This window comes from Streptomyces sp. NPDC043870, from assembly GCF_056435785.1.
In genome coordinates this window covers 1-56,819 of the sequence record NZ_JBWKDT010000003.1, presented here as the reverse complement: position 1 = coordinate 56,819, position 56,819 = coordinate 1, and the positions used below count along the sequence as shown (strand labels likewise).

Annotated in this window: 53 protein-coding genes and 3 pseudogenes (1 of these 56 running past the window's edge); 26 read left to right on the top strand and 30 right to left on the bottom strand. The window is 69.4% G+C overall.

The annotated features are described in order from the left end of the window. A protein-coding gene (gene pgm / locus AC0699_RS04785; RefSeq protein ID WP_478655655.1) for a phosphoglucomutase (alpha-D-glucose-1,6-bisphosphate-dependent) crosses the window boundary here: on the bottom strand, window positions 1-748 show its start. It extends 893 nt beyond the left edge of the window; only the first 748 of its 1,641 coding nucleotides appear in the window; its start codon is at window positions 746-748; its stop codon lies off the left edge, out of view. Between the two features lie 297 nt (window positions 749-1,045). Between pgm and AC0699_RS04780 the strand changes: the two genes are divergently transcribed. Continuing rightward, window positions 1,046-1,666, top strand: coding sequence for an L-threonylcarbamoyladenylate synthase (locus AC0699_RS04780; RefSeq protein ID WP_478655653.1), 621 nt, complete (start codon window positions 1,046-1,048; stop codon window positions 1,664-1,666). 160 nt (window positions 1,667-1,826) lie between these two features. Here AC0699_RS04780 and AC0699_RS04775 read toward each other — a convergent pair whose 3' ends face one another. Then, entirely contained in the window at window positions 1,827-2,633 is an 807-nt protein-coding gene (locus AC0699_RS04775; protein WP_478655651.1) for a thioesterase II family protein, read from the bottom strand. A gap of 330 nt (window positions 2,634-2,963) precedes the next feature. On the opposite strand from AC0699_RS04775, the gene AC0699_RS04770 reads away from it, so the two are divergent. From AC0699_RS04770 to AC0699_RS04755, 4 genes and pseudogenes are all read left to right on the top strand, one after another. Beyond that, entirely contained in the window at window positions 2,964-3,731 is a 768-nt protein-coding gene (locus tag AC0699_RS04770; protein WP_478655649.1) for an NPP1 family protein, read from the top strand. A gap of 82 nt (window positions 3,732-3,813) precedes the next feature. After that, window positions 3,814-4,221, top strand: a pseudogene (locus AC0699_RS04765) (SMP-30/gluconolactonase/LRE family protein); the annotation flags it as partial. A 333-nt stretch (window positions 4,222-4,554) separates the two neighbouring features. After that, on the top strand, window positions 4,555-5,817 hold the full coding sequence (locus AC0699_RS04760) for a PP2C family protein-serine/threonine phosphatase (protein ID WP_478655646.1): 1,263 nt from the start codon (window positions 4,555-4,557) through the stop codon (window positions 5,815-5,817). A gap of 124 nt (window positions 5,818-5,941) precedes the next feature. Continuing rightward, the gene (locus AC0699_RS04755; RefSeq protein ID WP_478655644.1) at window positions 5,942-6,400 is read left to right on the top strand and encodes an SRPBCC family protein; all 459 of its coding nucleotides are present in this window, start codon (window positions 5,942-5,944) and stop codon (window positions 6,398-6,400) included. A gap of 249 nt (window positions 6,401-6,649) precedes the next feature. Here AC0699_RS04755 and AC0699_RS04750 read toward each other — a convergent pair whose 3' ends face one another. The 5 genes from AC0699_RS04750 to AC0699_RS04730 are packed head-to-tail and all read right to left on the bottom strand — an operon-like array spanning window position 6,650 to window position 9,722. After that, window positions 6,650-6,871, bottom strand: coding sequence for a CDGSH iron-sulfur domain-containing protein (locus AC0699_RS04750; protein ID WP_478655643.1), 222 nt, complete (start codon window positions 6,869-6,871; stop codon window positions 6,650-6,652). Next, window positions 6,852-7,505 (bottom strand): HemK2/MTQ2 family protein methyltransferase, encoded by a 654-nt coding sequence (locus AC0699_RS04745; RefSeq protein ID WP_478655641.1) that lies wholly within the window; start codon window positions 7,503-7,505, stop codon window positions 6,852-6,854. The genes AC0699_RS04750 and AC0699_RS04745 overlap by 20 nt, the downstream gene beginning before the upstream one ends. Before the next feature lie 51 nt (window positions 7,506-7,556). Further along, entirely contained in the window at window positions 7,557-8,603 is a 1,047-nt protein-coding gene (locus tag AC0699_RS04740) for an iron-containing redox enzyme family protein (RefSeq protein ID WP_478655639.1), read from the bottom strand. 39 nt (window positions 8,604-8,642) lie between these two features. Next, complete coding sequence (locus AC0699_RS04735) at window positions 8,643-9,128, bottom strand: hypothetical protein (RefSeq protein WP_478655637.1); 486 nt, start codon at window positions 9,126-9,128, stop codon at window positions 8,643-8,645. A gap of 36 nt (window positions 9,129-9,164) precedes the next feature. Continuing rightward, window positions 9,165-9,722 carry a hypothetical protein gene (locus AC0699_RS04730; RefSeq protein ID WP_478655635.1) on the bottom strand — a complete coding sequence of 186 codons (558 nt, stop codon included), beginning with the start codon at window positions 9,720-9,722 and terminating at the stop codon, window positions 9,165-9,167. Window positions 9,723-9,983: 261 nt separating this feature from the next. Here AC0699_RS04730 and AC0699_RS04725 point away from each other — a divergent pair, with 261 nt between their 5' ends. From AC0699_RS04725 to AC0699_RS04715, 3 genes are all read left to right on the top strand, one after another. Further along, on the top strand, window positions 9,984-10,169 hold the full coding sequence (locus AC0699_RS04725; protein ID WP_478655633.1) for a hypothetical protein: 186 nt from the start codon (window positions 9,984-9,986) through the stop codon (window positions 10,167-10,169). Next, window positions 10,166-10,534, top strand: a complete 369-nt coding sequence (locus tag AC0699_RS04720) for a hypothetical protein (RefSeq protein ID WP_478655631.1) — start codon at window positions 10,166-10,168, stop codon at window positions 10,532-10,534. The genes AC0699_RS04725 and AC0699_RS04720 overlap by 4 nt, the downstream gene beginning before the upstream one ends. Before the next feature lie 155 nt (window positions 10,535-10,689). After that, window positions 10,690-11,187, top strand: coding sequence for a hypothetical protein (locus tag AC0699_RS04715; protein ID WP_478655630.1), 498 nt, complete (start codon window positions 10,690-10,692; stop codon window positions 11,185-11,187). 95 nt (window positions 11,188-11,282) lie between these two features. Here the strand turns inward: AC0699_RS04715 and AC0699_RS04710 are convergent, their stop codons facing one another. From AC0699_RS04710 to AC0699_RS04665, 10 genes are all read right to left on the bottom strand, one after another. Further along, a complete protein-coding gene (locus AC0699_RS04710; protein WP_478655627.1) occupies window positions 11,283-12,161 on the bottom strand; it encodes an RNA polymerase sigma factor SigF in 879 nt (292 codons plus the stop codon). Window positions 12,162-12,427: 266 nt separating this feature from the next. Next, window positions 12,428-12,583, bottom strand: a complete 156-nt coding sequence (locus AC0699_RS04705; protein WP_478655625.1) for a DUF6131 family protein — start codon at window positions 12,581-12,583, stop codon at window positions 12,428-12,430. Window positions 12,584-12,731: 148 nt separating this feature from the next. Next, on the bottom strand, window positions 12,732-13,136 hold the full coding sequence (locus tag AC0699_RS04700) for a gas vesicle protein K (RefSeq protein ID WP_478655622.1): 405 nt from the start codon (window positions 13,134-13,136) through the stop codon (window positions 12,732-12,734). Further along, entirely contained in the window at window positions 13,126-13,347 is a 222-nt protein-coding gene (locus tag AC0699_RS04695) for a gas vesicle protein (protein WP_469767540.1), read from the bottom strand. The genes AC0699_RS04700 and AC0699_RS04695 overlap by 11 nt, the downstream gene beginning before the upstream one ends. Continuing rightward, window positions 13,344-14,159, bottom strand: coding sequence for a GvpL/GvpF family gas vesicle protein (locus tag AC0699_RS04690; RefSeq protein ID WP_478655618.1), 816 nt, complete (start codon window positions 14,157-14,159; stop codon window positions 13,344-13,346). Before AC0699_RS04690 ends, AC0699_RS04695 begins: the two co-directional genes overlap by 4 nt. Beyond that, window positions 14,152-14,601, bottom strand: a complete 450-nt coding sequence (locus tag AC0699_RS04685) for a gas vesicle protein (protein ID WP_478655616.1) — start codon at window positions 14,599-14,601, stop codon at window positions 14,152-14,154. Before AC0699_RS04685 ends, AC0699_RS04690 begins: the two co-directional genes overlap by 8 nt. Beyond that, window positions 14,594-14,851 (bottom strand): gas vesicle protein GvpG, encoded by a 258-nt coding sequence (locus AC0699_RS04680; RefSeq protein WP_478655613.1) that lies wholly within the window; start codon window positions 14,849-14,851, stop codon window positions 14,594-14,596. Before AC0699_RS04680 ends, AC0699_RS04685 begins: the two co-directional genes overlap by 8 nt. Window positions 14,852-14,862: 11 nt before the next feature. Continuing rightward, window positions 14,863-15,576, bottom strand: a complete 714-nt coding sequence (locus tag AC0699_RS04675; RefSeq protein WP_478655611.1) for a GvpL/GvpF family gas vesicle protein — start codon at window positions 15,574-15,576, stop codon at window positions 14,863-14,865. Window positions 15,577-15,579: 3 nt separating this feature from the next. Further along, a complete protein-coding gene (gene gvpJ, locus AC0699_RS04670) occupies window positions 15,580-16,077 on the bottom strand; it encodes a gas vesicle protein GvpJ (RefSeq protein ID WP_478655609.1) in 498 nt (165 codons plus the stop codon). A 34-nt stretch (window positions 16,078-16,111) separates the two neighbouring features. Then, window positions 16,112-16,405 (bottom strand): gas vesicle protein GvpO, encoded by a 294-nt coding sequence (locus tag AC0699_RS04665; protein ID WP_478655606.1) that lies wholly within the window; start codon window positions 16,403-16,405, stop codon window positions 16,112-16,114. 147 nt (window positions 16,406-16,552) lie between these two features. On the opposite strand from AC0699_RS04665, the gene AC0699_RS04660 reads away from it, so the two are divergent. The 3 genes from AC0699_RS04660 to AC0699_RS04650 all read left to right on the top strand — a co-directional run bounded on the left by AC0699_RS04660 (window position 16,553) and on the right by AC0699_RS04650 (window position 18,663). After that, window positions 16,553-17,392: a histone H1-like repetitive region-containing protein gene (locus AC0699_RS04660; protein ID WP_478655603.1), complete on the top strand. Its 840-nt coding sequence runs from the start codon at window positions 16,553-16,555 to the stop codon at window positions 17,390-17,392. A 4-nt stretch (window positions 17,393-17,396) separates the two neighbouring features. Continuing rightward, window positions 17,397-18,368 carry an SRPBCC family protein gene (locus tag AC0699_RS04655; RefSeq protein ID WP_478655601.1) on the top strand — a complete coding sequence of 324 codons (972 nt, stop codon included), beginning with the start codon at window positions 17,397-17,399 and terminating at the stop codon, window positions 18,366-18,368. A 76-nt stretch (window positions 18,369-18,444) separates the two neighbouring features. Continuing rightward, entirely contained in the window at window positions 18,445-18,663 is a 219-nt protein-coding gene (locus AC0699_RS04650; protein WP_478655598.1) for a CsbD family protein, read from the top strand. Between the two features lie 95 nt (window positions 18,664-18,758). On the opposite strand, the gene AC0699_RS04645 is transcribed toward AC0699_RS04650, so the two are convergent. After that, on the bottom strand, window positions 18,759-20,171 hold the full coding sequence (locus AC0699_RS04645) for a M1 family metallopeptidase (protein ID WP_478655595.1): 1,413 nt from the start codon (window positions 20,169-20,171) through the stop codon (window positions 18,759-18,761). Between the two features lie 125 nt (window positions 20,172-20,296). Here AC0699_RS04645 and AC0699_RS04640 point away from each other — a divergent pair, with 125 nt between their 5' ends. The 3 genes from AC0699_RS04640 (at window position 20,297) to AC0699_RS04630 (ending at window position 24,561) form a co-directional block, all read left to right on the top strand. Further along, window positions 20,297-21,955, top strand: coding sequence for an NAD(P)/FAD-dependent oxidoreductase (locus tag AC0699_RS04640; RefSeq protein WP_478655592.1), 1,659 nt, complete (start codon window positions 20,297-20,299; stop codon window positions 21,953-21,955). After that, complete coding sequence (locus AC0699_RS04635; RefSeq protein ID WP_478655590.1) at window positions 21,952-23,400, top strand: ATP-binding protein; 1,449 nt, start codon at window positions 21,952-21,954, stop codon at window positions 23,398-23,400. Before AC0699_RS04640 ends, AC0699_RS04635 begins: the two co-directional genes overlap by 4 nt. 84 nt (window positions 23,401-23,484) lie before the next feature. Continuing rightward, window positions 23,485-24,561, top strand: coding sequence for an NAD(+)/NADH kinase (locus tag AC0699_RS04630; protein WP_478655588.1), 1,077 nt, complete (start codon window positions 23,485-23,487; stop codon window positions 24,559-24,561). A 113-nt stretch (window positions 24,562-24,674) separates the two neighbouring features. Here the strand turns inward: AC0699_RS04630 and katG are convergent, their stop codons facing one another. Continuing rightward, window positions 24,675-26,891: a catalase/peroxidase HPI gene (gene katG / locus AC0699_RS04625; protein ID WP_478655585.1), complete on the bottom strand. Its 2,217-nt coding sequence runs from the start codon at window positions 26,889-26,891 to the stop codon at window positions 24,675-24,677. A gap of 33 nt (window positions 26,892-26,924) precedes the next feature. Beyond that, window positions 26,925-27,153: pseudogene (locus tag AC0699_RS04620) on the bottom strand (hypothetical protein). A gap of 194 nt (window positions 27,154-27,347) precedes the next feature. Here AC0699_RS04620 and AC0699_RS04615 point away from each other — a divergent pair. Beyond that, complete coding sequence (locus AC0699_RS04615; RefSeq protein ID WP_478655583.1) at window positions 27,348-27,761, top strand: Fur family transcriptional regulator; 414 nt, start codon at window positions 27,348-27,350, stop codon at window positions 27,759-27,761. Between the two features lie 130 nt (window positions 27,762-27,891). Then, window positions 27,892-28,350 (top strand): hypothetical protein, encoded by a 459-nt coding sequence (locus tag AC0699_RS04610; protein ID WP_478655580.1) that lies wholly within the window; start codon window positions 27,892-27,894, stop codon window positions 28,348-28,350. Window positions 28,351-28,521: 171 nt separating this feature from the next. Here AC0699_RS04610 and AC0699_RS04605 read toward each other — a convergent pair. Continuing rightward, window positions 28,522-28,632: pseudogene (locus AC0699_RS04605) on the bottom strand (IS630 family transposase); the annotation flags it as partial. A 218-nt stretch (window positions 28,633-28,850) separates the two neighbouring features. Here AC0699_RS04605 and AC0699_RS04600 point away from each other — a divergent pair. The 3 genes from AC0699_RS04600 to AC0699_RS04590 all read left to right on the top strand — a co-directional run bounded on the left by AC0699_RS04600 (window position 28,851) and on the right by AC0699_RS04590 (window position 32,837). Further along, entirely contained in the window at window positions 28,851-29,699 is an 849-nt protein-coding gene (locus AC0699_RS04600; protein WP_478655577.1) for an ABC transporter ATP-binding protein, read from the top strand. Window positions 29,700-29,763: 64 nt separating this feature from the next. Further along, on the top strand, window positions 29,764-30,759 hold the full coding sequence (locus AC0699_RS04595; protein WP_478655574.1) for an ABC transporter substrate-binding protein: 996 nt from the start codon (window positions 29,764-29,766) through the stop codon (window positions 30,757-30,759). After that, complete coding sequence (locus tag AC0699_RS04590; RefSeq protein WP_478655571.1) at window positions 30,759-32,837, top strand: iron ABC transporter permease; 2,079 nt, start codon at window positions 30,759-30,761, stop codon at window positions 32,835-32,837. The genes AC0699_RS04595 and AC0699_RS04590 overlap by 1 nt, the downstream gene beginning before the upstream one ends. A gap of 16 nt (window positions 32,838-32,853) precedes the next feature. Here AC0699_RS04590 and AC0699_RS04585 read toward each other — a convergent pair whose 3' ends face one another. Further along, window positions 32,854-34,368, bottom strand: a complete 1,515-nt coding sequence (locus tag AC0699_RS04585) for an MFS transporter (RefSeq protein ID WP_478655568.1) — start codon at window positions 34,366-34,368, stop codon at window positions 32,854-32,856. 191 nt (window positions 34,369-34,559) lie between these two features. Between AC0699_RS04585 and AC0699_RS04580 the strand changes: the two genes are divergently transcribed. From AC0699_RS04580 to AC0699_RS04555, 6 genes are all read left to right on the top strand, one after another. Further along, the gene (locus AC0699_RS04580; RefSeq protein ID WP_478655566.1) at window positions 34,560-36,371 is read left to right on the top strand and encodes an IucA/IucC family protein; all 1,812 of its coding nucleotides are present in this window, start codon (window positions 34,560-34,562) and stop codon (window positions 36,369-36,371) included. Window positions 36,372-36,383: 12 nt separating this feature from the next. Beyond that, a complete protein-coding gene (locus AC0699_RS04575; RefSeq protein ID WP_478655563.1) occupies window positions 36,384-37,922 on the top strand; it encodes a pyridoxal phosphate-dependent decarboxylase family protein in 1,539 nt (512 codons plus the stop codon). Next, window positions 37,919-39,706 carry an IucA/IucC family protein gene (locus AC0699_RS04570; protein ID WP_478655560.1) on the top strand — a complete coding sequence of 596 codons (1,788 nt, stop codon included), beginning with the start codon at window positions 37,919-37,921 and terminating at the stop codon, window positions 39,704-39,706. The genes AC0699_RS04575 and AC0699_RS04570 overlap by 4 nt, the downstream gene beginning before the upstream one ends. Then, entirely contained in the window at window positions 39,703-40,299 is a 597-nt protein-coding gene (locus AC0699_RS04565) for a GNAT family N-acetyltransferase (protein ID WP_478655558.1), read from the top strand. The genes AC0699_RS04570 and AC0699_RS04565 overlap by 4 nt, the downstream gene beginning before the upstream one ends. After that, on the top strand, window positions 40,296-41,612 hold the full coding sequence (locus AC0699_RS04560) for a lysine N(6)-hydroxylase/L-ornithine N(5)-oxygenase family protein (RefSeq protein ID WP_478655556.1): 1,317 nt from the start codon (window positions 40,296-40,298) through the stop codon (window positions 41,610-41,612). Before AC0699_RS04565 ends, AC0699_RS04560 begins: the two co-directional genes overlap by 4 nt. A 297-nt stretch (window positions 41,613-41,909) precedes the next feature. Beyond that, window positions 41,910-42,551 (top strand): hypothetical protein, encoded by a 642-nt coding sequence (locus AC0699_RS04555; protein WP_478655554.1) that lies wholly within the window; start codon window positions 41,910-41,912, stop codon window positions 42,549-42,551. A gap of 269 nt (window positions 42,552-42,820) precedes the next feature. Here AC0699_RS04555 and AC0699_RS04550 read toward each other — a convergent pair whose 3' ends face one another. From AC0699_RS04550 to aac(3), 8 genes are all read right to left on the bottom strand, one after another. Next, the gene (locus AC0699_RS04550) at window positions 42,821-45,226 is read right to left on the bottom strand and encodes a lamin tail domain-containing protein (RefSeq protein ID WP_478655551.1); all 2,406 of its coding nucleotides are present in this window, start codon (window positions 45,224-45,226) and stop codon (window positions 42,821-42,823) included. Window positions 45,227-45,496: 270 nt separating this feature from the next. Beyond that, entirely contained in the window at window positions 45,497-47,002 is a 1,506-nt protein-coding gene (locus AC0699_RS04545) for a serine/threonine-protein kinase (RefSeq protein WP_478655549.1), read from the bottom strand. A gap of 228 nt (window positions 47,003-47,230) precedes the next feature. Next, a complete protein-coding gene (locus AC0699_RS04540) occupies window positions 47,231-48,034 on the bottom strand; it encodes a uracil-DNA glycosylase (protein WP_478655547.1) in 804 nt (267 codons plus the stop codon). 181 nt (window positions 48,035-48,215) lie between these two features. Beyond that, entirely contained in the window at window positions 48,216-48,941 is a 726-nt protein-coding gene (locus tag AC0699_RS04535) for a DUF899 domain-containing protein (RefSeq protein ID WP_478655544.1), read from the bottom strand. A gap of 208 nt (window positions 48,942-49,149) precedes the next feature. Then, on the bottom strand, window positions 49,150-50,529 hold the full coding sequence (locus AC0699_RS04530; RefSeq protein WP_478655541.1) for a hypothetical protein: 1,380 nt from the start codon (window positions 50,527-50,529) through the stop codon (window positions 49,150-49,152). Next, on the bottom strand, window positions 50,529-51,149 hold the full coding sequence (locus tag AC0699_RS04525; RefSeq protein WP_478655539.1) for a hypothetical protein: 621 nt from the start codon (window positions 51,147-51,149) through the stop codon (window positions 50,529-50,531). The genes AC0699_RS04530 and AC0699_RS04525 overlap by 1 nt, the downstream gene beginning before the upstream one ends. Further along, on the bottom strand, window positions 51,146-53,209 hold the full coding sequence (locus tag AC0699_RS04520; protein WP_478655537.1) for a right-handed parallel beta-helix repeat-containing protein: 2,064 nt from the start codon (window positions 53,207-53,209) through the stop codon (window positions 51,146-51,148). The genes AC0699_RS04525 and AC0699_RS04520 overlap by 4 nt, the downstream gene beginning before the upstream one ends. Window positions 53,210-53,288: 79 nt before the next feature. Further along, complete coding sequence (aac(3), locus tag AC0699_RS04515) at window positions 53,289-54,152, bottom strand: aminoglycoside 3-N-acetyltransferase (RefSeq protein ID WP_478655535.1); 864 nt, start codon at window positions 54,150-54,152, stop codon at window positions 53,289-53,291. 229 nt (window positions 54,153-54,381) lie between these two features. Here aac(3) and AC0699_RS04510 point away from each other — a divergent pair, with 229 nt between their 5' ends. Next, window positions 54,382-56,676, top strand: a complete 2,295-nt coding sequence (locus AC0699_RS04510; protein ID WP_478655533.1) for an immune inhibitor A domain-containing protein — start codon at window positions 54,382-54,384, stop codon at window positions 56,674-56,676. Window positions 56,677-56,819 lie beyond the last annotated feature (143 nt).

Genomic DNA, 56,819 nt, shown 5'->3' with positions numbered 1-56,819 from the left:
CCTCGGCGATCCGGCCCCAGTACGCGACGGACGCGCCCCCCAGCGGATCGGCGCCGATGCGCACACCTGCGGCGCGCACGGCGTCCAGGTCGAGCACGGACGGCAGATCCCGCACGTAGGCGCCGAGGAAGTCGTACCGTCCGGTGGTCTGCGCGGCCAGCGCCCTGGCGTGGGGCAGCCGCCGTACATCCTTGAGACCGCCCGTGATGATCTCGTTGGCCCGCTCCTGGATCCAGCCGGTCGCCTCCGAACCGGCGGGCCCGCCGTTCGGCGGGTTGTACTTGAAGCCACCGTCGGCCGGGGGATTGTGCGAGGGCGTGACCACCACGCCGTCGGCCAGGCCGGAGGTGCGGCCGCGGTTGTGAGTGAGGATGGCGTGCGACACGGCCGGGGTGGGGGTGTAGCCGTCGGCGGCGTCGATGAGCACGGTGACGCCGTTCGCCGCGAACACCTCCACAGCGGTCACCCGGGCCGGTTCGGACAGCGCATGGGTGTCGGCGCCGAGGAACAGCGGCCCGTCGGTTCCCTGTTGGGCCCGGTACTCGCAGATCGCCTGGCTGGTCGCGGCGATGTGGTCCTCGTTGAAGGCGGTGGCGAGGGAGCTTCCCCGGTGCCCCGACGTGCCGAAGGCGACACGCTGGGCGGGCTCGGCCGGATCGGGGTGCAAGGCGTAGTACGCGGTCACCAGCCGAGCCACATCGATGAGGTCCTCCGGCCGCGCCGGCTGTCCCGCGCGCTCGTTCGGCATCCGTCCACTCCTTCGCATCGGTCGGTGCGATCAGTGCACGAGCCATGATCGCTCGTCGCTTGCGTTTCGTCCGGTTGCCCCTCCGCACGGACGTGCCGGCGGACGTGTCGACGGACGTTCCAGTCGGGCATGCCCAGCGTGAGCCCGCGCAACCGCGTCGCCCGGCCCGGCGATCGCTCTGTCCAACCCCGGCAGTCTGCTCGGGACGCGTCGGCGCGGCGGCGCGTCCTGGTCGCCGAGCGCGAATCCCCTGATCACCTAGGGCCTGTCGTTTGGATCAGGCCCTAGACTCGGCGAATGGCGAAGTATTTCGACGTGCATCCCGAGAATCCTCAGCGGCGCACCATCAGCAGTGTGGCTGACAGTATTCGGTCCGGCGCGCTCGTCGCGTACCCGACAGACTCCTGTTACGCACTGGGATGCCAGCTGGGCAGTCGTGACGGCATCAGCCGGATCCGGTCGATCCGGAACCTCGACGATCGTCACCACTTCACCCTTGTGTGCCAGAACTTCGCGCAGCTGGGGCAGTTCGTGCACGTCGACAACGACGTGTTCCGCGCGATCAAGGCGGCGACGCCCGGCAGTTACACCTTCATCCTCCCCGCGACGAAGGAGGTGCCTCGCCAACTGCTGCACCCGAAGAAGAAGACGGTCGGAGTCCGGATTCCCGACCATGCCGTCGCTCAGGCGCTGGTCGCCGAACTCGGGGAGCCGCTGCTCTCCAGCACCCTGCTCCTGCCCGACGAGGACGAGCCGATGACCCAGGGCTGGGAGATCAAGGAACGGCTCGACCATGTGGTGGACGCCGTGGTCGACTCGGGCGACTGCGGCACCGAGCCGACCACGGTCATCGACTTCTCCGGCGGCGGAGTCGAGGTCGTACGCCGAGGGGCAGGCGACACCGCGCGGTTCGAGTAGCCGCGTCGACCGGACGTACGCCGCCAGGGCGTCGGCACCGCCCTCCTCGCCGCGGTCAGGGAGGCAAGCCCGCGCGAGCTGTCGCTCCACGTCTTCCAGCGCAACGGGCCGGGGCACCCGCCCGGACGCGAGCCGCGGAGCCGGGCGGGCGGTGGCCGTCTCAGTCGCCGCTGGTCCCCGCCCGGACCCGGGCGGCGGCCGCGATCTCCGCCATCACCTCCGTAGCGTGGTCGTGCAGGAAGAAGTGATCGCCGGGGAAGATCCGGTGACGGAACCGGTCGGCCGTCATCGACTGCCATCCGGCGATCCACTCCGGGCCGGTGAGCCGGTCGTCCGCGCCACCGAGCGCGACGACGGGGCAGGGCAGCATGTCCGGCCGGACCTGTTCCATGTAGCGGGCCAGCAGGCCGAGATCGGCCCGCATGACCGGCAGCAGCAGGTCCAGCAACTCCTGGTGCCGGGTGATCTCCGCGGGCGTGCCGCCGAGTTCGACGATCGCGCGCAGCAGCTCAGCGTCGCTCTTCTCGTGCAGGGCCAACGTGACGGGGGAGCCGGGCGGGCGGCAGCCGGACACCACGATGGTCTCCGGCAGGGGCCGGCCGGCCCCTGCCAGCCGGCGCGTCGTCTCGTAGGTGATCTGCGCCCCCATGCTGTGCCCGAAGAGCACGAACCTCTCCTGCTCCGGGCGGCTCTCCAGCACCGAAAGCACCCCTTCCACCACCTCGTCCATGGAGGTGGCCAGGGGCTCTGCGATACGGGTGCCCCGACCGGGCAGCTCCACCGGCACGAACCGTAGCCCCGGCATGTCCTGGGACCGGGACCAGGCCAGGTAGGCAGCGGCCGAACCGCCGGCGTGCGGCAGACAGTAGACGCGTACGGGTCGCCTCGCTTCGTGCACCACGGGGTCGGTGTCCCACGGGGTCCATCGGTGCCGGTCGGACGGTTCGGCTCCGGGGTGGCTCGTCACTGCGTGCTGCCTTTCTGTTCGAGGAGTTCGCGAAGTTCGCGGAATTCGGGGAGCGCGGGGAATCCGGGAAGTTCTGGACGACGGACGCTTCCCGAGAAGTCAGGGAAAGGGTCTCACCCGAGGCCTCTGTGCCGTCGCGCCACGCTCGGTGTGCGAGCGATATGCGAGGCCCCCGGGACCAAGTCGCCCACCCCGTACGTTGGCTGAGGCTTCATCACTCGGACACCCTCCGGCGCTCGGGCCCGCAATGAGGTTCGGAGAGGATGAGATGGGCATGCCAACGTCACACGACGCCACGTGCCCAATGCCGCGGTCGATGAGGAGGACGTAGTGAGGACGAGCTCGCGGATCCGGAAGGCTTCGCTCGTCGTCGGCAGCGCCATCGCGCTGGTCATCGCTGTTCCCGGCAGTGCCCTCGCCGCTCCTCCCCAGGCCTTGCCCGCCAACGCGGACGGGCTGGAGCAGACGTTCCAACCGGCCTACGACTACGACACGGACGGTTGCTACCCCACTCCCGCGATCGGCCCCGACGGGACCATCGCGCCCGGCCTCAAACCGTCCGGGGCCCTCAACGGCCAGTGCCGCGACTCATGGGACCTCGACAACACCAACGGATACGCGCGGTCCAAGTGCAACAACGGCTGGTGCGCGATCATGTACGGCCTCTATTTCGAGAAGGACCAGGCCGTGGCGGGCAGCGGGCTCGGAGGGCACCGCCATGACTGGGAGCACGTCGTGGTGTGGGTGCAGAACAACCAGGCCCAGTACGTATCCACCTCCGCGCACGGCGACTTCGACATCTACGGCCGTGACCGGATCCGGTGGGACGGCACGCACCCCAAGGTCGTCTACCACAAGGACGGCTGGAGCACCCACTGCTTCCGCCCCGCGAACTCCAACGACGAGCCGCCGGAGAACCACTACCACGCATGGCAGTTCCCCAGGCTGGTCGGCTGGAACGGATACCCCGCGGGTCTCCGCGACAAGCTGAGCCAGGCCGATTTCGGCAGTGCCCACTTCGGCCTCAAGGACGGCAACTTCAACCACCACCTCGAGAAGGCCAAGCCGGCGGGCATCTCGTTCGACCCGAACGCCTGACGAGTCGCGCCCGGGCGGCGTGGGGGACGACACGAACACCACCACGTCGAGCCTCGGGTGTGGTGTGCGCGACGCATCACGCGGCTGGAGTCCGGACGGCCGGCTGATGTACTGCATCGACAGCCCCACCCGCCGGATCGACGTCCTGGACCACCAGGGTGGACGCGCCCTGAACCGGCGGGAGTTCGCGCGGATCCAGAACGGCGCCGGGTTCCCCGACGGACTGACCGTCGATGCCGAGGGCTGCGTATGGGTCGCGCTGTGGGACGGCGCGGCGATCCGCCGCTACACGCCGGACGGCACGCTCGACCGCATCGTCGAGCTGCCCGTACGCCGCCCCACCGCCTGCGCCTTCGACGGCCCGGGGCTGCGCGACCTCTGCATCACCACGGCCCGCACCGGCCTGACCCGACCGCATCCGCTCTCCGGCTCGCTGCTGGTCCTGCTTGCCGCGGGCCAGGGACTGCCCGGTACGCCGTTCGCCGGCTGAGCGCCGCCCCCGGGCCTGCGTCGGTCGTCACCCCCGCGCTCGAATTCAAGCGGGTGCAATGTTGAAACAGGCACGATGCCGGTCGCCCGGAACCGGCGCCGGGGGGGCATGCACCAACCATCAGAGGCGGGCCTGCTGCGCGAGGGCGGATCGACCGCAGTGCTGCCGCCCGATGGCCGGCTCGCCCGGTTCCTCCGCCCGTCATACGCTGAGTCCGTAGGCCTTGCAGTTGCTGCCACAGGGCTTCCTGCCCGGAGCGCCGTTGCAGGCCCTGAGCCGAACGGGCCACGTGTGCGGACGGGCCCGGGTGCCGTTGCGGGATGGATGTGTGCGATGGCCGGTCCGGAGGGTACGGCAGGGATGCTCGGAAGCCTGCTCGAGGCCACTCACCTGGCAGGAATCGAACAGCTGCCGGGGTTGATCGCCGAGTACGCGGCTCTGGCCGGGCTGGAGCATGCCCGTCTGTACGTCGTGGACCTGCGCCAGCAGGTGCTCAGGGAGCTGACCGGCCGCGGCCCCGACGCGGGGGTCGGCGGTGAGGAGTACTCGGTCGACGGAACCCTCGCGGGCGCCGCGTTCCGTGAGACGCGAATCCTTGCCTCGCCTCATCTCGGCGACGGCGGACGCCGACGGTACTGGGCGCCGGTGCTGGACGGAACGCAGCGTCTGGGCGTACTCCGCGCCGATCTCCCCGATGACGAGGCCGGGAGGACAGCGCTCGGACATCTCTCGTCCCTCGCGGGGTTGCTGCTGGTCAGCAAGCGTCCGTTCAGCGATTCTCACGCCCGCCTGGTGCGGACCGAGTCGATGCACGTGGCCGCGGAGATGCAGTGGAAGCTCATGCCGCCGCTGGCCTTCGCGAACGACCAGGTGGTCATTGCCGCCGCGATGGAGCCCGCGTACGAGGTCGCCGGCGACGCCTTCGACTACGCGCTGGCCGGCGACACCGTCCACCTGGCCATTTTCGACGCGATGGGACACGACAGCGCCGCGGGCCTCACGGCGAACCTCGCGGTGGCGACCTGCCGGTCCAAACGCCGGGACGGCGCCGATCTGGTCGCCACGGCTCAGGCGATCGAGCGCACGCTGGTGAAGGAGTTCGGGCACACCCGCTACACCACGGGGATCCTGGCCGACCTGGACACCCGCACCGGCCTGCTCTCCTGGGTCAACTGCGGCCACCTTCCACCGGTGCTGATCCGTGGCGGACGCTGGACCACGACCCTGAACTGCCCACCCACCCACCCGATGGGCACAGAACTGAAGCTACCCGTCACTCTCTGCCATGAGCAGCTGGAGCCGGAGGACCGGCTGCTGCTCTACACCGACGGCATCACCGAGGCACGTGACGCAGGACGGCGCGAGTTCGGCCTCGCGCAGTTCGTCGAATTCATCGTCCGCCATCACGCGGACGGGCTGCCGGTGCCCGAGACCCTGCGTCGCCTGATGCGCGCCGTCCTCCGGCACCACCGCGACAGCCTGTCCGACGATGCCACCGTCGTCTTCCTCGAGTGGCACGGCAGCGCGCGCAACGTGGCCCTGAAACCCCATGGCGCGTCGCGAACTGCGCCTGTACGTCGTGCACGGGAAGCATGAACGAGGAGCGGCGGCGACGTCATAGTCGGGCCGATCGCGGGTACCCGCAACACCGTGCCCGAACACCGCGTGTCGAAGACACCTCCGCGCGGTGGACCGAGAAAGGAAGAAGGAAGGCAGAGCCATGAGCAGGGTGAAGGAATCGATCGAGGTCGATGTTCCTGTCCGCACCGCATACAACCAGTGGACGCAGTTCGAGGAGTTCCCGAACTTCATGGAAGGCGTCGAGGAGGTCCGGCAGGTCGACGACCGCCACAACCACTGGAAGACCAAGATCGCGGGCGTGCATCGGGAGTTCGACACCGAGATCGTCGACCAGCTCCCTGACGAGCGCATCGCGTGGCGCACGGTCAGCGGCGACACCAAGCAGAAGGGCATGGTCCACTTCCAGCGCCTGGACGACACCCACACACGCGTGGAACTCGTGATGGATGTCGAACCGAGCGGGGTGGCGGAGAAGACCGCCGCCATGGCAGGAGTGATCGACCGGCGGGTCAAGGGCGACATGCTCCGCTTCAAGGAGTACATCGAGCACCGTGGCGGCGAGTCCGGCTCGTGGCGCGGCCGCGTCAGCCCGGGCTGACAGCTGGGGGTTCCACGCTCCGCAGCCGTTGGGCTGGACCCTGCGTGGTTCCCTCAGGGGCTCACTGATCAGGGACATGTGCGCAGGGCCTCTGCCGCATTCACAGGTCGCCGCCCGCGGTGGGGGCCTCGCTGCCAGGAGCGCCCATGGCGCCGCCCGCGGATCCGTACGGCTCGTGCCCGGGCTCTATGCCGGGGACCGGCGCGTCCTGTCGGCACGCAGTCAGGGCAGCGGTGTGCCTCCACTGGCTCAATCGCGCGTACGGCGCCGGTGGCTGGTGTCGCACCAAGGGAAGCGAAGACTCCGCCGGCAGGTGCACAGGGCGACGCAGAAGCGATCCGAGGTAACGACGCCGCCGTCTTCCAGGACGACCTCGACCGGGCCCTTGACGAGCAGGGGTCCGTCGGTCGTGACAGTGATGCGGCGCGGTGCGTCACGGCGTTCGGTTGTGTCACGGCGCTCGTTCGGCACGAATGATCACCAACTCCTCTTTCCGGGCCTCCGGATTCAGCAGGCCCTGACTGCACAGCCAGGACCGTCTGGAGCGCAAGACGGGCCCCAGGCTCACGTAACGGCGCTCCGTGACCTCGGCCTCCAGGCCGGCCGATCGCAGCTGTGACAGGGTCCGGCCTTCGCCACTCAGCACGGAATGCACGACGAGCAGCACACCGCCGGGCCGGAGGAGGCGAGGCACCTCACGGCAGATCCGGTCGAGGATCCACCGGCCGTCCCGGCCGGCGTCCCAGGCCTGTGCCGCGCCATGGCGCGGCGGGGTGGCCGCCGGGCTGGGGACGTACGGCGGATTGGTGACGACGAGGTCGAAGGTGCGGTCCGCCACCGGGGCGGTCAGATCACCGTGCAGTACCCGCACCGGGGTCCGGGCCAGCAGAGCGTTGAGCCGGGCGGTCCACACGGCCGGTCGGGAGATGTCCACGGCGGTGACGTGTGCGCCCCGCATCGCCGCGGCCAGCGCCACGGCGCCGGTCCCCGTGCCGATATCGAGCACCTGGGCCCGCGGTGGCAGCGCCTCGCGGTCGAGTGCTCCTGCCAGCAGCGCCGTGTCCGTTTGAGGTGCGTACACACCCGGAAGGGCTATGAGTGGCACATATGCCGCGTACCCGGTGATTCGGATGCAACCGTCTTGGGGAACCAACTTTTATTCTTGGCGCGGGTCGTGTTCGGCGGGACCGGCCCCGATGACCCGGCCACCTCCGCCGAGCGACGTCCGTCCGTCGCTCCAGGCGCCCAGCACGTGAGCTGCGAATCGGTCCTCCAGGTGAAGGGTTGCGTCGATGCCGAAGGCGACGTCGGCCTCCAGATCGGGTTCCTCGTCCAGGAGGCCCGCGATGACCTCGCGCCGCACGACCTGCTCATGGACGGCGTCCGCCTCGACGTGCTCGTCGTAGAAGAACTCCGCAGCCGGCCCGGCCCCCGCGCGCCGCATTGCCGCGGCCAGTCGCCTCGACCCGGGCGAAGAAGTGATCTCGACGGTCGCGAAGTGGCCGACCAGGCAGCCGCGCAGCGCGCGGTGGAGCCCGAAGAGCGACATGAGGTTCACCGTGGCCAGTGTCTGGGCGGCTGCCGCGTCCAGGTAGCCGCCGTAGGTGGTGTCCAGGCCCAGGTCCGTCATCAGGTCGGCGAAGAGCCGCGCGTGGATCCGCTCGGCCCGGCCCCCGCCGTACTCGTCGAACTCCACGGCCGCCATCCCGGCCTTGGCCCGTCCCCGTAGCCGCGGCAGCACCCAGGCGTGCGGATCGGCCTCCTTGAGGTGGTAGAGGGATCGTTGCGCCGCGTACTCCCTCAGCTGCCACAGCTCTCCCTCGTCCCGGAGGAAGTGGGAGACGCCGCTGCCGTGCACCGGCTCCACGAGAAGCCCGGCCAGCGCGTCGTCCACTGTCGCGTGGCGGGGGGCCTCCGCGCGCAGCACGGCGAGGAACGGGTCCTCCAGCGCCCGCCGCACACGGAGCAGATCCGGATCCCACTCCAGGGCGGGTTCGACCCCGGCGAATCCGCGGTAGTGCAGCTCGTAGCAGACGTAGAGAGCGAGCTGCAGATCGTCCCCGTAGGGGTCGGCGTCGCTCGCCACGGTCGGATCCGCCGGAAGTTCCGCTCCTGCGGCGAGACAGCTGATGACAGCCGCCGAGAGCGGTCCCCGCGACTGCGGCAGCGGCGGCCCATGATGGTGCCTCGCCCTGTCAGTCATGACTTTCGTGTACCCGGTGTCCCGGGTATCTCGCGAGCCTCAGGTGGTCAGCAGGCGGTTGAAGAACGACCGGTACTTCCGCAGAGTCATACGCAGATCCTCGGTGTTCGCCTCTTCGCCGCGCTTCCACTGTTCTTCCAGGTCCTGTTTGTGGTCGGCGAAGGTCGCGGCGAGCTTCTGCATGACGTCTGCGACAAGAGAGTCCGCCGCGTGTACGGCTTCGCGGGGGTCGTCGACGAACGTGTTCTGAATCTCCTGCCAGCGTGAGCGGAAGCCTTCCTCGTCCTCCGTCACGAGGAGTCGCGGTGATTCGTCGTCCGCCGGCGTGGCATCCCCCTGTGCCGATGTGTCGGCGGCTTCCGTGGCCTCACCAGGAAATGTCGGCGTCCCGGGCCGGCTTTGGGTCTCTTCGTCCACGTTCCCCTGGTTCGCGGGCTCTTCGTTCACGTTCCGGTCGCGCGACTGAGCGAGGTCCTCGGTGGACAGCCCGGTCCCGGTGGGTGCTGGTGTCTGTTCGCGTTCCATCTTTCCTCGTCCGCCTTGATCGGTGCGGTTGGTCGGTCAGGCTCGGGCATGACGGGCCTGACCGCCGTCGGAGAGCAGCTCGGTGAACAGGGCCCGGTAGTGCACCATGGCACCCCGTAGCTGCTCGGTCGTCGCCTCGTGCGCCATGCTCAGCTGGTTGACCTCATGAGCGGCGCGATAGTGCTCGAGCGTGCGACTGTGCTCCACGGAGAGGTCCTTGAGTCGTTGAGTCAGGTCCTCGGTCGGGTAACCACGCTCGCGCATCAGCGACGCGACCAGAATGTCCGCGTCCTGTACGGCATCCTCCGGTCGATCGACGAATTCCCCCTGCACGCTGTCCCAGTCTCGCGTGTACCGCTCCCGGACGCCATTTGGCAACGGCTTGATGTCGAGCGAGTCGTGCCGTTTCTCGCGTGCGCTGAGTTCACGCTCGGCTGCGCGCCGACTGCCGGCCTCTTCGACCGTTCGCTCGTATTCCGGGCCGAAGCGTTCGCGAAGGCGCCGATGGCGCATGAAAAGAAAAGCTGCCACGGCCAGCGCGGCAAGTACCACCACGACGGGGATGATGATGGATAGGAGAGTACCTGTTGACATCGGAACGACCTCCCGACGAGCGCGGTTTCCCTGTGCGGGTATCCCTGCGTCATGTCCGGGGGACACGACGCTTGTGCGTGGTCCTCTTCACGCGACTGCCACGGTGGAGGCATTTCAAACGGAGCGAGAGCGACCTTCGGTGAATCAGCGCCAGGCCAGATCGGCAGCCTCGCCGGTGCCTGGCCGGGGAAGATTCGCCGTGAGCACCAGGCCGCTGACGGTAACCGTCGTCACGCGCTGACGCGAAGGGAGCGTCGGATCATGGGAACCACGTCTGACGAGCACACGAGGCAGGGATTCGACGCCGCGCCCCTCCTCCCGGGCCGTCGCGTCGGACTGCCCGTCCTGCGCGCCGACGACCGCGAGCCGGCGCCCGAGGGGCTGGTCTCGGACCTCCGCGTCGAAGCCGGCGCCCTGGGCGGCAAGGAAGGAGGCGAGGCGTCATGACCATTCGGCATCCGGCCGACCGAGGCAGCGAAGGGCGCGGGAAGTTCGACCGACTGGCTCAGGTGGCGTCGCATTTCACCAGCTCACCCGTCTTCTTCGTACTGTGTCTGCTGCTCGTCGCGGGTGTGGTCGCCGTACATTTCTCCGGGATCGGGCTGAAGTGGAACGTGTTCGCGGGAGACTGCATGACCGCTGTGACGCTGCTGCTCCTCGCCTTGCTGAAGAACTCGGAACTCCGGGCCGAGCGCGCGATGCAGCGCAAACTGGATGCCATCGCCGCGGCTCTGCTCGAAGCGAATGAGGGCGAGCCGGGTAAAGCACACGACGACCTCAGAGCCGCGATCCGTATGGAAGATGAGACCTGAACCGCCCCTCCCTCCTCCCCGGGCTCTCGACATCGGGCCGGCGTCGCCTCCTGTGCAGCAACAACTCCGGCCGCGCCGGCGTTCACCCAAGGCTGCCGGGTAGGCGCAGCCCATGGGGTGGTAGCCAGGAGCACCACGGATGACCGGGAGCAGTCATGCAGCCTGAAGCCGTCAGCATCTACCTCAACGACCACCTGAGCGGCGCCACCATGGGAGTGGAACTCTCCCGGAGAATCGCACGGGCACACCAGTCCTCGGCGCGTGTCGCAGTGCTGCGGGACCTGGCCGAGGAGATCGCGCAGGACCGCGAGAGCCTCCTCGACTTGATGGGCGCACTCGAAGTCACCCCGCGCCGGTACAAGGTGTACGCGGGCTGGGCGGCTGAGAAAGCGGCCAGGCTCAAGCCCAACGGCCGTCTCCGCCGTCGTTCCGGCCTCAGCACGCTCGTCGAACTGGAGACTCTTCGCATGGGCATCCAGGGGAAGTTCCGGATGTGGCGGGCGCTGATGCCCGTGGTCGCCGAGCGCGACGATCTCGACGCAGCTCGACTGAAGGAGCTCATGGATCGCGCCAATGACCAGATGGCGACCGTCGACGAACTGCACGAAGTCGCGGCCAAGACGATCCTGAGCAACGGTTCCGGCCACCGCTGAGCGACGCCGACAGCGTGCGACGCTGTCCGGACAACCGCCGCCCGGCCGAAGCCGATTGCCCGGGCCCCGATTCGGGGACGGGGGGCCGTCCCCTGCTACGTCTCCCCGTCGCCGGGCGCCAGCAGCCCCTCCCGCAACTTCCCGAGCACCCGAGCCAGCAGCCGGGAGACGTGCATCTGCGAGATCCCGAGCCGCTCGCCGATTTCCGACTGTGTCAGCTCGTCGACGAACCGCAGTGACAGGATGGTGCGTTCCCGCTCCGGCAGCGTGGCGATCAGTGGCTTGAGGGACTCTAGGCACTCCACGATGTCCAGTGCCGGGTCCTCCTCGCCCAGCCGGCGGGCGAGCGGACTGAGCGGCTCGTCCTCCTCGAGGGGGTCGAGGGAGCGGGCCACATAGCCGTTGGCGGCCCGCTGGCCTTCCAGGACCTCCTCCTCGGTGACCCCGAGGCGGTCCGCGAGTTCGGCCGTGCCGGGGGCCCGGCCGAGGTCCTGTTCGAGCCCGTCGTACGCCTTGGCGAGGTCCAGCCTCAGCTCCTGGAGCCGCCGCGGCACGCGGACGGCCCAACTGGTGTCACGGAAGAAGCGCTTGATCTCGCCGACGATCGTGGGCAGCGCGAAGGAAGTAAACTCGGCCTCGCGACCGACGTCGAAGCGGTTGATCGCCTTGATCAGACCGACCGTGCCGACCTGGATGATGTCCTCCATGGGCTCGCTGCGGCCGCGGAAGCGGCCCGCCGCGAACTTCACGAGGCTCATGTTGAGTTCCACCAGGGTGTTGCGGACGTACGAGTACTCCGCTGTGCCCTCTTCCAGGGTGCTCAGCCGGCGGAACAGGGTGACCGAGAGGGCCCGCGCGTCCAGCGTGCCGATGGTCTTGGGGTCCGGAATCTCCGGGAGTCCGTCGAGTGCCGCCGACCGCACCTGCGGGGCGGCACGGACAGGGGTTTCAGGGGCGAGCGGGAAGCTGGACATGTGGCTCCTTCGACGGGGTGAGGCCTGCGCCGGTGGCTACGGCGGACCGTCGGTCGAGCTCCATCCAGGTGATACCCGTTTGTCCCCTTTCGAAGCTTTTCAGTGGGATATGACACTTTGTGCGCCGGCTGTGTGCGGAGCGTCAGAGGCGGATGCCGGCGGGATGCCGGCGGCGGGCAATGTGTGGCAGCGCGCATGGATGGACAACGCCCGTGTCAACACAGTCCAGTTCTCCGGCCTCGACGTGGCCCGCGGCGCAGCAGCGGTTACCAGTAGTGCCGTCGTCCACCCACCGCGTGCCCTACCGCTCCCAGGATCCAGAACAACACCCCGAGCGCGACCAGGATGAGTCCGATGGTCCAGAGAATGCCGATGCCGGCCAACAAGCCGATGATGAGCAGAATGACTCCGAGGATGATCATGACTTCCCTCCGCTGACGGGCGACCCCCTCTTTTTGCGGCTCCCCGCCTTTTTGCGGGGCAAACCCGGGTCTCGCCATGATCAGCGCGTGCGCAACCCGGCAGTAGCGCGCGCGGGGGACCGCCCACGCCAGCTGGTTCGAGGACGGGTCATTCGGCCGGTGGCAGGAGCGTGCCCAGGGGGCCGAGGTCGAGGTTGAGGTCCTCCATGGTGAGCCCGTACTGGGCACACAGGGCAGTCATGCGGTCGTGGAGGACCATCAGCGTCGTCCCCAGACGCTCCTCCTGCTCCTCGGTGAGATCTCCCTGGTCGACTCGGTGCAGGGCCTGCCGCTCCATCAGCTGGCGCAAGAGCTCGACCAGGGTGAGAACGAGTCTGACCAGGTCGCGCTCCACCGTGTCCGGATCGGTGCTGATCCTGCGCGCAGGCTCGTGCGAACGTGCGCCGGGACCGGGAAGGTCCTCGGGCGCAGCAGGCAGCAGATGGAACGCGCGCTCGGCGGCGTCCGCGACCTCTTGGAGACGCCGGGCCCTGTCCTCCGCCTCAGCCGCCACCGTCGCCTCCCGGCGAGGAGCGAATGGAGACGATCAGAGCCCGCAGTGAAATGCGCACGAGATCGATGTCGGCGATGGACAGCACGACGTCGCCGGTCAGGACGACACCACCACTGAGCAGCCGGTCCAGCAGGTCGATGAGTGCGACCTGGCGGTTCGGCAACGGTTCCGTCGCCCTCGGGACCGCCGGGGATCGCTCGGACGACGTCACGGGCCGGCCCCTTCCGCGTCTTCGTCCGACACTGCCGGAGGCGTGGCGAAGGAGTACGGCGCCCAGGGGCCGGTGAGTTCGACCCGTACCCCCTCGAGCCCGTCCGCGGCACGGCTCACTTCGGTGCGGAACTCCTCAGCGCGGTCGTGGGGCACGAGATAGGCGTCGTTGACGACGTTGTCGCCCGGCGCAGTGGCGAGCTCGCCCTGCTGCACCCGGTGGCGTGCGCGGTCGGCGGCGTGCTTTCGTCCCGCGGTCTCGACCCGCTCCGCAGCCGTCTGCGCCGCCTGGTAGACGGTGTCGCGAACACTCCGCTGGGCCTTGCGGGTACGTAGATACGCGCGTCCGGGACTGAGCTCCTGGGAAGGCGCCGGCTCGGCGGCGACGGGTGCCGCCGACGGCTCCACGTAGATCTTGACCCCCCACTCGACATGTGCGGCGAGGTGCGACAGGCGATCGGCGAAGGTGCCTCGCCGCGCTTCCAGGACGTTCCGTGCCCGGTCGTCGTCGAGGTACACGGTCGCGAGGCGCAGGGGGAGGACCGTGGTGCACGCGGCCACCGCCTCGATCACACCGTTGTGGGCGCGGGCGACCGATTCCAGCCAGTCCAGGTCCTCGAGGTGGCCTTTGAGAGCGTCTTCCTGGAAATCCCGCGACGGCGCCGAACTGACAACGAGCACCAGGCCGTCGTCGTGCGCGCCGGCCAGGAGGCGTACCGGCGCGCCGCCGACACCGGCGATCCCGGCCATGGCGTCTTCCAGCCCGGCGGCTTCCCGTGCCACGGCGTACACATACGTCATGCGGTCAGTCATCGCGCGACTTCCTTGTGCGACGGACCGCCCTGGGCTCCTGCTGACGCTCGGGCTCTTCCTCACGCTCGGGGAGCGCCTTGCCGCGCCGGGAGCGTTCGGGCAGTTCCCCTTCCTTGCGCAGTGCATCGATCTCGGCCCGCAGCCGCCGGTTCTCCTCGGCGAGCGACCGCTCACCGCGACTCCGCGACGTGAGCGAGGGATCGTGCTCCCACCAGTCGATGCCCATTTCCTTCGCTTTGTCGACGGAGGCGACGATCAGCCGGAGTTTGATGGTCAACAGCTCGATGTCGAGCAGATTGATCTGGATGTCTCCCGCGATGACGATGCCCTTGTCGAGCACCCGCTCCAGGATGTCGGCCAGATTGGCGGAGGAGCCCTGTGCGTATGCCGGAGCGGCGCGGGAGGGATAGGAGCCAAGCCGGTTGGCCAGCGGTTCAGTCACGGCGGCGGCCTTCTTGCCAGAACGCTCGGATCTCTTCGAGCCGGTCGAGCAGCTCGTCCTCTCGCCGGTCGAATGTCTCCTCGTCGATGCGCCCCGCCTCCAGCTCCGCTTCGAGCTCAGCCAGTTCCCGCTGGATGGGTGCGGGGTCGTAGTACTCGTTCTCGGCCGCCTCCAGCACGCGCTCCATCACCCAGGCGACCCCGCGTACGGGTGCCAGGGGGAGGGTCGCGATCTGAGTGAGCAGGCCCATGAGAATCACCTTCAGACGAAGCTGTAAGGGGGCAGCGGGCCGTTGAGCCTGAACTCGAAGTCGTCCCCCATCTGGTTGGCGAGACTCAACTGCGTGGTGAGGAAGAGCTCCTCCTGGTCCTCAGCCACCAGAAAAGACACGCTGAGGAAGTCCTCGCCGGTCGGCTGGGAGTGCTCCACGTCCCTGCTCATGGGACGGAGCGCCTCGACAACCCCTGCGGCCAGCGCCTCCTGGCGCGCCTGCACCTCCTGGGCGACGAGCTCGCCGAGAGCGACCGGCACATCGGGGCCGGCCGTGCCGTCGAGGATGGCGTCGTTGAGGTCCCGGGCCGTGCTTGATTCCGCAAGGATCTGGCGGAGGAGCGCCTCCTCGTCCTGCTTCACCTTCAGGTGGTACTCGGCGCAGTCCTCCAGTGCCCGGAGCCTGTCCGTGTACTCGGCGGCCCGTTCCTCGAGGACGGTCCGGACGGCCTCGTCGTCCGGCGCCGTGAGGCCGAACCTCAGGGGAAGCACGGTGCCGTCCTTCATGAGACGGTTCTGGACCTCCTGATGCGCGGTGAGGTCGCTGCGCTTGGGGCGCAGGTCCTCAGGCGCGTCGCTGACCACTGCGGTCAGTGACCCCGCGTTCACCGTACGCAGGGAGGAGGGCGGCTCTCCGACCCCGTTCACATCGTCGAGCCGGAGCGGATGCTGCTCGCCGGCGATGGAGTAGACGTACACGGCCATGGGTCACTCCTCCTCGCGTTCCCTCGCGCGGCGGGTGGGCCGTCGGGTCGAGCGCCGTCGCCGCTCCACCGGCTCCTTCTCCTTCTCCTCGCGCTCCGCACGGCCTTCTTCGTCGTACTCCTCGGCCTCTTCGTCGTCCTCCCGGCCGCTGCCCTTGAGAGAGTCGGTCACGGCCTCCACGGCGCCCGTGAGGGCGCCCTTGGACTTGCCGCGGGCTCCGCTCTCGACCGAGTCGCCGACGAGGTCGGTCAGCTGCGCCGGTTCCTTGCCGCCGGCTGTGAGATCGAGGCGGTTGCAGGCTTCTGCAAAGCGCAGATACGTATCAACGCTGGCCACGACGACGCGGGCATCGATGGTCAGCAGCTCGATCCCCACGAGCGAGACGCGGACGAAGACGTCGATGACGAGTCCGCGATCAAGAATGAGTTCCAGGACGTCGTACAGGTTTCCGGAGCCACTGCCCCTGGAGACGCTGCTTCCTCCTTGCGGCACCACGGTCATGGTGCCTCCCTTCGCCGGCCGGGCCCCGGTGCCGTCAGGGGCGGCGGTCGATCTGTCCTCGGGTGTATCGACGTGTCCGTTCGTATGCCACCAGGTCGCCCTCCTTGTCCAGGGTCACCCGGTAGCTGGCCATCACGCTGGTGGTCTCGGGGATCCGTTCCAGCTCCAGGACCTCAACCTCGGCCTCCCAGCCATCATCGGTCGGTTTGAGTGCCGAGACCGACTCGGGCGGCCGTCCGAGCAACTGCTCCAGCTGCTGCGCCGCGGAACGCATGGCCGATGCGGCGCTGTCTTTGCGCCGCCGCTTGGCGGGTTCTGCTGGGGCCATTGTCGCTCTCCGGTGGACGGTGAGGAAGCCATATTCCACGCACGAACATACAATCTCATCATATAGGGACATATCTGTCACCTGTGGGGGCAGTCTCACTGTGATACGGAATCCCTTTCTCAACGCCCTTTGTGAAGGGATCAGTTCATGAACGACACGACCAAGATCGCTCTCGCGGCCGCGGTCGCGGGTGGGTACGTGCTCGGACGCGCAAAGAAGGGGCGACTCGCCTTCGCCATGGCGACCTATCTCGCGGGTCGCCGCTTCGGGCTCGATCCGCAGCAACTGGCCACGGAGGGTCTGCGCAAGCTCAAGGACGTACCGCAAGTCGCCGACCTGAACGAACAAATACGCGGCGAACTGCTGGACGCGGGCCGTAAGGCCCTCGCTGCAGCGGCGGACCGTCGTCTCGCCGATCTGGCGGACACCCTCCATGACCGCACGCTCCGCCTCGGCGAGAAGGGCGAGGAGGAGGAAGAAGAGGAAGAGCCAGAAGAGGAAGAGGAGGAAGAGGAGGAAGAAGAAGAGCCAGAGGAGGAAGAGGAAGCAGAGGAGCCGGAGGGGATAGAGGAACCGGAGGAGGAACAAGAGGAAGAGGAAGAGGAGGAGGAAGAGGAGGAGGAGCCGGAGGAGGAGAAACCGCCGCGCCGCAGCCGAACGTCCGTCAGAAGGGCGAGAAAGCCCGCTCCCCGGAAGAGGGCCGCCGAGGAGCCTGCGAAGCCCGCCCGCCGGGCGAAGAAGACGTCCGTGGTGCGGGCGCCGGCCAAGAGGGCTGCCGCGAAGAAGGCCCCTGCGAAGAAGGCACCGGCCAAGAAAGCCGCCGCGAAGAAGGCCCCTGCGAAGAAGGCACCAGCCAAGAAAGCCGCCGCGAAGAAGACCACCGCGAGGAAGACAACAGCGAGGAAGGCCCCCGCGAAGAAGACGGCCGCCAGGAAGACGACTGCGCGGAAGTCGGCCGCCAAGAAGACGGCCGGACGGCGGAGGTAGGGCCATGGCCAAGACAATTCGTGATGCGGGTGGCGGAGGAGCCTCGGGCCTGGAACTGCTGCGCGACGAGCTCATGGACTACCTCGGGGCGCAGATCGAGAATCTCGCGGACAAGGCCGGCGACTCGCTGGCCGACCTCACCGACCAACTGCTCGATGTCGCCGATAAGGGCGGCCCGCTGCCCGGTGGGGGGATAGCGAAGGCTCTTATCGGCGGCAAGGCCAAGGATGTCAAGGACAACGTGCTGGACAAGGCCAAGGGCCTCTTCGGTGGCGGTGGCGGCCGGAAGTCCGGCGGCGGCAAGTCCATGAACATCGTTGAGGCCGTCGACGTAGGGGTGCCGGTCCGCACGGCTTACGACCACTGGACGCAGTACGAGGCGTTCAGCGGGTTCGCCAAGGGCGTCCGCAGTGTGTCCCAGGAGGACGAGACCCACAGCGACTGGAAGTTGAAGGTCGGACCTTCGACACGCGGCTGGAAGGCCACCGTCCAGGAGCAGGTGCCGGACGAGCGGATCATCTGGACCTCCGAGGGTGCCAAAGGCACCACACGCGGCTGTGTCAGCTTCCACGAGTTGACACCCGATCTCACGCGCATCGTGCTCGTCGTCGAGTACTACCCCTCGGGCTTCTTCGAGAAGACAGGAAATCTCTGGCGGGCCCAAGGCCGACGCCTGCGACTGGACTTCAAGAACTTTCAGCGGCACGTCACCTTCACCGAGGAAGAAGTTGAAGGGTGGCGCGGGGAAATACGCGATGGCGAAGTCGTCCGCACTCATGAAGAGGCACTCGAGGACGAGGAAGAGCAAGAATACGAAGAGGGTGAAGGGGGAGGCGAAGGAGAAGAAGGAGAAGAATACGACGAGGAGCCCGAAGGAGAAGAAGGAGAAGAATACGACGAGGAGCCCGAAGGTGAGGAAGGGGGATACGAAGAGGAAGAGAGCGACGAAGAATACGAAGACGAAGACGAAGAGTGACGTTCACCGGTTCCCGGCGGAGCTGACTGCATGGAATCCGGAAACAAGGCACGATCGATTGAGGAGCTGATTCACTGTGGCTGCGCAGGGAAAGAAGATACGCGGCAAGGCCCAGGAAACCGTGGGCAAGGCCAAGCAGAAGGCCGGAGAGGTGGCAGGCGACGAAGAGCTGCGCCTGAAGGGGACCGCTGACCGCATCGAAGGCGAGGCCCGTCAAAAGGCCGCGAAGGCAGAGGACAAGGTGCGCGGCACGGCGGAAGAGGTGAAGGGCAAAGCCCGCAAGCACACGGCGTGAGGCCACGCTCCTGTGAGAACGGGCCCCGGGGCGGAGGCACTCGGGGCCCGACCATGCGCAGAAAGCATGACGTGACAGAGTGACAGCGACGGCCCTCAGGGCTTGGCCGGCTTGTCCTCGCTGTAGAGCCAGACGTCCCACAGCCCGGTGAGGTCCTTGCCCGACTTCTGCTGTACGTACGTGGTGAAGTCGCGTGTGGAGGCGTTGCCGTGACGGTGCGTCTGCGCCCAGCCCTGCAGGACGGAGAAGAACATGCTGTCGCCGACGGCCTCACGGACCTTGTGCAGGGTCATCGCGCCGCGCTCGTAGACAGGTTCCCCGAGCAGGTGCTCGGCGTCGGGCGGGTCGGCGGGCGGGAAGTCCCAGTTCTCCTCGGAGTCGAATGCGTCCTCGAAGCTCTCCTGGACGGGGGTGTCCTCGAACTCCTCGAGGTACAGCCACTCCGCGTAGGTCGCGAAGCCTTCGCTCAGCCACACGTCCCGCCAAGCCCTGGGCGTGACGGAGTTGCCGTACCACTGGTGGGCGAGTTCGTGCATGAGGGTTACGGGGTCGAAGGCGTCCTCCGTGAAGACGGCCCGGCTCTGCGTCTCCAGCGCGTAGTCCGCATCGCCCTCGCGCTCGACGATCGCGCCGCCCGACGAGAACGGGTACGGACCGAATTTCTTCACGGCCCAGTCCGTGAGCTCGGGGATGCGGGCCAGCAGATCTTCGCTCTGCGCGGTGACGGTCTTGTCCGCAGCGGTGTAGACGGGCACTTCGGCCGCCCCGGGGCGGGACCTCGTGATGTCGTACGCGCCGATGCCGACGGTGACGACGTAACTCGCCACGGGCTGTGCGGAACGCCAGGCGAAGGCGGTGTGTCCGCGGTCGGCGGTGGGGCGTTCGGAGCGCAACTCTCCGTTGGAAACGGCCTTGAGACCCTTGGGGACGGTGACGGTGATGTCGTACGTCGCCTTGTCGCTGGGGTGGTGGTTGCCGGGGAACCACGTCATGGAGCCGTCCGGCTGACCGAGCGCGATCGCGCCGTCCGCGGTCCTCAGCCAGCCCTCCCGGGCGCCTTCGGCGTTGGTGATGGTGCGCGGCGAACCCTCGTAGCGGACGACGGCGCCAAAGGTGTGACCCTTGCGGAGGTCGACGGCCGGCCGGAGCGTCAGCTCATCGCCGGCTCTGGTGGCCGCGGCGGGCGCTCCGTCGACGGTCGCGCCGCGGACGGTCAGTCCGTGGAGGTCGAGGTTGAAGGAGCTGAGGTCCTGGCCGGCGCGGGCGGTGATCTCCGCGGTGCCGGTGAGCCTGTGCGACTTCGGGTCGTAGTCGAGTGTGAGCGCGTAGTGCTGGACGTCGTACCCGCCGTTGCCGAGCCTGGGGAAGTACGGGTCGTGCGCACCGACGGCACCCGGGGTGCCGCGGGCTTCGGTGACAGGTCCGTCCGCACCGGTCACGGGCGCGCCACCGAGGACGATCAGGGCGGCGGCCGGAGCCAGGCTACGGAGACCGAGCCGCAGATACACAAATGCGATGATATGTGTGAGAAGTTGAATTTTCCACCTCGGCTGGACCGTGCACGTTTCCACCTCGGCCCATGAGGGCAGTCGGCCGGCGAGCGTGAGGACCGCCACGCGCGCATGATGAAGTGGTGTCGAAGGCGACGATCCTGACCGTCGACGACGATCCCGGTGTCTCCCGGGCCATCGCCCGCGACCTGCGACGCCGGTACGGCGATCGGTTCCGGGTGCTGCGCGCGATCTCGGGTGACGAGGCCCTGGAAGCTCTGCGCGAGGTCAAACTCCGCGGCGAACCGCTGGCCGTGATGATCGCCGACTACCGCATGCCCACGATGAACGGGGTGCAGTTCCTCGAAGCTGCGATGGACCTGTTCCCCCTGGCGCGCCGGGTGCTGCTGACCGCGTACGCCGACACCGGAGCGGCGATCGACGCGATCAACGTCGTCGATCTCGACCACTACCTCCTCAAACCGTGGACTCCCCCGGAGGAGAACCTCTACCCCGTCCTGGACACCTTGCTGGAGCTCTGGGACGCGGCACCCGACCCCGGCGCCGCCGAGACGCGGATCGTCGGCCATCGCTGGTCCGCGCCCTCGTTCGCCGTGCGGGAATTCCTCGCGCGCAACCTGGTCCCTTACCGGTGGCTCGCCGCCGACGAGCCCGAGGGGGTACAGCTGCTGGAAGCGGCAGGCCTCACCGCGGCTGATGTCCCGCTGGTGGTCACAGCCGACGGAAAGGCGCTGCACGCCCCCAGCGAAGCGGAACTCGCCGAGCGGGTCGGCCTGCGCACCAGCCCCGCCGCCGACTTCTACGACGTCGTCGTCATCGGCGCGGGGCCGGCCGGACTGGGCGCCGCCGTCTATGCCGCCTCCGAGGGCCTGCGCACCGTGCTCGTCGAACGCAGCGCGACCGGGGGACAGGCGGGACAGAGCAGCCGCATCGAGAACTATCTGGGTTTCCCCGACGGAGTGTCCGGCGCTCAACTGACCGACCGGGCCCGGCGGCAGGCGGCCCGATTCGGTGCCGAGATCCTCAGCGCGACCGAAGTGGTGGCTCTGGAAGCGGCGGGAGCGGGACGCGTGCTGCGGTTCGCCGACGGCACCTCCATCGGCGCGCACACCGTCGTCCTCGCCACCGGTGTCTCCTACCGGCGGCTCACGGGAGCGAACCTGGATTCCTTCACGGGCGCCGGGGTCTTCTACGGCGCGGCGTCCTTCGAAGCGGCCGGCTGCCAGGGTGACGACGTGTACATCGTCGGCGGCGCCAACTCCGCCGGACAGGCCGCCGTCTACTTCTCCCGCTACGCAGGGCGCGTCCACCTGATCGTGCGCGGTCCCGACCTCACTCGGTCGATGTCCCACTATCTGATCCAGCAGATCGAGGCCCTCCCCAACATCGAGATCCACGCCCGCACCGAAGTGGCCGCCGGCGACGGCGAAGGCCACCTGGAGCGGCTCACGCTGCGCGACAACCGCACCGGGAGCCACACCACTGTCGACGCCTCCTGGCTGTTCGTGTTCATCGGCGCCGAACCGCAGACGCAATGGCTGGACGGCGTGGTGGCGCGCGACGGACGTGGGTTCGTCCTGACCGGGCCGGACCTGCCCGCAGCGGGAAGCCGCTCGCCCCGGTGGCCACTGGCGCGTGCCCCCTACCACCTCGAAACCAGCGTCCCCGGGGTGTTCGCCGCCGGTGACGTCCGCGCCGAGTCGGTCAAGAGGGTCGCCTCGGCGGTGGGCGAGGGAGCCATGGCCGTCACGCTGGTGCACCGCTACCTGGAGGCGCAATGACAGCCCGGGCCTCCCGCAGCGCGCTGACCCCGGACGAGCTGCGCACCCTCTTTCTCTTCGAGGCGCTCGACGCGGAGCAGCTGTCCTGGCTGGCCGAGCGCGGGCGCGTCGAAGTGCGCGAGACGTCAACGGCCGTATACGTACAGGGAGAGAGCGCGACCTGCTTCTTCGTGCTGCTCAACGGTACTGTCGCGCTCAGCCGGCATCTCCACGGCGACGACATCGAACTCAGCCGCACGGATCTGAGGGGCGCCTACGGGGGCGCCACGCAGGCCTACCTCGGTGACCGTGTGGACCAGGTCTACTCCCATACGATGCGGGCGGTCACCGATGCGGAGTTCTTCGTTCTGCCCGCTGCCGAGTTCGCCACCGCCGTGCGGACCTGGTTCCCCATGGCACTGCACCTGCTCGAGGGGCTGTTCTTCGGGACACGCGCCATCGATGTCATCGTCGGTGAGCGTGAACGGCTCGTCGCCCTGGGTTCACTGACGGCGGGTCTGACCCACGAGCTCAACAATCCCGCAGCCGCAGCCGTGCGCGCCACCGACACCCTCCGTGACCGTGTCTCAGGAATGCGGCACAAACTGGCGCTCGTCGCGGACGGCCGGGTGGACGGCACACGTCTGCACGAACTGGTCGAGATGCAGGATGCCGCGGTGCGGCGGGCCATCGCCGCGCGCCCGTTGTCGGCGATCGAGGCGGCGGACGCCGAGGACGAACTCGGGGACTGGCTCGAGAACGCGGGGATGGAACGAGCCTGGGACATCGCTCCCGTCCTCGTCTCCGGTGGCATCGATGCCGGATGGCTGGCCGAGGCCACAGCGGGACTGTCGGACGACAACCGGCGGGCCGCGGTCGGCTGGCTCAGCTACACCGTGGACACCGAACTGCTGATGGGGGAGATCGAGGATGCGGTCCGGCGCATCTCCGGACTGGTCGACGCGGCCCGGCAGTACTCCCAGCTGGACCGGACCGCCCAGCAGCCCGTCGACGTCCACGAACTCCTCGACGCCACCCTCGTGATGCTCCAGGCAAAGATCCCCGAGGGCGTGCGCGTGGTGAAGGAGTACGACCGCGACCTGCCGGCCGTCCCCGCCTACGGCGCGGAACTCAATCAGGTGTGGACCAACCTCATCGACAACGCGCTGGCCGCGATGGACGGCAGCGGCATCCTGACGGTCGCCACCCGGCACGACGAAACTCACGCGTTCGTGGAGATCAGGGACACCGGAACCGGCATCGACCCCGAGATCCGGCCGCGTATCTTCGAGCCCTTCTTCACCACCAAACCAGTGGGCGAGGGTACCGGCCTGGGCTTGGACATCTCCTATCGGATCGTGGTGAACAAACACCGTGGCGACATCCGCGTCGCATCCCGCCCCGGCGACACGCGGTTTCGTGTCGCGCTCCCCATCGCCTCCCCAGCGGCACAGGAGCCCGGCTGAACGTGCCGCGCTCGCACCGGCCTTGGGGCGACGAGCGACCACGACGCCCCAGAAGCGCGCGCCGCACCCATGAGGAGGCAGAACATGGCAGTGTCACGAGTCGGACTCGTCGTCCATGAAGGACGCCCCGAAGCTGTCGAGGCGGCCAGGGCGGTTCGCGACTGGTGCGACAGCCACGGCGTCCGCTGCACGGACATCGACGTGTGGCACGAAGGCGAACAGCGGCACAGCGCCCAAGAGGAGCTCGACGCCGCCGGCGACCCCGATCTCATCGTCACCCTGGGCGGAGACGGCACATTCCTGCGCGGTGCCCGACTGGCCGCCGAGCACGACGCCCTCGTGCTCGGTGTGGATCTCGGACGCGTGGGCTTCCTGACCGAGGTCCCCGTCCAGGACGTACGACTGGCATTGGACGCCGTCCACGAGGAACGCGTCAACACGGAGAACCGCATGCTGCTCACCATGCGCGCTTCGTGCCCCCTGGAAATGCCCGAAGGCATGGAACCCCTGATGCGCTACGGTCGCGGCCCACTTCTGCCACCACCCCCTGTACGCCCGGAATGTGACAAGGGCGGCGGCTGGGGTATCGCACTGAATGCGACCGCGCTCAACGACGTCGTCCTGGAGAAGCTGGTGCGAGATCATCAGGTGTCGGTGGGTGTCTACCTCGCGGGCAGGCTGCTGGCTTCGTACTCCGCCGACGCGCTCATGGTCGCCACACCGACCGGGTCGACCGCCTACAGCTTCGCCGCGGGCGGACCGGTCATCTCCCCACGCGCCGAGGCACTGGTCTTCACCCCCGTCGCTCCCCACATGGCCTTCAACCGTTCCGTCGTCGCCGCCCCGGACGAACCCATCGCACTGCGCCTCCTCGAACGCTCAGGACACGCAGCGGTCAGCATCGACGGCCAACTGCGCGGCGTACTCCGGCCCGGGGAGTGGATCGGCGTCTACGCCGCACCGCGTCCCCTGCGATCCGTGAGGCTCGGGCCCACCGACTTCTACGGCCGTCTGCGCGAGCGAATGAGGCTGACCGACGCCCCGGCAGCGGCCGCCGACGGGGAAGCCGCACCGCTGTGGCCCCTGACGACTCCGGCACCGGCCGATCTGGGGCACTTGAGCCTGCCGCCCGTCCGAACCGACACCTACCCACTCCAGTGACCGATGCGGCTGTGCTCCCGGCGAAAGTACCGGCCGGAACAGCTGGTCAGGAGCGGTACGGCTGAGGACGTCCAGGCCGGCCGGCGCGGGCCCGCCGGCCTGGACGCGCATGATCAGACGAGGTCGAACCGGTCGAGGTTCGACACCTTGACCCACGCCGCGACGAAGTCGTTCACGAACTTCTCCTTCGCGTCATCGCTCGCGTAGACCTCCGCGAGCGCGCGCAGCTCGGAGTTCGAGCCGAAGACGAGGTCGGCACGAGTGCCGGTCCACTTGACCTCGCCGGTCGCGTCGTCGCGGCCCTCGAAGGTGTTCTGGTCCTCGGACGTCGCCTTCCACGTCGTGCCCAGGTCGAGCAGGTTGACGAAGAAGTCGTTCGTCAGCCTGCCCGGGGCGTCGGTGAAGACGCCGTACGCCGTCTGCTGGTAGTTGGCGCCCAGGACGCGCAGACCGCCGACCAGCACGGTCAGTTCGGGGGCGCTCAGGCCCAGCAGGTTCGCCTTGTCGAGCAGCAGGTACTCGGCCGGCAGGCGGTTGCCCTTGCCCAGGTAGTTGCGGAAGCCGTCGGCGGCCGGCTCCAGCGCGGCGAAGGACTCCGCGTCGGTGTGCTCCTCCGTGGCGTCCACACGACCCGGGGCGAACGGCACCTCGACGTCGTGACCCGCGTCCTTGGCGGCCTTCTCCACGGCGGCGGCGCCACCGAGGACGATCAGGTCGGCCAGGGAGACCTTCTTGGCGCCGGAGTTGAACTCCGACCGGACGCCCTCGAGGACACGGAGCACCTGCGCCAGCTCGTCGGGCTCGTTGACCTCCCAGCCGGCCTGCGGCTGGAGGCGGATACGCGCGCCGTTGGCGCCACCGCGCTTGTCGCTGGTGCGGAACGTCGAGGCCGACGCCCATGCGGTGGAGACGAGCTGGGACACGGTCAGACCCGAGTCGAGCAGCTTGGCCTTGAGGGCCGCGACGTCGGCGGCGTCGATGGCCTCGCCCTCGGCCTCCGGCAGCGGGTCCTGCCACAGCAGGGTCTCCGCCGGGACCTCGGAGCCGAGGTACAGCGACTTCGGCCCCATGTCACGGTGGGTCAGCTTGTACCAGGCGCGCGCGAAGGCGTCCGCGAACTCCTCGGGGTTCTCGTAGAAGCGACGCGAGATCTGCTCGTAGACCGGGTCGAAGCGCAGCGACAGGTCAGTGGTGAGCATCGTCGGGAGCTTCTTCTTCGACGCGTCGTGCGCGTCGGGGATGATCGCCTCGGCGTTCTTCGCCACCCACTGGTGGGCGCCGGCCGGGCTCGCCGTCAGCTCGTACTCGTACTCGAAGAGGTTCTTGAAGAAGCCGTTGCTCCACTGGGTCGGCGTGCTGGTCCAGGTGACCTCGAGGCCGCTGGTGATCGCGTCGCCGCCCTTGCCGGTGCCGTAGGTGCTCGCCCAGCCGAAGCCCTGCGTCTCGATCGGGGCGCCCTCGGGGTCGGCGCCGACGTGGTCCGCCGGGCCCGCGCCGTGGGTCTTGCCGAAGGTGTGGCCACCGGCGATGAGGGCGACGGTCTCCTCGTCGTTCATCGCCATGCGGCGGAAGGTCTCGCGGATGTCGCGGGCCGCGGCGATCGGGTCCGGATTGCCGTTCGGGCCCTCCGGGTTGACGTAGATGAGGCCCATCTGGACCGCGCCGAGCGGGCTCTCCAGCTCGCGGTCACCGGTGTAGCGCTGGTCGTCGAGCCAGACCTTCTCGGGACCCCAGTAGACGTCCTCCTCCGACTCCCAGACGTCCTCGCGGCCGCCGCCGAAGCCGAAGGTCTTGAAGCCCATGGACTCCAGGGCGACGTTGCCGGCGAGGATCATCAGGTCGGCCCAGGACAGGCTCTTGCCGTACTTCTTCTTGACCGGCCACAGCAGACGGCGGGCCTTGTCGAGGTTGACGTTGTCCGGCCAGCTGTTGAGCGGGGCGAAGCGCTGCTGACCGGCGCCTGCGCCACCGCGGCCGTCGCTGATGCGGTAGGTGCCCGCGCTGTGCCAGGCCATACGGATCATGAAGGGGCCGTAGTGGCCGAAGTCGGCCGGCCACCAGTCCTTCGAGTCCGTCAGCACCTCGGCGATGTCCTGTTTCACGGCCGGGAGGTCGAGGCCCTGGAACGCCTCGGCATAGTCGAACTCCTCACCGAGCGGGTTGGCCACGGCGGGGTTCTTGGCAAGGATCTTCAGGTTGAGCTTCTCCGGCCACCACTGGCGGTTGCCGCCGCCCTGGGTCGGGTGCAGGGCGCGCTCGTGCGCGACCGGGCAGCCACCTCCGCCCTGCGCTTGCGCGTCGACGACGTTTGCATCGTGGTTCTCAGACATGGGAATCCTTCCGGACGGGGCGGATCACGGTGCTCAGGAACTGTGGGCGGTGGAACAGTCGGGGCGCAGGCCCCCCAGTACATGACCTCGGCCTCGTCGGTCGAGAAGCCGTGGTCGTAGGACGCGGCACGACAGGAGCCTCGCCCAGACGGTCGCGCACCGCGGAGGCGATCGCCGCGGTGCCGTGGTGGCCACGGTGCCGGACGGTCTCGGGCAGCGACGCGACGCGGGCGGCCGTCAGCCGCAAGCCGGCACCGCGCAGCTCCTCGGCGGTGGTCCCGTCACGCTCTGTCTCCTCCTGTACTGGAGTCTTCCTGTCCCTTGGCTATCGCCGGAACTGATCCTACGATGGACAGAGTCCAAGTCAATAAGCGCGCCAAACCCATATCCAATCGGAACCCGGATGTCCACCGGTAAACTTGGGGTATCCCACCGAACCTGAATAGGTGAACCGATATGAGTGACCTGCTGGAGCGACTGCGAGGGCGTGGCTGGCGGCTGACCTCCCAGCGACGCGTCGTTGCGGAGGTCCTCGACGGCGAACACGTGCATCTCACGGCCGACGAGGTGCACGCCCGCGCGGCACAGCGGCTGCCCGAGATCTCCCGGGCGACCGTCTACAACGCCCTGGGTGAGCTGGTCTCCCTCGGTGAGGTCATAGAGGTCTCCACCGACGGCCGCGCCAAGCGCTACGACCCCAACGCCCACCACCCGCACCAGCACCTGGTGTGCTCCGGCTGCGGCACCATCCGCGATGTCCACCCGGCCGGCGATCCGCTGGCCGACCTCCCGGCGGAGGGACGGTTCGGCTTCACGGTGTCCGAGGTCGAGGTCACCTACCGCGGGCTGTGCCCATCCTGCGCCGGCTGATCCGCGGCAACCGCCCGCCCTCGTCATCATCGATCTGCCGTGCTGACCGTGCGTGCCTGGTGCTGTCACCGGATAGGTGCGCCGGGTCGGTGGGCGAAGGGTGGACCGCGACGGTGCGGGGAGGCGGGCGATGAGTGACAACTACCTGACGGTGATTCCGGCCGATCCGTACTGGCAGCCCAGTAGGGATGCGGCGGATCGTGCTGCGGCTGTGCTGGCCGGGATGCTTGACGACGACGCCCGCCGTGGTCTGGAAGCCCAGTGGCACGACAGCGTCGAGGTGGTCCACTGCTACGCCAACCTGAAGAGGATCTCCTGCCCGCACTGTGGTGCGGAGGTCGCATCTGGCTGGTGGGGTGAGGCCGTCTCGGAACGCTACGACGAGGGCTTCTCGACGCTCATGGTGACGGTTCCCTGTTGTGACGTCGAGACGTCGCTCAACGAGCTGGCGTACGACTGGCCGATGGGGTTCGCCCGGTTCAGGATCGAGGTCATGTATCCGAACCGGGGATGGCTGACCGACGAGGAACTGGCTTCCCTCACGGACGCGCTCGGGTACCCCCTTCGGCAGATCCTCGTCCACATTTAGTGCTGTGACCAGGCAGGCTCGCCGGTCGGGTCAGGCTGCGGCTGTGAGAGGGGGGCGCCGTACGGGCGGGCAGCCGGGACCGCCCGCAGTGCGGCCAGGGTGTTGTCGGCTCCCTTCCTTCGCCGGTTGAGGCCCCACAGGGTGTCGTCGCCGATCGAGTAGCAGCCGAGGCATCATCGCGTGCCGGAAGCGCACCGAACTGGTGCTGCCCCGGCGCACGATCTGCTGCAGCTTCTGCCCCTCCTGGTCGGTCAACCTGCGTACACGGACAGGATCGGCCACCGCACCTCCAGCAGTCGGAACGGACGTCACCGCCCATCCAACCGCTCCAACCACCAACCCGGCGAACCCATGCGGTCACAGCACTAGCCGTAACTCTTGTTGCCCACAAGGAGGTTGTGTGGGTGCGGGAGGAGCGCACGGTGGCGTGTGAGGTCTCGACATGGTCACAAGCTGGAGGCTCACTGCCGCATATCTAAGGCGTGCCTTACCTAAGTTGTATGGTGGCGCGGTCAGTTCCGGAGGTGGGGAAGGAACGTGGTTCCATGGGCGACGTCCGCCTGGTGGCGGAGAATCTGGACGTCGGGCACGCGGGCCGCCCGGTGTTGAAACAAGTGGACCTGTTACTCAGGGCAGGTGAGATCACCGTTCTGGTCGGCCCCAACGGCTGTGGAAAATCTACTCTGTTACGGACAGTGGCCGGTCTACTGACGCCAATCGGCGGTGACATACGCATCGATGGCGCACCGCTCGGTTCACTCGGGCGACGCGTTCTGTCCCAACGCCTGGCCTTCCTTCCTCAGACTTCCCAGGCTCCCGCCGGTGTGACGGTGCGTGAGCTGGTACGACACGGCCGGTACGCCCATCGGGGCGCTCTTGCCCGGCACACGGCCGAGGACACGGCAGCGATCGACTGGGCCCTCGACGTCACGGACGCGGCCCCGCTGGTCGAGCGCCGGCTCGACGAGCTGTCAGGCGGCGAGCGCCAGCGTGCATGGCTGGCCATGGTGCTGGCGCAGCGGGCGGGTGTCCTCCTGTTGGACGAGCCCACCACGTACCTCGACATGCGCCACCAGTTCGACGTGCTCGACGTCGTACGCCGGCTGGCCCGCGAGCACGACATCGCCTGCGGAGTCGTGCTGCACGACCTGATGCAGGCGGCGGCCTACGCCGACGAGGTCGTGGTGGTCGCAGACGGCGGGATCGCGGCCACCGGCACCCCGGAGGACGTACTCAACCCCGACATCATCGACCGGGCGTTCGGCCTGCGTGTCAACGTCGTCCGTGATCCGGCGACCGGATACCTGGCCTGCTTCCCCCAGCGGTCCGGTGCCTCCACCGCGTCCTGACCCAATGGATCACCGCGCCGAGAGCGTTTCCCCGCACCACCCAGTACACGAGGAGAGACTCACCATGCAGAGAATGCTGCGCGCCCTGGCGACCGGCGGCACCACTGTGGCACTCATGCTGACCGCCGTCGGCTGTGGCTCCGGGACGGTCGGTGACACCGCGGACAAGAAGTCGGGCGGGGACAAGGCGGCGAGCGGCCAGGTCACCGTCGAGACCGCGCTGGGCAAGATCACACTGAACAAGCCGGCGGTGAAGGTGGTCACCCTGGAGTGGACGTACGCCGAGGAGCTGGTCGCCCTTGGTGTCACTCCGGTGGGGAACGCGGACAACGAGGGCTACGGCACCTGGATCACCGCCAAGGGGGCGGCGCTGCCGGACAAGGTCACCGACGTGGGGAACCGGAACGAGCCGAGCCTTGAGAAGATCAAGGCCCTGCAGCCGGACCTCATCGTCATCGACAACGACCGGTCCAAGGCCAACCTCAAGCAGCTCCAGGACATCGCCCCCGTCGTGTCCTTCACGTACACCACCAAGCCCCAACTGGACACGATGAAGACGAACTTCACCGAGTTGGCGAAGGCGGTCGGCAAGGAGGACAAGGCCGCCGAGGTGAACAAGCAGATCGACGCCAAGGCTGCCGACCTCAAGGGCCGGCTGGACAAGGCGGGCAAGGGCGGCGTGAAGTACGCGCTCGCCCAAGGTTTCACCGCCAATGGCGCGGCTTCGATCCGCATGCTCACCGACGATGCCATCGCGCCCCAGCTGCTGAACCTCGCCGGGCTGAAGAACGGCTGGAAGGGCCGGCCCGACGTGTGGGGGATGACCACGGTCGGCGTCGAGGGCCTCACCCAGGTCGACAAGGACGCGACCTTCCTGTACGTCGCAGCCGAGAATGACAACCCCTTCACCGGTGACCTCGCGGGCAACGCGGTGTGGAAGGGCCTGGACTTCGTCAAGAACGACAAGGCGCTGCCGCTCGACCCGGGCACCTGGCTCTTCGGCGGCCCGCTGTCGGCGATGCACATCCTGGACGAGACCGGCAAGGCCCTGAAGGTCTGATGGCCTCGGAAGGACTGACGGCCGCTCCGGTCCGTCCGCTCGGCCGCCGCCCACGAGCTCTGTTCGTGGGCGGCGGCCTGTCCCTGGTCCTGTGCCTGGTCGGCGTGGTCCACCTCGGTCTCGGCGCGTCCGGGGTGGGGATCGGCGACATCGTGGACCTGCTCACGGGCCACGGCGATGCGCGCACCGAGGACGTCCTGGTCGGCAGCCGGCTCCCGCGTACCCTGACCGGGCTCGTCGTCGGCATCGCACTCGGAGTCTCCGGCGTGCTCGTCCAGGGAGCGACCCGCAACCCCCTGGCAGCCCCCGACACCCTCGGCGTGAACGCCGGAGCCTACTTCGCCGTGGTGCTCGTCGCATTCACCGGCGTGAGCCTGGGCCCGATCCCTGCCGGAGGTGCGGCGTTCCTCGGCGGGCTCCTCGCGGTCGCCCTGGTCTACCTGCTCACCAGCGGTGGCGTCCTGACGCCCGGACGGGTGCTGCTCGCCGGGGCGACCGTAGCCCTGGCCGCCACCTCGGCAGCCGAGTTCCTGCAGATGCTCGACGTCCAAGCCACTCGAGGGCTGTTCTTCTGGGGCAATGGCACCCTGATGCAGTCCGGTCTGGAGCGGCCACTCACTCTCGGCGCGGTCGTCGTCGCCGGTGCGCTGATCGCCCCGTTCCTGGCGCGTCCGCTGGACCTGCTGGCGCTCGGCGACGAGACGGCCCAGGCGATGGGTGTACGGGTCGAACGCGTTCGCCCTGCTGCCTTCCTCGTTGCCGTACTGCTGTCCGCCGCGGCCGTCTCCCTGGCCGGCCCGATCGGCTTCGTCGGACTGATCGGCCCGGTCATCGTCCGGCAGTTGGGCATGCGCCGGCACACGCTGCTCATCCCGATGGCGGCGTTGTTGTCCTGCGCGCTCGTGCTCAGCGCCGACGCTGCCGCCCAGCTGGTCGTCACCCCGTCCGCCACTCAGCCGGCCGAGATCCCGGTGGGTGTGGTCACGGCGCTGATCGGCGGCCCGGTCTTCATGGCACTGGCCCGCCGGGTGAGTACCGGCGACGCCGACACCGGTGCGGCGGTCGTGGTCTCCGATCAGCGCCGCGCACCCACGTACGCCGTTGCGATCGGCGGCGGACTGATCGCTCTGGCCGTCGCGATGGCCGTCTCGCTGCGGGTGGGCGACGTCCAGATCAGCTGGAGCCAGCTCGCCGCGGCGGTGTTCGGCTCCGCGGAGCAGATCACCGAAGCGGTGGTGTCCTTCCGGCTGCCGCGCATCCTGGTGGCGGCCCTGGCCGGGGCCTGCCTGGCGGTCGCCGGGGCCGCGGTGCAAGCGGTCGTACGCAACCCGCTGGCCGAACCGGGGCTCGTCGGCGTGACCGGCGGTGCCTCGCTCGGCGCGATCACCGTCATCCTGCTCGTCCCCTCGGCGCCGCTGGCAGCCCTGCCGGCCGCGGCGGGCATCGGCGGCGTGCTGATGCTGGTGCTCGTGGTGCTCGTGGCCAGAGGCACCCGGAACGGTGGCCGGACCGGCCTCGACCCAACCCGGGTGGTCCTGGTCGGCATCGGTGCGGCCGCCACCTCGATGGCTCTGGTCAACATCATGGTGGTGGGCGCGCAGATGAACATCGCGGCCGCGCTCGGCTGGCTGGCCGGCAGCACGTACGGGCGGGACTTCGCGGCGCTGGGCTGGCTCGCTCTGCCCGCCCTGGCCGCACTGCTGCTCGTGGTCGCCGCGCGGCCGGTGAACCTACTGGCCTTCGGTGAGGAACTGCCACGCGCGCTGGGGCTCGAACTGGGCCGTGCCCGGCTGCTCGTCCTCGGCGCGGGCGCCGTGCTGGCGGCCGGTACGGCCGCGGCCGTCGGTGCGGTCGGCTTCGTCGGCCTGGTCGCTCCGCACCTGGCCCGCCGCATCGTCGGCAACAGCACGGCCCGCATGGTGCCGATGGCGGCGGTGCTGGGAGCGGTACTGGTCGTCTCCTCGGACGCCCTCGGCCGCTGGCTGCTCGCCCCGACCGAGATCCCGGTGGGAATCGTCACCGCCCTGGTCGGGGCGCCCTACCTGGTGTGGCTGCTGCGCCGGACTCGCGAGGTCTGAGCCCGTCGGGTCCGCGTCAGGAGGTCTGGGTGACACGGGACCGGGTGCGCTTCGCGGTGCCGCCGACGGCCTCCGCCTCGGCCCTCAGCGTGCGTGCGGCCAGTACACCGAGCAGGCAGACGAGAGCGGAGGCCAGGCACACGGCACTGAAGGCGCCGGAGAAGGCCGACCGGGCGACTGGCCGGAGAGCGGAGTCGAGGAGCTCGAACCGCCCGGTCTCGACAGCCTCCCGCAGCGGCGCGGCCGCAGCGGGGCCCTCACCCAGACCGCCGTCCAAGCGGGCGGCGAACAGGGCTCCGAAGGCAGCGACGCCGGTGGCGGTGCCGAGCGGGTAGCAGGCGTTGGTCAGCCCGGAGGCCATCCCGGCCCGGTCGGCGGGCACGGCGCTCACCGCCACGCCCATCAACGGCGGGAAGATGACGGCCCCTCCAGCGCCGAGCAGGACCAGTCCGGTGACGGTTGCCGCCTGGCCACCGCAGCCCGCGCCGGCGGCGGCCAGGCCGGCCAGCCCCAGTCCCTGAGCTGCGAAGCCACCGGCCACCAGTGCGTCGGGCTGGAACACCCGCTGCAGTCGGGCGACGGACAGTCCGGCCAGCAGCAGACTGCCCGTCAGGGGCAGGAGGCGGACGCCGACTTCCAGCGGCGAGTACGCGTGTGTGCTCTGGAGCCAGAGCGTGGTGAAGGCGAGCACGCCCAGGCTGGACAGCCGGGCGAGGAACCCCAGCACCGCGGCGCCCGAGAACGCCCGGATCCGCAGCAGTGCCATGTCGATCAGGCCGTCGCCGCGCCGCTGACTGGCCACCAGGGCCACGGCGAGTACGACGCCGGCGGTGGCCGAAACCAGCACCTCCGTCGCCGCCCACCCGGCTTCCGGGCCGGTGACCAGCGGATAGTGCAGCGCCAGGAGCGCGCCGACGCCGAGCACCGCACCCAGCGGATCGATACGCCGTCGGGTCGCGGGTGGTGCCGATTCGGGCATGCGGGCCAGTGCGCCGACCACGACCAGGACCCCGATCGGCACGTTGACGAGGAAGATCCACCGCCATCCGAGTGCCTGGACGAACAGCCCCCCGACGATGGGGCCGAGCGCGCCTGCCGCGGAGGCGATGGCCGCGAACGCGGCTATTCCCGCCTGGCGGCGGGCGCCTTCGTAGGCGGCGGCGATCAGGGCGAGCGTCGGCGCGAACACCATGGCCCCGCCCAGACCTTGGGCGGCGCGGGCGGCGATGAGGGTGCCGGCGTCCGGCGCGAGACCGCATGCGGCCGACGCCAAGGTGAACAGGGCCATTCCGGCCGTGAACACGGTCCGGCGGCCTATTCGGTCGGAGAGCGCGCCCGCTGTGAGCAGCAGCGCCCCGAACGCGAGCGAGTACGCCGACACGGTCCACTGCACCCTGCCCAGCCCGGTCTCCAGGTCCCGCGCGATGTCGGACAGGGCGACGTTCACGACGGTCACGTCCAGGGTCATCATCACGCCGCCGGCGCTGACCAGGGCGAAGGTCCATCGGGGGGTGCGACGACAGGAAGGCACCGCTGATCACCTCGATTCGAAGTCCAGGGGTGGGCCAACTTCATGCATGCTGACGGCCCATCAGAGTGCAACTAAGGCCATCTGGCCGGAAGTTGGGCTTGTTCATTAGGTAAGCCTAACCTAATCTAACCCCCGCTTGGGCGTCCAGGTGTCCGAGCCGCACTGATCCAGACAGACATCGGAGCTGCCTGATGCTCAACCCCGCTGACCATCCCGTGCCCGCGCTGCCGCACGTCGCCCCTGCGGCTTGGCGCGATGCCAATCGACGCCTTCTCGCCAAAGCGATAGGCGAGTGGTGTTTCGAGGACATGCTCAAGGCGGTCGAAGCCGACGGCGGCGGCTACCGCCTCGACCTCGACAGCGGCACGACCTACGCGTTCAACGCAGTGCCCGGCGCGTTCGGCTGGCTGCGTGTCGACCCGGAGTCGATCACCCGTACCGCCACCAGCATGCTCGGCAACTCCATCGCCCAACCCGCCTGGGACGCCCTGCAGTTCCTCATGGAAGCGGCCTCGACGATCGGCAGCGACCCGTCCACCATCGCCACGTACTTCACCGAACTCTCCGCCACCCTCGCTGTCGACGCGGCGCGCATCGCCCACGGCAGTGAAACCGTGGCAGAGATGCGGTCCCTGGGCCACACGGAGCTGGAGTGCCGCATGACCGGGCACAACCTGCTCGTCGCCAACAAGGGCCGGATCGGGTTCTCCGCCACCGACGTGCGCCAATACGCTCCTGAGTCGGCGCAGGCGCTGAAGCTCCAGTGGGTGGCCGTGCACCGCGGTCTTGCCGAGTTCCGCGGGACCTCGGAACTGTCCGAACAGACCATCCTGGCCCGGGAGCTGGACGAGGTGACCCGGGACCGGTTCACCGCGGTCCTGACGGAGGCCGGTGTCGACCCGGCAGGCTATGTGTGGATGCCGGTGCACCCCTGGCAGTGGGACCACGCCGTCCAGAGCCTGCACGCCGCCGACGTGGCACAACGGCGCATCATCCCGCTGGGCGAGAGCCCGGACGCGTACCTGCCCGGCCAGTCCATCCGTACGATGGCCAACGCCACCAGCGTCGATCGGTACGACGTCAAGCTCCCGCTGAAAATCCTCAACACCCTGGTATGGCGAGGCATACCGCCGCACTGCACCATGGGAGCACCCGTCGTCACCCAGTGGCTGCGCGGCCTGGTGGAACGCGACGCGTTCCTGACCGAGGAGTGCCGGACCGTCTTCCTCGGCGAGGTCGCCTCCGTCACGGTGCGCCACCCCTACCTCTCCAAGCTCGACGACGCCCCGTATCAGCACCTGGAAACCCTCGGCTGCATCTGGCGCGAATCGGTGTCGGCGCGCAAGGACCCGGACGAGCGGGTCCGTACCTTCGCCTCACTCCTGCACGTCGACCACTCGGGCGACGCCTTCGTCGCCGAGCTCGTCCGGGCCTCCGGCCTGGACCCGCAGGACTGGCTGCGACGGCTGTTCGACACCCTCCTGGTGCCGATCATGCACGTGCTGTACCGGTACGGGGTCACGTTCAACCCGCACGGGCAGAACACGCTGATCGGCTACGACGAGAACGACGTACCCGTCCGCCTGTACCTGAAGGACTTCGTCGACGACGTCTGCGTCTCCTTCACCGATGTACCCGAGCGCGGACCGGAACCGGACGGACACGACCACGTCCTGCCCCGCAAGCACCCCTCGATCATCAAGCAGCACGTGATGGACCAGGTCTTCGTCGGCCACTTCCGCTACCTGGCACCGCTGTGCGCCGACCAGCTGGGGGTACCGGAGGAGACGTTCTGGCTGCTGGTGCGGCAGACGATCCTCGACTTCCAGAAGCGGTTCCCCGAGCTGGCCGAGCGGTTCGCCGAGTACGACCTGCTCACCCCCGAGATCCCCCGCTACGGCCTGAACCGGGACCGCATCGTGGTCACCCGCTACGGCGACCGCGCGCTGCGCCATGCGCTGTACCCGAACGGCACGCACCCCAACCCGCTTGCCAAAGGCTGAGGAGTACCGGCCGTGACACCGCTGACCCGAACACGCCCCCGTACGTCCGACTTCCCGGCCTCCCTGTTCGCCGGTTCCCACGACGGCCTCGCCGAGGTCCTCGCCACCCTCGCCGAGGTGGTGGACGCCGTGTCGGCAGCTCCCCGTCCGGACGGACCCGTCCCGGCGGGCACCCCGGCCGAAGTGCTCGCCGCCGCCTCCGAGGCCCTGGGGCCGGCCGAGCTCCCCGCCGAGGGGCTCGGGGCCAAGTCCGCGCTCCAGCTGCTGGCCACCGTTCTCGTCGAGTACGGCATCGACCTCTCCCACCCCCGGGCCGCCGCCCATCTGCAACCGCCGTCGCTCGCGGTCGCGGTCGCCGCGGACACCCTGGCCGGCGCCGGCAACGCCTCGCTGGACACCTACGACTCCGGCGCCTCGGCTCTCGCCGTCGAACACTGGCTCATCGGCGTACTGACCTCCCTGGCCGGTCTGGGGGAGCGCGCCGACGGCGTCCTCACGCCCGGCGGCTCCCTGTCCAACCTGATGGGCCTGCTGCTCGCCCGGGACGCCGCCGCCCTCCGGCGGGGCATCGACGCCCGCGAGCACGGGGTGGCGGCACTGCCGGGACCGGTGGTGTTCTGCTCGGAACTCGCCCACTTCTCCACCCACCGGGCCTGCGCCGCCCTCGGGTTGGGGGAGACGGCCGTCCATCCGATGCCGGTCGACGAGCGCCGGCGCATGCGGCCGGAGGCGCTGGCCGCCGCCCTGGACTCACTCGGTCCCGACCGGACGCCGGTCGCGGTGGTCGCCACCGCCGGTACCACGGACTTCGGCTCCATCGATCCGCTCCCGGAAATCGCCGAGATCGCCGCCGGGCACGGCATGTGGATGCACGTGGACGCCGCGTACGGTTTCGGCACGCTGTTCTCCCGGCGACTGGCGGGCCGGCTGGCGGGCCTGGAGCTCGCCGACTCCATAGCCCTCGACCTGCACAAGATCGGCTGGCAGCCTGCCGCCACCAGCGTGCTGCTGGTGTCCGACACCATCGCCTTCACCGCCCTCGACCGCGAAGTGGCCTACCTCAACCCGACCGACGACTCCGAAGCCGGCTACGACGGACTGCTCGGACGCAGCCTGCAGACCACCCGCCGCCCCGACGCCGTCAAGGCCGCCGCCACCCTGCTCACGTACGGACGCACGGGCATGGGCCGCATGGTGGACGCCTGCCACGACCTGGCCCGGCACGCCGAGCGCCGTATCCTCGACGAGCCCGAACTGGAACTTGTCGCCCCGGCCGAGCTGACCACGGTGGTGTTCCGCTACCGCGGCTCGGACCCCTCCGCCGCCGACGACATCAACGGCGCCCTGCGCCGCCGGCTGCTGGAATCCGGCAGCGCACTCATCGGGCGCACCGAGGCCGAGACCGCCGGACCCGGCTCACCCAAGCAGGTGTGCCTGAAGTTCACCCTGCTCAACCCCACCGCGACCCCCGACGACATCGACGGTCTCGTGGACACCGTCCTCGACACCGGCCGTACCTGTGAACGACTCATCGAGGAGGGCGCCGCATGAGCATCGCCACCGCGGCTACGACCCCCGCCACCGCCGACCCCCTGCACGAACTGGACGCCCGGGGCGCCGCCGAACACGCCCACGTCGAGGCACTGCTGCGATGCTGGCTCCGCGAGACCGGCGCCCCGGTCACTCCCGGCCCGCTCCGGGTCGAGCTGCCGACCGCCGGACTGGCCCTGGTCACCGAGGTGACGCACTGCTCGCCCACCGGCTGGCACCGGTTCGCCCCCGCCCGCCTGGAGGGACCCGGGGGGCCGCTGGGTGAGACCGCCGACCCGGTGACGGCCGTCGCGCTGCTGTCCACCGAGGCGGCCGTGCGCGGCGGCAGCCGCCCCGGAGGCGTCCCGGCGGGAGAGGTCGCCGACCTGGTGGAACGCACCGCCGAGTCCGTACGCCGCGTCACCACGTTCATCTCCGACCGGCGTGCGCACCCGAAGCCACCTGCCGAGGTCGACGCCTTTCTCGACGCGGAACAGGCCCTGATCCTCGGCCACTTGCACCACCCCGCGCCCAAGAGCCGAGACGGCATCTCGGACAACGACGCCGCAGCCTTCTCGCCCGAGCTCCGAGGCTCCTTCCGGCTGCACTGGTTCGCCGCCGACGAATCGGTGATCTCGCACGACGCGGTCGACGGAGCTCCCTCACTGGCCGGCCGGGACACGATCGCGCTCCTCGCCGACCTGGCCGAACGCCGCCTGCACGACGGCCGGGTGCTGGTCCCCGCCCACCCCTGGCAGGCCCGCGACCTGCTGCACCGCCCCCGCATCAAGGCCTTGGTCGCCTCCGGCGCCCTGCACCCGCTCGGCGAACTGGGCCCTGAGTGGTGGCCGACCTCCAGCGTTCGCACGGTGTACCGGCCGGACGTCGACGTGATGCTGAAACTCTCTCTCGGGCTGCGGCTGACCAACTCCCGCCGAGAGTCCACCCGCACCGAACTGCGCCGAGGCCTGGAGATCAACCGGCTCCTCGACGCCGGCTACGCGGAGGACACCTTCAGGGCCCACCCGGGCTTCGCCATCACCCGCGACCCCGCCTGGCTCGCCGTCGACGTACCGGGACGCCCTGAGGGTCCGGCCGTGACCGGCCTCGACGTCGCCGTACGCGAAGTGCCCGAGGGCATCGAGAACCTGCGTTGCCTGGTGGGCCTGGTGGCACCCCGCCCCGGCTTGGGCCGCAGCGCGCTCGGTCAACTGGTCGCCGGCCTCGGCTCCGGCGCCGCCGAACAGTGGACGGCCGACTACACCGACAAGGTGCTGGTCCCCATGCTGCACCTGTACGCCGCCACCGGCATCGGCCTGGAGGCCCACCAGCAGAACACCCTCGTACGGCTGGATGCGCAGGGCCGGGTGACCGGCAGCACGTTCCGCGACAACCAGGGCTACTACCTCGCCACGTCGTACCTGCCCGGTCTGCTGAAGCGGCTCGGCGCCGACTCCTCCACGCTGGCCGTGGTCCAGGACGCCCTCGTCGACGACCGGCTGTCGTACTACCTGCTGCGCAACCAGGCCCTGTCGGTCGTCGGCTGCCTCGCCGTCGACGGACTGGCGGACGAGCGTGATCTGCTCGCCGTCCTCGCCGACCGGCTGCGGGCGGCACTGCCCGCCCTCGCCGAAGCCGGGCCGGACGGCGACCGGCTGGCACGCCGCTGGCTGGAGGCCCACACCCTGCCGTGCAAGGGCAACCTGCTCACCCGGCTGCACGGGATCGACGAAGTCCTCGCACCCCTCGACGCCCAGTCCGTCTACCTCGACGCCCCCAACCCCCTGCAGGAGGCCACAGCATGACGTCGGTACACCAGGACGAGCACGCCTTAGCCGCCGCCGTTCCCGGCCCGCCGCTTCCTCTTCTGAGCGGCTCCTGGTCGGCCCGGGTCGCACAGGCCGAAGGAGCCGATCTGGACCTGGTGCACGGCTGGATGCAGTCGCCGCACATCGATGCCTTCTGGCATCAGGCATGGCCGCGCGAGCGCTGGTACGAGGAGATCGCCGGACACCTCGCGGGCGATGCGATCCTTCCCGTCCTGATCGACCTGGACGGGCGGCCGCTGGCGTACATCGAGGTGTACCGGGTGATGCGCGACCGCCTCGCCGAGTACTACCCGCACCACTCCCACGACCTCGGCCTGCACATCGCCATCGGCGAAGCCGGCCGCACGGGGAAGGGCCTGGGCCGCACCCTGCTGCGCGCCCTCGCCGAGGGCCTGCTGGCCGCCGACCCCGAATGCCCGCGAGTGGCCGCCGAGCCCGACGTGACCAACGCCGCCTCGCTCAAGGCGTTCGCCGCCGCCGGATTCCGTCACGTCGGTGAAGTCACCTTCCCCGACAAGACCGCAGCCCTGATGATCCACCCGCGTTCGGAGGAGGACCTGCCCCGATGAACGGGACCACTGCCGAGCACGACGTCGTGGCCGTGGGCTGCGGGCCCTTCAACCTGGGCCTGGCCGCCCTGGCATCGACCGTGGACGACCTCGACCTGGTCGTCCTGGAGGAACAGCCCGAGCTGACCTGGCACCGGGGCATGATGTTCGGCGACGCCTCGATGCAGGTGAACTTCCTCGCCGACCTCGTCACACTCGTCTCACCACGCCACCCCCTGTCGTTCCTGGAATACCTCCACGACATGGACCGGCTCTACACGTTCACCGTCCGGGAGAACTTCTTTCCCTCGCGCCGCGAGTACGAGGACTACCTGCGCTGGGCGGCGGCGAAACTCCCCTCGGTCCACTTCTCCCACCGCGCCGAGGAGATCCACTGGGACGCCACCGCAGAACGCTTCACCGTGCACGCCGTGCGCGGCGACGGCACCCGGCTGCGGTTGCACGCCCGCAACCTCGTCCTCGGCATCGGCACCGCCCCGTACGTCCCGGATGCCCTGGCGGGCCTGCCCCCGGAGAACCTGCTGCACACCGGCGACTACCTGTACCGGGAGGCCGACGTGGCCGCCGCGAGCAAGGTCACGGTCGTCGGCTCCGGCCAGTCGGGGGCCGAAGTCACCGTGGACCTCCTCGCCCGCAACCTCGACGGCGGCCCCGCGGTGAGCTGGCTGACCCGCACTTCATCGTTCGCGCCGCTGGACTACACCAAAATGGTGCTGGAGATGACCACTCCTGCATACATGCAGTACTTCCATTCCCTGCCGGAGGACGTACGCGACAAACTGGTCGGCGAACAGTGGCAGTTCTACAAGGGCATCTCCACCGAGACGCTCGAGGAGATCCACGAGCTGCTCTACCGGCGCCAGCTGGAGCACGGACTGGCCGAGGTGGAACTCCGCTTCGGCATCACCGTCGAATCGGCGACCATGGACGAAGCAGGGCAGGCGGTACTCACCTGCCGGCACCGCGATACGGGCGAGACCTTCGAGCACACCACCGACCTGGTCGTGGTGGCCACCGGCTACCGCAACAGGACGCCGGCGTTCCTGAAGCCCGTCGAGGACCTGGTCCTGCGAGACGGCCGCGGCCGTCCCCGGGTACGTATCGACCACTCCGTCGAACTCGCCGACGGCGTGACAGGCCGGATCTTCGTGGCCAACGCTGAGGTTCACTCCCACGGTGTGTCGTCGCCGAACTTGGACATCGGCGCCGTGCGCAACGCCGCGATCCTCAACTCCATCACCGGCCGGGAGACCTACCGGCTGCCGAAGCGGAGCGCGTTCACCAGTTTTGACGTGCCTCGACGGGCTACGTAAGGGGCGCCCGTCCGGCGAAGCATTCCGCCGGACGGGCGTAACGGCTGCCTTGCTCACCCCCGTACGGGCCATCCGGGCGCACCGGTGACGACCACGGATCCGCGTCCGCGGACGCTCGAACGAGGCTGGGCCCGCGTGGGGGAAGCACGCAGTTGCGGCTCCGGGGTCCCTCGGCGACAGCGTCCGCCCTGCGGCTCCTCCATCCGAGCGGGGTGCCGAACACGTCCGGCATGGCACCAGGGCCCGCGGCGCCACGCCACAGATGCTGAGAGGCCTCTGACCCTGCAGGAGAGGCCCGTGAACAACCCCAGCCCTCAAGGGCCCCGGAAATCGGCATCCATCGGCGCGGGCCAGGACGCCGGCGGTCAGGCCGGGGTCATCGGCATCGGCCTTGCCGCCGTGCTGACGTTCGCACTCGCGGAGGGTTCCTGGCAGTGGTTCGCCACGTACATCGGAATGACGCTTCTCGCGGTGATCTTCGCCTTCTACCGACTGCCGGCATGGAGGCCCGGCATCCGATCTGCATACCTGCGCAGTCTGGTCGCGTATTCGCTGGTCATCGGCCTGTGCGTAGCCATCGCACTGGCCCCGATGCTGCAGCGCTGGGCTTGGCTGTTCCCGATGTCAGGCACTCGCGGCGGGTGCCACGAGCTGGGCACCTACGAGGCCATCCGGTCGAGGGCGGCGCTGGCGAACCTGGCTGACCGCGACAGCGCCGCTCTGGCCTACGCGCAAGAGGCCCAGAGCCGTGGCGCCGTTGCCGACTGCCTGGCGGCCACGACGACCCAGTGGCTGCCCCTGTACGGAGCCGGGGCAGCCGTGCTGGTAGGTGTGGGCGCGTGGTCCCGCGACCGGGCTCGGGCGAGGAAGGGCCCTCAGCCGGAATCCTCCCCGCCAGGGTTGATGCACGCGGGAACGCGACAGGACGGCACGAAGTAGCTGCCCGGACCCTCGCTCTGCCCGCGCCGTCGATCACCCCGAGGCCGGCCTCCAAACTCTTCCTCGGCTACGACCGGCCGTGGTGGGAGGACCTCGGCCTGAACGCCGGCCGCTCGGTGACCGACCTGCCGCTGCGCTCGAGGAGCACTTCGGCCTGCCCCGTCGGCATGGCTCTCGCCAGGCACCTACCTCGGCCAGTAGGCCGCCGACCGAGGCGGCATCCCGAGGGGGAGGGCCGTGGTCGTGCTCCGGCCCTCCCCGCGTCGGTTTCAGGGAAGGGTGATCCGGGCGACCTGCGGATCGTGGTCGCTCTGCTGGGTGGCGAACTCGGCGTTCACATGCACGATGTCGTAGCTGTGCGAGGCGCCGGCCAGTGAGGAGGACAGCAGGATGTGGTCGAGTACCTGCGCGTTGCCCTCGTAGACGTAGGTGTAGCGCTCGGCCTCCGGCAGGGTGACGGGCAGGTCCGTCAGACCGGCGCCGACCAGCGTCTGCACGGGCGGGGAGTACGGGAAGTCGTTCAGGTCGCCGGCCGCCACGACCCGTGCCTGGGGGTCGATCGCGAGAACCGATTCGACGAAGTTCCGTACCACCGTGGCCTGCTGGTTCCGCTGGGTCTCGCTGGACAGCGTCGGCGGCTGGTAGCGGCCGAACAGCGGGTCGTCGCCGCCCTTGGAGTTCCAGTGATTCGCGATGACGAACAGCGGCTTGGTGTTGACGTAGAACTTGCCGACCAGCGGCTTGCGGCTTGAGCTGAAGGCGGAGTCGGCCGGGTCGATACGGCCGGGATTGTGGCTGAGGCCGACCCGGTCCGCCGGGTTGCCGCTGTCGGAGACGCTCACCGCGGTGGTGGAGCCGCCCGGCGTCCCGGAGGCGAAGGTGAGCCCGATGTCGGTGCGGAACAGGAAGCCCACCCGGATGTTGCCGCCCGGCTCTCCGCCGTCCTGGTCGTCCACCGGGTTGATCTGCCGGTAGGTGTACGTGGGCCCGCCGGCTGCGCTGATCGCGCTGATCAGCCGGCTCCAGGTCTGGTCGGCGGCCACCACCGGGCTGTTCGTCGCACCGTCGTTGTCCTGGATCTCCTCGACGGCGATGATCCCCGGCGAGGCCAGATGGGTCACGACCTGCTGGGCGAGCCCGTCGAACTTGCTCTGCGCGTCGCCCGGGTCAAGGTTCTCGACGTTGAAGGTGGCCACCGAGATCTGGCCCGCGCCCGGCCCGCCGGCCGTCTCGGGTGCGAGCCCGCTGCTCACCCGGCTGATGGCGCTGGTGAGCAGAAGCTTGAAGTTGCCGAAGGAGTAGTCGAGCACGCCGACCGCCGGGCCGGAGAAGTGATCACCCACGTTCACACCGCTGGGCACGGATCCGGCCAGGGCGGCGTCATCGAGGTGCACCCGTTCGGGATTGGCATCGGTCTGGCGCAGGACGATGCCGCCCCGTGCGGTGCGCACCGCGGCGTTGGCGCCGTTGTCGGCGAGCACCGGGATCTCGTTGAAGGAGTTGCCCGCACCCACGGCCACGGGGTTGTTGAGCTGGACCCGCATCCCCTCGAGCGACTCGTAGAAGTCGATGCCGTCGGTGGTGGCGTCGAAGGTGCCGGAGGTCTCGACACTGCCGGTGGCGTCGTTGTCGGTCACCGAGGCGGGCGGCACCCGGCCGCCGGTGCCGATCACTCCGGCCGGCGGCACCGGCCTGATGCCCAGGACGCTGACCGAGGGGGACGTGATCTCGGTGGTGGTCAGGTTGGTGGTGCTCGCTCCGCCGGGCCGGAACTCGGTGACACCACCGCCGACCGAGATCTCCTGGCCGACACCGACCGAGGGGGCACTGGAGGTGAACACGAACACGCCCTCGGACGTTGCGGCATCGCTGTCCGGGCAGGGGTCCTGGAACCAGAAGCCGTTGCTCTTCACCGCGGTGACCACGCCCCGTACGTCGGAGACCGACTGGCCGCTGCGCGGGGACAGATGGCCACTGCCTTGGATGTCACGTATCCGAGTGGTGTAGCCGGCGCAGTCGCCGCTCCCACCGCCCTGTGAATTCTGCGGAGTCGGGGCGACCTCGGCGAAGTCGTTCCCGTTGTTGTCGGTGTCGGCGGCCGGGTTCGACCGGGTCGCCGAGGAGGTGTTGGAGAGCGTCGGCGCGGGGGATGTCTCGTAGTCGTTCGCCGCGCCGTAGCCGAGGAAGTCCCTCACGCCCGGGGCGGTGTCACAGTTGCCGCCGCATGTCAGGGCGGTGGTCGAGGTGACCAGTGCGACCTTGCCGGAAGTTGCCGACATGTTGGTGGTGCCGCTCGCGTCCGGGGCGGGCAGCAACGCGCCCTGGCTGCCGCCGGAGCCGAGCCGCACCAGGTATCTCGAACCGGGCTGGATCGTGCCGGACAGCGTGGTGACGGCGTACGTGGTGCCGGATGCGGAGGCGTACTGCGTGGACCAGCCGGAGAGGCTGACCGCGCTGCCGCCCCGGTTGTACAGCTCGACATAGTCGTTGCGGTAGGGGGCGCCGCTGTTTCCGCCACCCCCGTACACCTCGCTGATCACCACATCCGGCGAGGCGGGGAACGCCGGGGGCGCGAGTGCCCCGGCGACCGCGCCCACCAGGGCGGTGGGAAGCAGGAAGAGCACCACGGGGCGAGCGTTGCTCGGCCGGCGCGACCGGCGGCGATGATGATCCATGATCGGGCTCCTGACCAACGATGCGTGGTGGGGGGCGGGTTGAACCCGTCATGGTTACCCTGCGAGATGCGTCGATCACTATGGGATGAGGGCGACGGCCGGACGACTCGTGAATGAACTTCCCGCGCGGCCGACCGGGCGGTGTGCCCGTCGGCGCATCCGGATGTCGTGAGCGCGGCGCCCGCATGCCCGGCCGGGCCTGGGCCGGACGTTCACGGCCCAACACGTTCCAGACCCTCGCGGTCGCCGTCCCCCGGATCCGGCACCCGTCTATGCGCTCGGGTGGATCCCCTTGACGGCGTTGTCGAACACCGGCCGGTATTCCTTCCATTCCTCGCTCGGCGCCGACAGGTAGATCACGTACTGGGTCCCGTCGGCGTTGGCGAAGGCCAACTCGACCGCGCGGAAGTCCCGTACCCGGCCCTTGAAGGTGAACTCCCAGTATCCGGCCTGCCGTCCCCGGAACGTCGTGGTGCTCATCCTGACCCGCTCATAGCCCGGATTGTCCCTGCGTGTCTGGTCCTCCTCGACCTCACTCCAGTGCCGCACCGGATCGGATCCCGCGAACTGAACCGCGTTGACCCTCAGTCCCACCAGTCCGGTGGGGTCGAGATAGGCGACTTCACCGTCGGGCCGTTCCTTGCGTGTCCAGCCGTCCGGCACCGGCACCGAGAGGCCCATCTTCTCCGTCTCGCGGTGGTAGCCGGAGGGGATCGCCGGAGCCGGGGAAGGGCTGGTGCTCGGAGACTGGGCCGACACGGAGCCCGTCGCCGCCGGGTCCTTGCCGTCGCCGGCCGGCTCGTGCGGCCACAACAGGACGGCGCCGCCCGCCACGGCGGCAGCGACGGCCAGCCCTGCGACGAACCGCGACACGGTGCGGCGGCGGGTGCTGTGTTGCGCGGGGGCCGGGGACAGTTCACCATGGGCCGGCCGCGTGGGGTGGTCGAGGCGGGCGGTCTGCGCCCCGGCCGCATGGGCCAGAAGGCGCTCGGCCTGGCGCACGCCCATGCGCTCTCCCGGCTCCTTCACGAGCAGGCCCTCGATCACCGGGGCCAGCTCCCCGGCCCTGGTGAGCGGCTCGTACGGGTACGCGGCGATGGCGTACGCCGTCTCGATCGGGGTGTCCCGGCGGAACGGCGGCCGCCCTTCGACCGCCTGGTACAGCATCGCCCCGAGCGACCACAGGTCCGAGGCGAAACCGGCCTTGGCGCTGCCCTTGAGACGTTCGGGCGCGAGGTAGTCGAGCGACCCGACCAACTCGCCCGTCCTGGTCAGCGAGGGCGTTCCGGACTCGAGCGCGATCCCGAAGTCGGTGAGCACGACCCGCCCGTCGTTCCCGAGCAGCACATTTGCGGGCTTCACATCCCGGTGCAGCACCCCGGCCCCATGCGCGGCGCTCAAGGCGCCGGCCACCACGCAGCCGATGCGCGCCGCCTCGTCGGGCGGCAGCACGCCCTCCTTCAGCACGTCGCTCAAGGTGACCGAAGGGATGTACTCCATGACGATGCAGGGCAGGCCCTCGTCGTCGACGACGTCATGCACCACGATCACATGGGGATGCGCCACCCGCGCTGCACTGCGCGCCTCCCGCCGGGTCCGCTCGTAGAGCCGCCGAAGCTCGTCGTCCTCCAGATGTGGGGGAACGTGCAGCTTCTTCACGGCGACATGCCGCCCGAGGAGCTCATCCTCCGCACGCCACACCGTGCCCATGCCACCGCGCCCGATGCGCTCCACCAGCCGGTACCGGTCGGCCACAAGCCGCCCAAGATCGGACACCGTGAGACCCCAGCCTTTCCCGCTCGTGCACCGGCACGCCCGAACGCACCGAGGAGAACCATAACCGGTGCCCCGAACAGCGCCCCGCCCCAGCCGGGAGACCGGGGACCGGGGACCGGTCCAACGGACTGCGCACCACCGGGCTCTCCCTCGACCCCGCCGTAGCGAGAATGCAGTCAGCCAGGCGAACGGGCCGCCGGGCTGCGGTACGCCGTCGGCTCGGCGCGCTCAGCCAGGAGTGGCTCCCGGCCGCGCCTCCAGTCCGGCGAGGTCGACGGCATGGCGGAACACGTCGGCGAGCATGGTGGCGGTGAGCCGCCCGGTGAATGTGTTGTGCTGACTCGGGTGGTAGCTGCCGAGGAGATGGAGCGGGGGCCGACGGCCCGTGGCCGGCAGGACGACATGAGCACCGTGCCCGAAGGCGGGACGGGGCCGGGGCGTCCGCCAGCCGGCCTCGGCGAGCGCGGGCAGCACCGCCTGCCAGGCGAACCCGCCGAGCGGGACCACAGCACGCAGATGTGGGCTCAACAGCCTCAGCTCCGCCGACAACCAGGGCCGGCAGGTGTCCCTTTCGCCGGCAGTGGGCCTGTTCTGCGGAGGCGCGCAGTGCACCGGCGCGGTCAGCCGCACACCCTGCAGAGTGAGCCCGTCCCCAGCATGCGCGGACACCGGCTGTGAGGCGAGACCGACCGCGTGCAGGGCGGCGAAGAGGAAGTCACCGGCCGCGTCCCCGGTGAACATCCGCCCGGTCCTGTTGCCACCGTGCGCGGCAGGCGCGAGCCCGACCACCGCCACAGCGGCATCCGCCGGCCCGAACCCGGCAACCGGCCGTCCCCAGTACTCACAGTCCTGGAATGCCGCACGCTTGACGCTGGCGACCTCCTCACGCCAGCCCACGAGCCTCGGGCACGCCCGGCACCCGGTCACGAGCCTGTCCACCTCGTCCAGGCGCGTGCAGCGGGGCGCGTGATGAGCCGCGAACGCCGCGTCGTCGGCGGCCGGTGCCGAGCCTGAGCCGCCCGTTCCGTTCATGCCTCCACGCTACTGAGCCAGGGTCCGACCACCTTCGGGGCTACCTGGGCGAGAGCTCTGGGAACGCGCTGTGACCTGCGGAAACATTGATTGCGGTCTCTTCGGACCCGGCTGCCTTCACCCTCCACCTGTCCCCGACGTGAGGAGGGAAAGGGCTCAAGGGGAAGGCCTCAAGAAGGGCTCAGTCCTGCTGATCCCGGGTGCCTCGGCGAGTCTGTTCCAGCCACTCCGGCGCAGTCTCGGCATCGCCGTATTCGTCGTGCCAGTTCCACCATTCGTACGGCGGGGTCTGGGGATAGCCCTCAGGCGAGTCCTCCCATTCTTCCTGCCGCCCGAGCGCAGTCATGTCGAGGTAGCTCCAGGTGCTCCCCAAAGCCTCGTCACCGCGGGCGTTGATGAAATAAGTGCGGAACACGCTGTCGCCGTCGCGGACGAATGCGTTCGTGCCGTGCCACTCGTCGACACCGAAGTCGGTGTCGAACTCGTCGGTGATCGTGTACCAGGGCATCGTCCAGCCCATCCGCGCCTTCACACGCTCGATCTCCGGCTGCGGTGCGCGGGAGACGAAGACGAGAGTGGTGTCGCGGGCGTTCATATGGGCAAGGTGGCCCACATGGTCGGCCACCATGGAGCAGCCGCGGCAAGCGTGGTCGGGCCAGCCGAACACACCGGGCTCGAAGAAGGCGCGGTAGACGACCAGCTGACGACGACCCGCGAACAGGTCGAGCAGACTCACCCGGCCCTCGGGTCCGTCGAACTCGTACTCCTTCTCCACCGCCAGCCACGGCATCCGCCGACGCTTGGCGGCCAGGGCGTCACGGGCGCGGGTCAACGCCTTCTCTTCCACAAGCAGCTGCTGGCGCGCAGCCTCCCACTCTCGCGGTGCAACGATGGGGGGTGTCTTCATTGTGACGTTCACCTTCCCGTTCCGTCCGACGTCATGCGCCAGGCCAGGGGTGTGAGCGGGTACCGCTCAGCAGGGCCCCTGTATCCAGGGTCGGGCGCCGTCGACACGGGCGCACGTCAGTGCGCGAGAAGTCGCTCGAAAAGCCGGGAAGTGCCGTCTGACCTCAGGTTTCTCCCGACCCCGGGCCATGCGGTGCGCAGGACAGGCCTCAGGCCTGGAGCAGAAGGGTCAGGCCGCCGATGGTGTAGCAGATCATCAGGACGAGCAGGGGGATCTGTCCGGCGACGGCACGGGCGGGCGGGAAGAGACGTACGGAGCGGTCATGGGCGGCGATCACGCCGACGACGTGACCGAGGACGATCGCGCTCACCTGGAGCGTGGCAAGGCTTCCCGGGGAGAGGAGATCCGCTGGTGCGGCGGGATTGTCAGTGCCTTGTGCGAGGGTGACCATGCGTGGGGCTTCGGTGGCGAAGAGTGAGAAGTAGTGGGCGATCAAGTAGCCGGTGGCGATGGGGAGAAGGGAGTGCGCGAAGGCGGTGACGGGGCGTTCGATCCGGCCGGAGATCAACCGGGCGGCGCCGGCACACGAGGCGTACAGGGAGGCGACAAGCAGGCAGGCGCAAGCGAGGCCGAGCGTGGCGGCGCCGGTACGGCCGAGGGAGGACGTCTGCAGGATGTTGATCCACCAGGGTGCCTTGGAGAAACCGTCGTAGGCGGTGCTGCCCAGCATGACGCAGACGGTGGCGGCGAGACCGGGCGCGCCGGGGACGGCGTCGAGACTGTGGAAGGGGTTGCGCAGGACCAGGCGGCGGTCGCTGTGACGGCGGCCGAGGAAGGAGAGATGGGCGAGCAGGACGGAGTACGACTCGAAGGCGTCGCCGCGGTCGAACCAGGAGCTGCCGTATGCGGCGGCCGCCGTGAACTGGGCCGCGGCGTAGAGGGTGAGGAAAGCGAGCAGGCTGAGGCGGGAGGCCGGTTCGGGTGAGGCCAGCTCGAGCCAGGTGAAGGCGAACAGACCGAGGGCGGCGGGCCAGTAGCCGAGGCCTGCGGCCAGGGCGCGCCCTCGGCGCGGGTCGCGGCCGAGCGCCCGGCAGGACAGGGCGTGCAGCGTGCGCAGGGGGTTGAGCAGGCGCCAGACAGGGCCGAGCAGCAGGGATGCGGGGACGAGGCCGACCCAGAGCAGGACGTACACGGCGCCGGGGGCGGGGTTGCGGTCGGGGTCGTCGGGGCCGAGCAGCAGATGGGCCAGGACGAAGACGGCCGCGGCCAGCCCGAGGCCCTGCACGGCGCGGCGGAGCGCCGGGGCGTCGGCGAGGCGCTGCAGCGTGTCGGGCAGCGGCCGGCCGGCCGTCGCCCCGGCGAACCGGGAGCTGGGCCAGAGGAGTCCGAGGGCCAGGAAGGAGACGAAGAGGGCGGTGAAGGCGCCGGCATAGGCGTAGAAGGCGGAGATGGGCAGGTCCTGGCGGGCACCGATGCCGTGGGCCAGCTGAAGGACGGGCTGGAGCTCGGCGGGGGACAGGTCGGAGGGGGGTGCGGTTGCGGGCAGGGCGGGATGCATTGCACCGGTGCCCGGCCGCAGGGCGAGCATCAGCGGACCAGGAGCTGGGTCAGGACGAGGCCCGACTCGTGCGTCTCGACCTCGAAGAGACCGGTGCGGTCGACGGTGAACGAGAGTGTGGCGGCCCGGCCGGCGGGCAGCCGGGTCGTGCGGTCGAGGCCGTGGACGTGCAGCTCGTCGGCCTTGTCGCTGGTGACGACCAAGGCGACGCGCTCCCCCTTGCGCAGCCCGATCCGGCCGGGGGAGGGGGTGACCTTGCCTCCGGCGATGCTGATCTTCACCGTCACGCCGGGCTTGCCGTCGACGGCCTGATCGCCGTCCTGCCCGTCCCCGTCCCCTGCCCCGTCACCGTCACCGTCACCGTGATCGTGCATGTCGCTGCCCGAGTCGTCGGGCGGTTCCGTGGCCGGGGCGACCGGTGCGGTCGCGGTGTCGTGGCTCGTGCCCGGCTTGTGGTGGGTGGTGGGCCGGGAGCAACCGCCCGCCGCCAGGGCGAGGGCCAGAAGGGCCGCCGCGGCGAGGCGGACGCACCGGGCGGGCAAGCGGCCACCGACGGTGGAGGGGCAGTGCGGTGTGATGCGGTGGCGTCTCGCGGCCGGGCGTCGGCGCAGCATCGTGACCGGTCCTTCGAGGGACTGACGCTGGGTCATGCCGTGGCCGCCTGCGGTTCGGGCCCTGCCGGACCCAGGCTGCTTTCCCGCTCCGCGGCGTCCGCCCGCAGCCGCTCGCGGGCCACTGCGATCACCGCCCAGACCACCCAGACCAGTCCGAGCAGCGTGCGCAGCCAGGCAGGGCTGAGCGGCGTCCAGGGGATCATCACGATGCTCTTGTCGAAGGCGTCGAGCAGCGTGAGGAAGCCGAAGGCGATCGTCACCCAGCCGAACACCGGCCGCTGCCCGCGCAGCAGCAGCCCGCTCGCCGTCCACCAGATGCCGAGCAGCAGCAGGGCGGTGGCCGGGACGGCGGTGTGCGCGTACGAGCTTGCCGAGCCGATCACGTCCAGCACCAGACCTGCGAACCCGAACCCGGCGGCGATCGTGGCCCAACGATCGCGGCGCAGTGTTCGCCACCACAGCGCGCCACCCACGATCGCGAGCACCGCCGCCACGGCCAGGGAGATCTGCACCTCGACGCGCGCCATACCGCGCGCCCCGTACCAGTCGCAGCCGGCGGGCAGCTTGCGCGCCTTCACGTCGTAGTCCGCACAGACCATCAACTGCGCCAGCTTCACCGGTTCGCCGACGATCCGGTCGCTGCCCCCGGACACCTCGCCGGGTTCGTCGCCGCAGGAGGGCAGCGCGAGCGGGTTGCTGCTGCCTTCGAGGCCGGACCAGCAGTTCCCCTCGCCCTGGCCGTCCCACCACACGGAGGCCTTGTTCGGCCGGGCACGGCCCTGCTTGTCCACGCCCAGGTGGTTGTTCACGTACCGGTTGTGGTGCGAGGTGTCGTACTGCTTGCCCCAGGAGCTCTCGCCGCGTATGAACCCGGGTACGGCATGCAGGACGAAGGCCGCGCGCTGCTGGCCGTAGATCCAGTTGTCCTGGAAGACGTTGTAGTTGCCGCCCGAAGTGATGAAGCCGGAGCCGACCGGCACGGAGATCTGAGGGCAGACCACGCCCTTCTCATAGCCGCGTTCCGCGGTTGGCTTGGCGCAGGTGCCGTCCTTGACGTAGCGGTAGTAGCCGGCGTTGTTGTCGTGGATCAGGTTGCGCTCGAACTTGGCATGGTCCTGCGGCAGTCCGGGATGGCCGGGGAACGCGCTGTCCATGGTGGCGCCGGCCATGTTGTGGTCGAACTCGTTGTCGTGGGCCCAGACGGAGTTACCGGCGGTGCCGGAGTAGCCGACCATGTTGTGGTGGCTTCGGCAGTCCTTGATCTCGATGGAGTAGCGGGGGACTGCGTAACCCCGGCCGGTGTTGATGTCGGAGGCGCTGCCCGGGTAGATGCCGGAGTCGCCGTTGCCGTACGACTCGCAGTCCTTGTACAGGCCGTGGTCGCCGGCGAACGTCAGGAACCCGTATTCGTCGTTCCAGCGCGTCAGTACGTCGTCGATGACGAAGCCGTCACCCGCCAGGATGTAGAGGGAGTTGAAGGTGGAGCGCTGGGCGGTGAAGTTCTTGAAGTAGACGCCGTCGGACTTGTCCGCCCGGATGACGTTGAGCTTCTTGTACTGGCCGTCGATGATGACGTCGTTGCGGCCGGCGCCGGTGCCCTCGATCTGCAGGTCCTTCTTGCCGAGGACGGCGATGAGGTTCTGGTTGGCGGGGCACTGCTTCTGCTGCTCGTACGACAGGATCTGGTAGCCGAACGAGGAATTGGGCGCCTTCAGCTTGGCGCACGCGCCCTTCGGGCCGGGCTGAGTGGGCTCCTCCAGATAGAGGCCCGGGAGGACGGCGATGTTCATCCCGGGCTTGTCGACGGCGTCGACGGCCTCCTGCACATGCCGGTAACCGCCGTCCTGGCAGCGCGCGAACAGTTCCAGGTTGCGCTGCTTCAGCTCCTCGGGGAAGCGCGCGATGCGCTTGCCGAAGTCCGCCCGGTCGGTCTTGCACACGAGCAGGTCGGGCTCCCCGTCCCGGTACTGCGGCACACTCCCCGAGCCGTCGGGGAAGTCGACTGGTCGCTCCTCATGTGCCATGGCGGGCGCGGCGCCGGCCAGGACGACCATGCAGGCGGCCAGCGCGGCCAGGGCTGTGCGGATGCTCGCCATACGCGGAGAGTAGAGCAATGTTCATCTTTCAGGGAGCCCCTGTGCACGGAATCGAGGGGGCAGTCCGTCGGAGGCCGGGCTACTGAGCCTTGCTCAATTCGCCCAATTTCTCCTCGATCCAATGGCGACCGAAGTTCACGACTTCGCCGGCTTCGAACAGGTAGCTGTCGGCTGCGCCGACCATGCCCTGGCTGCCGATTCCGGCGGCGAGCATGTCCTGGGCGATGGTCTCGAACGGATCCTGCCCCTCGGGCACGACGGAGGAATAGTCGAAGGCCCCGTTCTCCGAGTCGATGTCGTGGAACCGCCGCCAGACCCGCTCCCCGTCGACATGGATCGGCTGCTCGTAGTCCACGAACCGCTTACCGGGTGCTTCGGCGAGTGCCTCGGCGTGGTGCAGGACCGTGAGGGTGTCCAGCGGGGCACCCAGGAGAAGCACCCGGCCGTCCATGCCGACCAGCCGCGCCAGCGGGCTGTCCGGGCCGTGCGGGTCGTCCCAGGGATGGTCGGCCATCAGCGCGGTGGCCGCCGCCCCGAGTGCGGCGAAGCCGGCGTCGGGATGGCGGCTGCGGACTGCGCCCGGCCAGCGGCGCAGCGCCTCTGCGAGGCGGCCGTTGTTGTGGTCCGCCTCGCTGAGCTCGGGATGGTATGCGGGGTGCTCCGCGCGCAGGGCGTCCTGCCAGGCTTGCGGCCAGTCGGTGAAGTCATAGGGCAGGGCGTCGTTCCAGCCGCAGGTCACCATCAGGGTTCCCTGCTCGCCCACGACGTCGCAGAGGGCGCCGATGATCGTCTGAGGGCCGCCTGCCACGTATCCGATGGCGGACATCCGCGTGTGGAACATCACGACATCGCCGTCGGTGAGGCCGAGCGCGGTCAGGTCACGGATGAGCCGACTGCGGGTGACAGGGCCGTTGACGCGCTTGAGCAGGGCCAGTTCGTCCATGAACGCGAAGTTATCCGTCGTCCATGGGCTTCCGACACCGGATTTCCCACCGCCAGGTCCCCTGTCGAGCAGTGCCGCGTGGGGAGGTGGTGGCATGCGGCGACAGAAGTCGCTCCCGAGGGCTCCCCGAGGGTGACACCTCCATGCCAGACTCTGCCGCGCTCGTTCGAGGTCGATCCGTGTCCGGAATCCGACGACGGAACATACGAACCCTTCGAAGGGACCGCCAGTGAAGAGACTCGCCGTGAGCATGGCCCTCGGGTCCGCGCTCACAGCCCTGTTGGCCGTCGGGCTGCAGCCCGCCGTGGCCGTGCCTGAGACCCAGGACACGCCACGGGCCACGACGCCGCGGGCGGACAACCGCCCGGGGCCGGTGACGAAGCAGCGCACCGACATGCGCCGAAAGGCGATCGACAAGATCGCCAAAGGCAAAGCGAAGGCCGACGCGCGGGGTGTCGTCGAGCTCGCGCCCGGAAAGTTCGTGGAGACCACGACCGTCCGCTCGGAGAAGATCTTCACCGTCCTCTCCGAGTTCGGCGACCAGAGCGCCGGGAAGTACGGCACCGTCCCCGGCCCCCTGCACAACCAGATCGCCCAGCCCGACCGGAGCGTGGACAACTCCAACGCCTGGACGGCCGATTTCAGCAAGGCGTACTACGAGAACCTGTTCAACGGCTCCGGCGAGTCGATGCGCACGTACTACGAGAAGCTGTCCAACGGCCGCTACTCGGTGACCAACAGGGTGGAGGACTGGGTCAAGGTCCCCCACAACGCCTCCTGGTACGGCGACAACGCCGTCGAGGACAACGGCGGTTCGTGGAACTACATCCAGGACACCGGCAACGCCTGGTGGGACGCCCAGATCGCGGCCGGCAAGTCGCCGGCCGAGATCGACGCGTACCTCGCCCAGTTCGACGTCTGGGACCGCAACGACTGGGACCACGACGGCAACTTCGACGAGGCCGACGGATACATCGACCACTTCCAGGCCGTGCACGCCGGCATGGGCGAGGACGCGGGCGGCGGCGCGCAGGGCGAGGACGCCATCTGGTCGCACCGCTGGTACGTCAACGGCGACGACTACGGCCTGACCGGCCCGGACGTGGCCGGCACCCAGAACAAGGCCGGCGGCGCCCGGATCGGCGCGTCGAAGTACTGGCTCGGCGACTACACGACCGAGGGCGAGAACGGCGGACTCGGCGTTTTCTGCCACGAGTTCGGCCACGACCTCGGCCTGCCGGACTACTACGACACCGACGGCGGCGAGAACTCCACCGCCTTCTGGACCCTGATGAGCTCCGGCTCCTGGCTGAGCCACGGCGCCGCCGCCAACGCGGGCATCGGCACCCACCCGGGCCTGATGGGCGCCGAGGAGAAGCTCTTCCTCGGCTGGCTGGACCACGCGAACGCCGAGGTCGGCACCTCCGGGACCTACACCCTGAACCCGGCGCAGCTCCAAGTCACCGGAAAGGAACAGGCCGTCCGCATCGCGCTGCCCGACAAAACGAGCAGCACCGTCTACACCACCCCCACCTCGGGCACGCACGCCTGGTGGACCGGATCGGCCGACGGCCTCAACGAATCCCTCACCCGGTCCGTGCCGGCCGCCTCGCGGGTCACCGTCAAGGCGAGCGCCTGGTACGAGATCGAGGCGGACTTCGACTACCTCTTCGCCGAGTACTCCCTCGACGGCGGGGCGAACTGGCTCCGGGCGGGTACGGCCGTCGACGGCTCCTCCCTCGGCAAGTGGACGACCCTGCGATACGCGTACGACTCCCAGGGCAAGCCCTCCCTGTTCCGCTTCCGCTACCAGACCGACGGCGGCGTGCACTTCGCCGGCGCGTTCCTGGACGACATCACGTTCGCGTCCGGCGGCACCACGCTGGCGACCGACGACGTCGAGCAGGGCGCGGGCAGCTGGACGGCGACCGGCAAGTGGAAGATCTCGACCGGCACGGAGACGGCCACGTACCCGCGCTACTACCTGGTCGAGAACCGTGAGTACGTCGGCAGCGACGCGCTCCTGGCCGAGGGCCCGTACCAGTTCAGCAAGGGCATCACGGCACCCGACTGGGTGGAGTTCTTCCGCTACCAGAACGGCATGCTCGTCTGGTACGTCGACCGGTCGTACGACGACAACAACGTCAGCGCGCACCCCGGCGGCGGCTCGGCCATGGCCGTCGACGCCCGCCCGGCCCCGTTCACGTACGACGACGGGACCGCGCCGAGCAACCGCCGTCAGCCCTTCGACGCGACCTTCGGCCTGGAGGCCACGGACGCGACCTGCCTTCACAAGGAGGTCCTGTCCGGCAAGGGCGGCAACCAGACCGTCGTGACCAAGGCGGCCTGCGCGCCGGCCGTCCCGGGCATCCCGGTCTTCGACGACACCGACCCGAACGCGTACTACAGCACCGCGGCCCCGCAGGCCAGCGTCAAGGTCGCGGGCCACGGCGTGAAGGTGACCGTGACCGGCGACGCCGGCGACGACCTGACCATCAACGTGGTCAACCCGGCCGCGCACTGACGGCGGCCGGACACCAGCACGGGGGAGGGGGGGGGGGGGCGGGGAAACCCCTGGTTCCCTCCACCCCCAGAGCGCCCGCGCCCCAGGAGGGGTCTCCCTTCCCCCCCGCAGGAAGGAGAGCCCTTCCCACTAAACCCAAGAAA

Coding starts and splice junctions, on each gene's coding strand:
- AC0699_RS04705 (WP_478655625.1), bottom strand. CDS start 12,583: ATGATCATCCTCGGAGTCATTCTGCTCATCATCGGCTTGTTGGCCGGC.
- gvpJ (WP_478655609.1), bottom strand. CDS start 16,077: ATGACCGTGGTGCCGCAAGGAGGAAGCAGCGTCTCCAGGGGCAGTGGC.
- AC0699_RS04610 (WP_478655580.1), top strand. CDS start 27,892: ATGAGTGACAACTACCTGACGGTGATTCCGGCCGATCCGTACTGGCAG.
- AC0699_RS04730 (WP_478655635.1), bottom strand. CDS start 9,722: ATGTCAACAGGTACTCTCCTATCCATCATCATCCCCGTCGTGGTGGTA.
- AC0699_RS04570 (WP_478655560.1), top strand. CDS start 37,919: ATGAGCATCGCCACCGCGGCTACGACCCCCGCCACCGCCGACCCCCTG.
- AC0699_RS04530 (WP_478655541.1), bottom strand. CDS start 50,529: ATGCTCGCCCTGCGGCCGGGCACCGGTGCAATGCATCCCGCCCTGCCC.
- AC0699_RS04740 (WP_478655639.1), bottom strand. CDS start 8,603: ATGACTGACAGGGCGAGGCACCATCATGGGCCGCCGCTGCCGCAGTCG.
- AC0699_RS04615 (WP_478655583.1), top strand. CDS start 27,348: ATGAGTGACCTGCTGGAGCGACTGCGAGGGCGTGGCTGGCGGCTGACC.
- AC0699_RS04655 (WP_478655601.1), top strand. CDS start 17,397: ATGGCCAAGACAATTCGTGATGCGGGTGGCGGAGGAGCCTCGGGCCTG.
- AC0699_RS04540 (WP_478655547.1), bottom strand. CDS start 48,034: ATGAACGGAACGGGCGGCTCAGGCTCGGCACCGGCCGCCGACGACGCG.
- AC0699_RS04590 (WP_478655571.1), top strand. CDS start 30,759: ATGGCCTCGGAAGGACTGACGGCCGCTCCGGTCCGTCCGCTCGGCCGC.
- AC0699_RS04720 (WP_478655631.1), top strand. CDS start 10,166: ATGACCATTCGGCATCCGGCCGACCGAGGCAGCGAAGGGCGCGGGAAG.
- AC0699_RS04550 (WP_478655551.1), bottom strand. CDS start 45,226: ATGGATCATCATCGCCGCCGGTCGCGCCGGCCGAGCAACGCTCGCCCC.
- AC0699_RS04755 (WP_478655644.1), top strand. CDS start 5,942: ATGAGCAGGGTGAAGGAATCGATCGAGGTCGATGTTCCTGTCCGCACC.
- AC0699_RS04635 (WP_478655590.1), top strand. CDS start 21,952: ATGACAGCCCGGGCCTCCCGCAGCGCGCTGACCCCGGACGAGCTGCGC.
- AC0699_RS04630 (WP_478655588.1), top strand. CDS start 23,485: ATGGCAGTGTCACGAGTCGGACTCGTCGTCCATGAAGGACGCCCCGAA.
- AC0699_RS04710 (WP_478655627.1), bottom strand. CDS start 12,161: ATGTCCAGCTTCCCGCTCGCCCCTGAAACCCCTGTCCGTGCCGCCCCG.
- AC0699_RS04535 (WP_478655544.1), bottom strand. CDS start 48,941: ATGAAGACACCCCCCATCGTTGCACCGCGAGAGTGGGAGGCTGCGCGC.
- AC0699_RS04735 (WP_478655637.1), bottom strand. CDS start 9,128: ATGGAACGCGAACAGACACCAGCACCCACCGGGACCGGGCTGTCCACC.
- AC0699_RS04760 (WP_478655646.1), top strand. CDS start 4,555: ATGGCCGGTCCGGAGGGTACGGCAGGGATGCTCGGAAGCCTGCTCGAG.
- AC0699_RS04600 (WP_478655577.1), top strand. CDS start 28,851: ATGGTGGCGCGGTCAGTTCCGGAGGTGGGGAAGGAACGTGGTTCCATG.
- AC0699_RS04675 (WP_478655611.1), bottom strand. CDS start 15,576: ATGGCCGTGTACGTCTACTCCATCGCCGGCGAGCAGCATCCGCTCCGG.
- AC0699_RS04725 (WP_478655633.1), top strand. CDS start 9,984: ATGGGAACCACGTCTGACGAGCACACGAGGCAGGGATTCGACGCCGCG.
- AC0699_RS04565 (WP_478655558.1), top strand. CDS start 39,703: ATGACGTCGGTACACCAGGACGAGCACGCCTTAGCCGCCGCCGTTCCC.
- katG (WP_478655585.1), bottom strand. CDS start 26,891: ATGTCTGAGAACCACGATGCAAACGTCGTCGACGCGCAAGCGCAGGGC.
- AC0699_RS04680 (WP_478655613.1), bottom strand. CDS start 14,851: ATGGGCCTGCTCACTCAGATCGCGACCCTCCCCCTGGCACCCGTACGC.
- AC0699_RS04525 (WP_478655539.1), bottom strand. CDS start 51,149: ATGACCCAGCGTCAGTCCCTCGAAGGACCGGTCACGATGCTGCGCCGA.
- AC0699_RS04560 (WP_478655556.1), top strand. CDS start 40,296: ATGAACGGGACCACTGCCGAGCACGACGTCGTGGCCGTGGGCTGCGGG.
- AC0699_RS04595 (WP_478655574.1), top strand. CDS start 29,764: ATGCAGAGAATGCTGCGCGCCCTGGCGACCGGCGGCACCACTGTGGCA.
- AC0699_RS04580 (WP_478655566.1), top strand. CDS start 34,560: ATGCTCAACCCCGCTGACCATCCCGTGCCCGCGCTGCCGCACGTCGCC.
- AC0699_RS04665 (WP_478655606.1), bottom strand. CDS start 16,405: ATGGCCCCAGCAGAACCCGCCAAGCGGCGGCGCAAAGACAGCGCCGCA.
- AC0699_RS04520 (WP_478655537.1), bottom strand. CDS start 53,209: ATGGCGAGCATCCGCACAGCCCTGGCCGCGCTGGCCGCCTGCATGGTC.
- AC0699_RS04690 (WP_478655618.1), bottom strand. CDS start 14,159: ATGACTGACCGCATGACGTATGTGTACGCCGTGGCACGGGAAGCCGCC.
- AC0699_RS04715 (WP_478655630.1), top strand. CDS start 10,690: ATGCAGCCTGAAGCCGTCAGCATCTACCTCAACGACCACCTGAGCGGC.
- AC0699_RS04660 (WP_478655603.1), top strand. CDS start 16,553: ATGAACGACACGACCAAGATCGCTCTCGCGGCCGCGGTCGCGGGTGGG.
- AC0699_RS04780 (WP_478655653.1), top strand. CDS start 1,046: ATGGCGAAGTATTTCGACGTGCATCCCGAGAATCCTCAGCGGCGCACC.